This is a genomic window from Almyronema sp., assembly GCF_052168255.1.
GTDB lineage: Bacteria > Cyanobacteriota > Cyanobacteriia > Phormidesmidales > Phormidesmidaceae > Sphaerothrix > Sphaerothrix epifaneia.
Genome location: NZ_JBQLZL010000042.1, coordinates 200,026 through 257,551, shown reverse-complemented (window position 1 = coordinate 257,551; position 57,526 = coordinate 200,026). Strand labels below are relative to the sequence as shown.

49 protein-coding genes (1 of these 49 cut by a window edge) are annotated in these 57,526 nt (G+C 50.4%); 25 read left to right on the top strand and 24 right to left on the bottom strand.

Going from position 1 to position 57,526, the window contains the following annotated elements; translation table 11 throughout:
- The 3 genes in view from rfbD to rfbB are tightly spaced (at most 25 nt apart) and all read left to right on the top strand, a layout consistent with a single transcriptional unit that may run on beyond the window.
- Window positions 1–610 carry the 3' portion of a dTDP-4-dehydrorhamnose reductase gene (rfbD, locus tag ACTS3T_RS10405; protein ID WP_377961440.1) on the top strand. Its footprint begins 314 nt before the window's first position, so 610 of the gene's 924 nt are visible here — the last part of the coding sequence; its start codon lies off the left edge, out of view; it ends in the stop codon at window positions 608–610.
- Window positions 582–1,655 carry a glucose-1-phosphate thymidylyltransferase gene (locus tag ACTS3T_RS10400; RefSeq protein WP_377961442.1) on the top strand — a complete coding sequence of 358 codons (1,074 nt, stop codon included), beginning with the start codon at window positions 582–584 and terminating at the stop codon, window positions 1,653–1,655. Before rfbD ends, ACTS3T_RS10400 begins: the two co-directional genes overlap by 29 nt.
- Before the next feature lie 25 nt (window positions 1,656–1,680).
- Window positions 1,681–2,748: a dTDP-glucose 4,6-dehydratase gene (gene rfbB / locus ACTS3T_RS10395; RefSeq protein ID WP_377961445.1), complete on the top strand. Its 1,068-nt coding sequence runs from the start codon at window positions 1,681–1,683 to the stop codon at window positions 2,746–2,748.
- A gap of 39 nt (window positions 2,749–2,787) precedes the next feature.
- Here rfbB and ACTS3T_RS10390 read toward each other — a convergent pair whose 3' ends face one another.
- Complete coding sequence (locus ACTS3T_RS10390; protein ID WP_377961447.1) at window positions 2,788–3,957, bottom strand: DegT/DnrJ/EryC1/StrS family aminotransferase; 1,170 nt, start codon at window positions 3,955–3,957, stop codon at window positions 2,788–2,790.
- 112 nt (window positions 3,958–4,069) lie between these two features.
- Between ACTS3T_RS10390 and ACTS3T_RS10385 the strand changes: the two genes are divergently transcribed.
- The 3 genes from ACTS3T_RS10385 to ACTS3T_RS10375 are packed head-to-tail and all read left to right on the top strand — an operon-like array spanning window position 4,070 to window position 7,970.
- On the top strand, window positions 4,070–5,194 hold the full coding sequence (locus ACTS3T_RS10385) for a glycosyltransferase family 4 protein (RefSeq protein WP_377961450.1): 1,125 nt from the start codon (window positions 4,070–4,072) through the stop codon (window positions 5,192–5,194).
- Window positions 5,195–5,230: 36 nt separating this feature from the next.
- Entirely contained in the window at window positions 5,231–6,673 is a 1,443-nt protein-coding gene (gene wbaP / locus ACTS3T_RS10380; protein WP_377961453.1) for an undecaprenyl-phosphate galactose phosphotransferase WbaP, read from the top strand.
- Window positions 6,660–7,970, top strand: coding sequence for an O-antigen ligase family protein (locus ACTS3T_RS10375; protein ID WP_377961456.1), 1,311 nt, complete (start codon window positions 6,660–6,662; stop codon window positions 7,968–7,970). Before wbaP ends, ACTS3T_RS10375 begins: the two co-directional genes overlap by 14 nt.
- Here the strand turns inward: ACTS3T_RS10375 and petL are convergent.
- Window positions 7,935–8,030, bottom strand: a complete 96-nt coding sequence (gene petL / locus ACTS3T_RS10370; RefSeq protein ID WP_377961458.1) for a cytochrome b6-f complex subunit PetL — start codon at window positions 8,028–8,030, stop codon at window positions 7,935–7,937. The two genes, ACTS3T_RS10375 and petL, sit on opposite strands and share 36 nt — an antisense overlap.
- Window positions 8,031–8,098: 68 nt before the next feature.
- Here petL and aroB point away from each other — a divergent pair, with 68 nt between their 5' ends.
- Window positions 8,099–9,214 (top strand): 3-dehydroquinate synthase, encoded by a 1,116-nt coding sequence (gene aroB, locus ACTS3T_RS10365; protein ID WP_377961460.1) that lies wholly within the window; start codon window positions 8,099–8,101, stop codon window positions 9,212–9,214.
- Between the two features lie 277 nt (window positions 9,215–9,491).
- Window positions 9,492–10,412, top strand: a complete 921-nt coding sequence (locus ACTS3T_RS10360; RefSeq protein ID WP_377961461.1) for a DMT family transporter — start codon at window positions 9,492–9,494, stop codon at window positions 10,410–10,412.
- Between the two features lie 79 nt (window positions 10,413–10,491).
- Here the strand turns inward: ACTS3T_RS10360 and mraY are convergent, their stop codons facing one another.
- Window positions 10,492–11,589, bottom strand: coding sequence for a phospho-N-acetylmuramoyl-pentapeptide-transferase (mraY, locus tag ACTS3T_RS10355; protein ID WP_377961464.1), 1,098 nt, complete (start codon window positions 11,587–11,589; stop codon window positions 10,492–10,494).
- Window positions 11,590–11,736: 147 nt separating this feature from the next.
- Window positions 11,737–11,973, bottom strand: a complete 237-nt coding sequence (locus tag ACTS3T_RS10350; protein WP_377961467.1) for a DUF3134 domain-containing protein — start codon at window positions 11,971–11,973, stop codon at window positions 11,737–11,739.
- A gap of 240 nt (window positions 11,974–12,213) precedes the next feature.
- On the opposite strand from ACTS3T_RS10350, the gene ACTS3T_RS10345 reads away from it, so the two are divergent.
- Window positions 12,214–12,813, top strand: coding sequence for a PAP/fibrillin family protein (locus ACTS3T_RS10345; protein ID WP_377961469.1), 600 nt, complete (start codon window positions 12,214–12,216; stop codon window positions 12,811–12,813).
- Here ACTS3T_RS10345 and ACTS3T_RS10340 read toward each other — a convergent pair.
- A complete protein-coding gene (locus ACTS3T_RS10340; protein ID WP_377961471.1) occupies window positions 12,810–14,258 on the bottom strand; it encodes a hypothetical protein in 1,449 nt (482 codons plus the stop codon). The two genes, ACTS3T_RS10345 and ACTS3T_RS10340, sit on opposite strands and share 4 nt — an antisense overlap.
- A gap of 335 nt (window positions 14,259–14,593) precedes the next feature.
- On the opposite strand from ACTS3T_RS10340, the gene ACTS3T_RS10335 reads away from it, so the two are divergent.
- The 9 genes from ACTS3T_RS10335 (at window position 14,594) to ACTS3T_RS10295 (ending at window position 25,450) form a co-directional block, all read left to right on the top strand.
- Entirely contained in the window at window positions 14,594–15,409 is an 816-nt protein-coding gene (locus ACTS3T_RS10335; protein WP_377961474.1) for a PD-(D/E)XK nuclease family protein, read from the top strand.
- 316 nt (window positions 15,410–15,725) lie between these two features.
- Window positions 15,726–16,136, top strand: a complete 411-nt coding sequence (locus tag ACTS3T_RS10330) for a YggT family protein (protein WP_377961476.1) — start codon at window positions 15,726–15,728, stop codon at window positions 16,134–16,136.
- Between the two features lie 140 nt (window positions 16,137–16,276).
- Window positions 16,277–17,299 (top strand): 2-hydroxyacid dehydrogenase, encoded by a 1,023-nt coding sequence (locus tag ACTS3T_RS10325; protein ID WP_377961479.1) that lies wholly within the window; start codon window positions 16,277–16,279, stop codon window positions 17,297–17,299.
- Window positions 17,300–17,508: 209 nt separating this feature from the next.
- Window positions 17,509–17,991 carry a response regulator gene (locus tag ACTS3T_RS10320; RefSeq protein WP_377961482.1) on the top strand — a complete coding sequence of 161 codons (483 nt, stop codon included), beginning with the start codon at window positions 17,509–17,511 and terminating at the stop codon, window positions 17,989–17,991.
- 425 nt (window positions 17,992–18,416) lie between these two features.
- Complete coding sequence (locus ACTS3T_RS10315; RefSeq protein WP_377961484.1) at window positions 18,417–21,119, top strand: cation-translocating P-type ATPase; 2,703 nt, start codon at window positions 18,417–18,419, stop codon at window positions 21,117–21,119.
- Between the two features lie 19 nt (window positions 21,120–21,138).
- Window positions 21,139–21,750, top strand: coding sequence for a DedA family protein (locus ACTS3T_RS10310; protein ID WP_377961487.1), 612 nt, complete (start codon window positions 21,139–21,141; stop codon window positions 21,748–21,750).
- Between the two features lie 94 nt (window positions 21,751–21,844).
- Window positions 21,845–23,665, top strand: coding sequence for a sensor histidine kinase (locus ACTS3T_RS10305; RefSeq protein ID WP_377961489.1), 1,821 nt, complete (start codon window positions 21,845–21,847; stop codon window positions 23,663–23,665).
- Between the two features lie 13 nt (window positions 23,666–23,678).
- Window positions 23,679–24,074: a response regulator gene (locus ACTS3T_RS10300; RefSeq protein ID WP_377961492.1), complete on the top strand. Its 396-nt coding sequence runs from the start codon at window positions 23,679–23,681 to the stop codon at window positions 24,072–24,074.
- Complete coding sequence (locus ACTS3T_RS10295) at window positions 24,071–25,450, top strand: adenylate/guanylate cyclase domain-containing protein (RefSeq protein WP_377961494.1); 1,380 nt, start codon at window positions 24,071–24,073, stop codon at window positions 25,448–25,450. Before ACTS3T_RS10300 ends, ACTS3T_RS10295 begins: the two co-directional genes overlap by 4 nt.
- 10 nt (window positions 25,451–25,460) lie before the next feature.
- On the opposite strand, the gene ACTS3T_RS10290 is transcribed toward ACTS3T_RS10295, so the two are convergent.
- From ACTS3T_RS10290 to phoU, 4 genes are all read right to left on the bottom strand, one after another.
- Complete coding sequence (locus ACTS3T_RS10290) at window positions 25,461–26,360, bottom strand: hypothetical protein (RefSeq protein WP_377961497.1); 900 nt, start codon at window positions 26,358–26,360, stop codon at window positions 25,461–25,463.
- Window positions 26,357–26,992, bottom strand: coding sequence for a flavin prenyltransferase UbiX (locus tag ACTS3T_RS10285; protein ID WP_377961499.1), 636 nt, complete (start codon window positions 26,990–26,992; stop codon window positions 26,357–26,359). The genes ACTS3T_RS10290 and ACTS3T_RS10285 overlap by 4 nt, the downstream gene beginning before the upstream one ends.
- A complete protein-coding gene (locus ACTS3T_RS10280; RefSeq protein ID WP_377961502.1) occupies window positions 26,979–29,366 on the bottom strand; it encodes a ribonuclease R family protein in 2,388 nt (795 codons plus the stop codon). The genes ACTS3T_RS10285 and ACTS3T_RS10280 overlap by 14 nt, the downstream gene beginning before the upstream one ends.
- Window positions 29,367–29,832: 466 nt before the next feature.
- On the bottom strand, window positions 29,833–30,489 hold the full coding sequence (gene phoU / locus ACTS3T_RS10275; protein ID WP_377961505.1) for a phosphate signaling complex protein PhoU: 657 nt from the start codon (window positions 30,487–30,489) through the stop codon (window positions 29,833–29,835).
- 285 nt (window positions 30,490–30,774) lie between these two features.
- On the opposite strand from phoU, the gene psaM reads away from it, so the two are divergent.
- Window positions 30,775–30,870, top strand: a complete 96-nt coding sequence (gene psaM, locus ACTS3T_RS10270; RefSeq protein WP_346289190.1) for a photosystem I reaction center subunit XII — start codon at window positions 30,775–30,777, stop codon at window positions 30,868–30,870.
- A 335-nt stretch (window positions 30,871–31,205) separates the two neighbouring features.
- The gene (locus tag ACTS3T_RS10265) at window positions 31,206–31,610 is read left to right on the top strand and encodes a slr1601 family putative cell division protein (RefSeq protein WP_377961508.1); all 405 of its coding nucleotides are present in this window, start codon (window positions 31,206–31,208) and stop codon (window positions 31,608–31,610) included.
- A 74-nt stretch (window positions 31,611–31,684) separates the two neighbouring features.
- Here the strand turns inward: ACTS3T_RS10265 and argC are convergent, their stop codons facing one another.
- Complete coding sequence (argC, locus tag ACTS3T_RS10260; protein WP_377961511.1) at window positions 31,685–32,743, bottom strand: N-acetyl-gamma-glutamyl-phosphate reductase; 1,059 nt, start codon at window positions 32,741–32,743, stop codon at window positions 31,685–31,687.
- A 361-nt stretch (window positions 32,744–33,104) separates the two neighbouring features.
- Here argC and ribBA point away from each other — a divergent pair, with 361 nt between their 5' ends.
- Window positions 33,105–34,796, top strand: coding sequence for a bifunctional 3,4-dihydroxy-2-butanone-4-phosphate synthase/GTP cyclohydrolase II (gene ribBA / locus ACTS3T_RS10255; protein WP_377961900.1), 1,692 nt, complete (start codon window positions 33,105–33,107; stop codon window positions 34,794–34,796).
- On the opposite strand, the gene ACTS3T_RS10250 is transcribed toward ribBA, so the two are convergent.
- Both ACTS3T_RS10250 and ACTS3T_RS10245 read right to left on the bottom strand, forming a co-directional pair.
- Window positions 34,793–35,644 (bottom strand): lipopolysaccharide assembly protein LapA domain-containing protein, encoded by an 852-nt coding sequence (locus tag ACTS3T_RS10250; protein ID WP_377961513.1) that lies wholly within the window; start codon window positions 35,642–35,644, stop codon window positions 34,793–34,795. The two genes, ribBA and ACTS3T_RS10250, sit on opposite strands and share 4 nt — an antisense overlap.
- 208 nt (window positions 35,645–35,852) lie before the next feature.
- The gene (locus tag ACTS3T_RS10245; protein ID WP_377961516.1) at window positions 35,853–37,007 is read right to left on the bottom strand and encodes a glycosyltransferase family protein; all 1,155 of its coding nucleotides are present in this window, start codon (window positions 37,005–37,007) and stop codon (window positions 35,853–35,855) included.
- A 407-nt stretch (window positions 37,008–37,414) separates the two neighbouring features.
- Here ACTS3T_RS10245 and ACTS3T_RS10240 point away from each other — a divergent pair, with 407 nt between their 5' ends.
- Window positions 37,415–37,792, top strand: coding sequence for a hypothetical protein (locus tag ACTS3T_RS10240; RefSeq protein WP_377961518.1), 378 nt, complete (start codon window positions 37,415–37,417; stop codon window positions 37,790–37,792).
- 85 nt (window positions 37,793–37,877) lie between these two features.
- Here ACTS3T_RS10240 and ACTS3T_RS10235 read toward each other — a convergent pair whose 3' ends face one another.
- The 12 genes from ACTS3T_RS10235 to ACTS3T_RS10180 all read right to left on the bottom strand — a co-directional run bounded on the left by ACTS3T_RS10235 (window position 37,878) and on the right by ACTS3T_RS10180 (window position 52,478).
- Window positions 37,878–39,521 (bottom strand): serine hydrolase, encoded by a 1,644-nt coding sequence (locus tag ACTS3T_RS10235; RefSeq protein ID WP_377961520.1) that lies wholly within the window; start codon window positions 39,519–39,521, stop codon window positions 37,878–37,880.
- A gap of 43 nt (window positions 39,522–39,564) precedes the next feature.
- The gene (locus tag ACTS3T_RS10230; RefSeq protein WP_377961523.1) at window positions 39,565–40,383 is read right to left on the bottom strand and encodes an RNA methyltransferase; all 819 of its coding nucleotides are present in this window, start codon (window positions 40,381–40,383) and stop codon (window positions 39,565–39,567) included.
- A 51-nt stretch (window positions 40,384–40,434) separates the two neighbouring features.
- Window positions 40,435–41,856 (bottom strand): hypothetical protein, encoded by a 1,422-nt coding sequence (locus ACTS3T_RS10225; RefSeq protein WP_377961526.1) that lies wholly within the window; start codon window positions 41,854–41,856, stop codon window positions 40,435–40,437.
- Window positions 41,853–43,802 carry a glycoside hydrolase family 55 protein gene (locus ACTS3T_RS10220; RefSeq protein ID WP_377961528.1) on the bottom strand — a complete coding sequence of 650 codons (1,950 nt, stop codon included), beginning with the start codon at window positions 43,800–43,802 and terminating at the stop codon, window positions 41,853–41,855. Before ACTS3T_RS10220 ends, ACTS3T_RS10225 begins: the two co-directional genes overlap by 4 nt.
- A gap of 6 nt (window positions 43,803–43,808) precedes the next feature.
- Complete coding sequence (locus tag ACTS3T_RS10215; RefSeq protein WP_377961531.1) at window positions 43,809–45,008, bottom strand: glycosyltransferase family 61 protein; 1,200 nt, start codon at window positions 45,006–45,008, stop codon at window positions 43,809–43,811.
- Between the two features lie 47 nt (window positions 45,009–45,055).
- Complete coding sequence (locus ACTS3T_RS10210; protein WP_377961533.1) at window positions 45,056–45,967, bottom strand: NAD-dependent epimerase/dehydratase family protein; 912 nt, start codon at window positions 45,965–45,967, stop codon at window positions 45,056–45,058.
- A gap of 10 nt (window positions 45,968–45,977) precedes the next feature.
- The gene (gene rfbC, locus ACTS3T_RS10205; RefSeq protein ID WP_377961536.1) at window positions 45,978–46,547 is read right to left on the bottom strand and encodes a dTDP-4-dehydrorhamnose 3,5-epimerase; all 570 of its coding nucleotides are present in this window, start codon (window positions 46,545–46,547) and stop codon (window positions 45,978–45,980) included.
- 156 nt (window positions 46,548–46,703) lie between these two features.
- A complete protein-coding gene (gene rfbH / locus ACTS3T_RS10200) occupies window positions 46,704–48,056 on the bottom strand; it encodes a lipopolysaccharide biosynthesis protein RfbH (RefSeq protein ID WP_377961538.1) in 1,353 nt (450 codons plus the stop codon).
- Between the two features lie 27 nt (window positions 48,057–48,083).
- Window positions 48,084–49,208, bottom strand: coding sequence for a CDP-glucose 4,6-dehydratase (gene rfbG / locus ACTS3T_RS10195; RefSeq protein ID WP_377961541.1), 1,125 nt, complete (start codon window positions 49,206–49,208; stop codon window positions 48,084–48,086).
- A complete protein-coding gene (gene rfbF, locus ACTS3T_RS10190; RefSeq protein ID WP_377961543.1) occupies window positions 49,205–50,014 on the bottom strand; it encodes a glucose-1-phosphate cytidylyltransferase in 810 nt (269 codons plus the stop codon). The genes rfbG and rfbF overlap by 4 nt, the downstream gene beginning before the upstream one ends.
- 372 nt (window positions 50,015–50,386) lie before the next feature.
- Entirely contained in the window at window positions 50,387–51,547 is a 1,161-nt protein-coding gene (locus ACTS3T_RS10185) for a glycosyltransferase family 4 protein (protein WP_377961546.1), read from the bottom strand.
- 634 nt (window positions 51,548–52,181) lie between these two features.
- The gene (locus tag ACTS3T_RS10180) at window positions 52,182–52,478 is read right to left on the bottom strand and encodes a DUF3288 family protein (protein ID WP_377961548.1); all 297 of its coding nucleotides are present in this window, start codon (window positions 52,476–52,478) and stop codon (window positions 52,182–52,184) included.
- A 108-nt stretch (window positions 52,479–52,586) separates the two neighbouring features.
- On the opposite strand from ACTS3T_RS10180, the gene ACTS3T_RS10175 reads away from it, so the two are divergent.
- From ACTS3T_RS10175 to fusA, 3 genes are all read left to right on the top strand, one after another.
- Window positions 52,587–53,690 (top strand): mechanosensitive ion channel family protein, encoded by a 1,104-nt coding sequence (locus ACTS3T_RS10175; RefSeq protein ID WP_377961551.1) that lies wholly within the window; start codon window positions 52,587–52,589, stop codon window positions 53,688–53,690.
- A 38-nt stretch (window positions 53,691–53,728) separates the two neighbouring features.
- Window positions 53,729–54,847, top strand: a complete 1,119-nt coding sequence (locus ACTS3T_RS10170; protein WP_377961553.1) for a mechanosensitive ion channel family protein — start codon at window positions 53,729–53,731, stop codon at window positions 54,845–54,847.
- Between the two features lie 330 nt (window positions 54,848–55,177).
- On the top strand, window positions 55,178–57,268 hold the full coding sequence (gene fusA / locus ACTS3T_RS10165; RefSeq protein ID WP_377961556.1) for an elongation factor G: 2,091 nt from the start codon (window positions 55,178–55,180) through the stop codon (window positions 57,266–57,268).
- Window positions 57,269–57,526 lie beyond the last annotated feature (258 nt).

The following is a 57,526-nucleotide window of genomic DNA, read 5'->3' as shown; positions in this document are numbered from 1 at the left end:
CGGTCAGCAAAACCAGCCCTATCAAACGGATGCGGCTACCAACCCCTTAGGGGTGTATGGCCAGTCTAAGCGCACTGGCGAATTGGCCATACAAGCGGCCACCCCTCGCCATGCGATTTTGCGCACGGCCTGGGTTTATGGAGCCAAAGGCAAAAACAACTTTGTCAAAACCATGTTGCGTTTAGGGGCTGAGCGGCGCGAACTCCGCGTCGTCTATGACCAAATAGGCAGCCCTACCTGGGCTTATGACCTTGCTCAAGCGATTACCCAGCTAACACCTCAGCTCAACGAGCAAACTTTTGGCACTTATCACTACACCAATAGTGGTGCCATTAGCTGGTATGATTTCGCCGTTGCCATTTTTGAAGAAGCCAGCGTTCTTGGCTATCGATTGCAGATCGACCATGTTCAGCCCATCACCAGTGACCAGTATCCAACGCCAGCAAAACGGCCCGCCTACTCAGTCTTGGCCAACGAGAAGCTAGCGCGGTTAATCGGTCAAACCGCTCCTCACTGGCGGGTCAGTTTACGCAAAATGCTCCAGGAAAACCTGCAACCAAACACCGCAATCCAGCATGACCATGAAGGCGCTAATTTTATCAGGCGGTAAGGGTACCCGGCTACGTCCCCTCACTCATACGGGCGCAAAGCAACTGGTTCCCGTTGTTAACAAACCTATTCTCTGGTACGGCATTGAACAAATTGTTGCAGCCGGGATTACAGACATTGGGATTATTATCAGCCCTGAAACTGGCACCGAGATTCAACAGATAACAGGAAATGGTGATAGATTTGGTGCCAAAATCACCTATATTCTACAAGCCAATCCTGATGGACTAGCCCATGCGGTTAAAGTTGCCCAGCCCTTTCTGGGCGAGGCCGCTTTTTTGATGTATCTAGGCGACAACCTGATTCAAGATAGCCTGAGCGATTTTGTCGAAAAGTTTGTGCAGCAGTCACTAGATGCCCTGATCTTGCTGAAGCAGGTCGCTAATCCAAACGCTTTTGGCGTAGCTCAGTTGAACGAGCAAGGGCAGGTCGTCAAACTAATCGAGAAACCAAAGCACCCCCCCTCTAACTTGGCGCTGGTTGGCGTCTATTTGTTTGCCCCGACGATTCATGAAGTCATTTCGACGCTGAAACCTTCTGCTAGGGGCGAGCTAGAAATCACAGATGCAATTCAAATGCTGGTAGATGCGGGTCAAACGGTGGCCTCGCAGCAGCTACAGGGATGGTGGCTAGATACCGGAAAAAAGGATGATTTGCTGGCTGCCAACCAAATTATTTTAGACGACACGTTATTTAGCTCGATCGCAGGTCAGGTTGATGCAGCCACGAAAATTAGCGGGCGAGTGCAGATTGGCGATGGATCTCAAGTTATTAACTCTACGATTCGTGGGCCAGTCGTTATTGGTCAAAACTGTCATATTGAAAATTGCTTTATTGGATCCTATAGCAGCATTGCAGATGGCGTCAGGCTAATTGACGTTGAGATGGATCACAGTGTTGTCCTAGAAGGGGCGGTTATTGAAGCCTTACAGCAGCGGATTGTTGATAGCTTGATTGGCAGACGGGCAAAGTTGGTTTACAGTCCCAAACGACCTAAGGCATCGCGATTTATGATTGGCGACGATTGCCAAATTGAACTGACTTAATTGAATAGGATTAAAGGAAAAAGCATTGCAGTCTCAAAACACCCTAATTACTGGTGGAGCCGGGTTTATTGGCTCTAATTTTGTTCGTCATTGGCAACAGAAGTCGGCGACGCTGATTGTCTTAGATGCGCTGACCTATGCCGGAAATCGGGCGACGTTGAGCGACTTAGAAGGGCAAAAGGGGTTTCATTTTGTCGAGGGCGATATCTGTGAGGCGCAGTTGGTTGCTCACCTGCTAGCTACTCACGCTATCGACACCATCGTTCACTTTGCGGCTGAATCTCATGTCGATCGCTCTATTTCTGGGCCGGCTGCTTTCATTCAAACTAACGTGGTGGGTACGTTCACGCTGCTAGAAGCCTTTCGTCACCATTGGGAGGCGCAGGGCAAGCCGGAGCATTTTCGCTTTCTGCATGTCTCTACTGATGAAGTTTTTGGCAGTCTTGGCTCTGAGGATCCAGCTTTTAGTGAAACCACACCCTATGCACCCAATAGTCCTTATTCGGCTTCTAAGGCGGGTAGCGATCATCTGGTTCGAGCCTACTTCCATACCTACGGCTTACCCACGCTGATCACCAACTGCTCTAACAATTACGGGCCGTATCAGTTTCCGGAAAAGCTGATTCCGTTGATGTGTGTGAATATTTTGCTGGGTAAGCCGCTACCTGTGTATGGCGACGGTCAAAATATTCGTGATTGGCTGCATGTCAAAGATCATTGTCGAGCCATAGAAAGGGTCTTGCTTCAGGCTCGGCCAGGTGAAACTTACAACATTGGCGGTAACAATCAGGTCAAAAATATTGAAATTGTTGAGCAACTCTGCGACTTGATGGATAGCGATGCGGCTGAGTTGCCGGTTACGCCAGCGCGCCAACTGATTACTTTTGTCCGCGATCGCCCAGGGCATGATCGCCGCTATGCCATGGACATTAGCAAAATTCAGCAAGATCTAGGCTGGCAACCGCAGTACGATTTTGCGACGGGGTTAAAGCAAACAGTCGCGTGGTATTTGGCTAATCGTCGTTGGTGGCAGCCGCTGTTGTCGAGTGAATATCAGGGCTATTATGAAGCGCTGTATGGCGATAGGGGCTGATGGAACAGAGAAGAGGGGAGATGGGGAGAGAGGAGGGGGTTAATTGTGGATGCCTAAGTTCTCGACAATCACTTGGGCAATGTTCTCGACCGTCTTGAGTTCTAGCTCTGGCCAAATTGGCAAGCTCAAAACCTGCTCAGCCAGGGCTTGGCTGTTGGGGTTAATCGGGTACTGATCGCAGTAAATCGGTAGGCGATCTTGCGGCACCGGATAATAAATCATGGTACTAATGCCCTGGTCAGCTAGGGCTTGCTGAACGCGATCGCGTTGACCGTTCAAAATTCGGATGGTGTACTGATGAAACACATGACCATCAGACATCGTGGGGGGAATTACGCCCGCTACGCCCGTCAACAACTGATTGTAGGCTTGGGCGACCTGTCGTCGCTGCTGGTTCCAGGTATCGATATAGCGCAGCTTTACCTGTAAAATCGCCGCTTGCAGCGCATCTAGACGCGAGTTATAGCCCAACATTTGATTGCGGTAGCGCTCTTTAGCACCGTGAACTCGCAGCATTCGAGCCAGATCTGCGATCGCGTCTTCATGGGTGACAATTAAACCACCGTCGCCATAGGCACCCAAATTTTTAGTTGGGAAGAAGGAAAAAGCGCCAATCTGGCCGATGGTGCCGACCCGCTTGCCCATTAAGTCTTGGCGCACGGTTTCAGCACAAGCCTGCTGACAGCCTGCGCAGTCTCCCTTATACACCGCACCAAACGCCTGAGCGCAGTCTTCAATCAGCTTGAGATTGTGTTCAGCCGCAATTTCAACTATCTGAGCCATCGCCGCCGGATTGCCGTAGAGATGCACAGGCATAATCGCTTTGGTTTGCGGCGTCACTTTAGCCAGAATTTGCTGCGGATCGAGATTAAACGTGTGGGGATCAATATCGACAAAAACAGGCTTAGCCCCAACGCTACTGATCGACTCGGCGGTAGCAAAAAAGCTAAATGGGGTTGTAATCACTTCATCGCCAGGGCCGATTCCTAGCGCTCTTAGCCCGATGATGAGGGCATCGGTGCCTGAGTTAACGCCAATGGCGTGTTTGACTCCCAGGTAAGCCGCCGCTGCCGTCTCAAACTGCTGTACGACGCTACCCAAGATAAATTGACCTGATTCTAGTACCTGATTAACTGCCGCTTGAATCTCAGCTTTGATTGTTTGATACTGAGGCTTGAGATCGAGAATAGGAATCTTAGTTTGACTCACGGCAGTGTCTCAGATGCTGAAAAAACGGCTTTAATCACTGGTTAGGGCAAGCAACTCGCATGACCATCCGCATCAAACTTTAACATGTCTCTATGTTTACTCAAATAACGCGATGAAAGTGGCGATCGCCCACGAATGGTTTGTCAGCCATGCCGGATCAGAAAAGGTTGTCGAGCAGATTCTACAGATCTATCCCCAAGCCGAGCTATATAGCCTAGTCGATTTTTTGCCAGCCGAGCTGCGCTATTTTATCCAGCACAAACCCGTCAACACGTCTTTTATTCAAAAATTACCGCTAGCAGCCAAAAAGTTTCGCCAGTACCTGCCGCTGATGCCACTGGCCATCGAACAGTTTGACCTATCAGCCTATGACCTGGTCATTTCTAGCAATCACGCCGTTGCTAAAGGCGTCCTCACGCGCCCTGATCAGCTTCACATTAGCTATGTGCATACGCCTATTCGCTATGCCTGGGATCTACAGCACCAGTATTTGCAGCAGGCTGGCTTAAACAAAGGCTTAAAAAGTCCCCTAACCCGGCTGATTTTGCACTACTTACGGCTGTGGGATGTGGCTAGCGCCAATCGGGTAGATTGTTTTGTGGCTAACTCGCGCTATATTGCTCGCCGCATCTGGCGCACTTACCGCCGTCCGGCCAAAGTCATTTATCCCCCCGTCAATGTCCATCGTTTTCGCCCCGACTTGCCGAGAGAAGATTTTTACCTGAGCGTCTCTCGCTTTGTGCCTTATAAGCGAGTTGATCTAACGGTGCAGACCTTTGCCCAGCTAGGGTTGCCGCTGGTGGTAATTGGCGATGGCCCACAGCGGCAACAAGTAGAGGCGATCGCCCGTCCGCCTATTCAGCTACTCGGTGCCCAACCCGATAGCGTTGTCACAGACTATATGCAACGTTGCCGCGCCTTTATCTTTCCCGCAGAAGAAGATTTTGGCATTACCCCTGTTGAGGCTCAAGCCGCAGGTGCCCCCGTGATTGCCTACGGACGCGGCGGTGCGACAGAGACGGTCATTCCCGATAAAACCGGACTTTTATTCGCCCAACAAACAACGGCAAGTCTGGCTGAGGCGGTTAAAACGTTTGAGCAAATGCGATCGCGCTTTAGCCCCCCACAAATTCGCCAGAATGCCGAACGCTTTAGCATCGAACGCTTTCAGCAAGATTTTCAAGCTTTTGTCGCCGCAACTTACCTGAAATTTCAGCAAGGTGATGTCCTAGAGTAGTTACGGTGATGCGGCGGCACTTCCGGTACACCTGTAATGACTCTCTATCGAACCCTCCAACCTGCGGTAACTCAATTTAAGGTTTTAACCCGTCCCCTACCCACCATTGGCCTGCTGCTAGTTTCTGATTTTCTGGCGCTTTTTCTAGCCAGTTGGCTGAGTGTAGAGATACGGCTATTTTTTGATGGCCAATTTACCCGCGAGTTGTATGGGGCACTTTGGCCAGTGCTGTGCGTGTTTATAGTCGCCTATGGCATTGCGGGTTTATATCCAGGAATTACGGTTAGCCCGGTGGATGAACTGCGGCGAACCAGTTTGACAACAACGCTAATTTATCTGGCGCTTGGCTCAGCTATTTTCTTATTTCGCGAAGGCGAAGCCTATTCTCGCAGCATTTTCTTGATGGCCTGGTTGTTGTCTATCGCTTTTGTCTTATTAGGCCGCTTTGGGCTGCGATCGCTGTTTGCCCCTTGCCGCTGGTGGGGCTATCCGGTGGTGGTGCTAGGTGCAGGCAAAACGGGGGAAATGGTGATTCGGATGCTGCAGCGGCAGCCGCAGATTGGCCTTAAACCCGTGGCAGTGCTTGACGATAACCCTCAAAAGCACGGCGATTTAGCGGGAGTGCCTGTGATTGGCGGCTTATCCCTGGCTCCCATCCTGGTGCGGGAGCAGCAAATTCCCTATGCGATCGCGGCCATGCCAGGGGTGCCCCGTGAGCGGCTGCTCAAACTGCTTAGCCTGCACGGCCAGACCTTTCCGCACATGCTGGTGATTCCTGACTTGTTTGGCATTGCTAGCCTTTGGGTAGCTGCCCGCGATTTAGGTGGCATTTTAGGCTTAGAAATTCGCCAGCAGCTTTTGCTGCCAGGGCCGCGCTTGCTAAAAGCCCTGCTCGACTACAGCCTGACGTTAATCCTGGGCATTTTAGCCTTGCCGCTAATTGGCCTGATTGCGATCGCGGTACAAATCGATTCACCAGGGCCAATTTTTTATGGACACACCCGCATCGGCCAAAATGGCAAAATTTTCAAAGCCTGGAAATTTCGCTCAATGGTGAAAAATTCCGCTCAGGTTTTAGAGCAATATCTCTCTAGTCACCCTGAGGCTAAAGCGCTCTGGCTGCGCGACCAAAAACTGCAACGCGATCCGCGAATTACCCGCGTTGGCGCTTTTTTGCGGCGTACCAGCTTAGATGAATTGCCTCAACTCTGGAATGTGCTGCGTCGCCAGATGAGTCTGGTCGGCCCCCGACCGATTATTACTGAAGAAATCTGGCGCTATGACGACAAGTTTGAGCTGTATCTGCAAGTCTTACCTGGAATTACAGGGCTTTGGCAAGTCTCCGGGCGCAACCATGTCCCCTATGAAGAACGAGTTAATCTAGATGCTTATTACGTCCGTAACTGGTCGGTCTGGCTCGATGTTTATATTTTGATTCGCACTTTTTGGGTGGTCATCACTGGCTATGGGGCCTACTAATCTGGTTAAACCGTCTGTGCGGCCTACGCTGGCCTATCTGGCAACCGTCAGCTTGATTTTGCTGCCCTTTGTTAATTGGGTGGGTCTGATTGGGTTTGTGCTGCTCATGGGGCTGTGTCTCTATGCCTCAGGGCGAGAAATTTGGGCTTGGCTGTGGCAGCGGGGCTGGGTGGCGCTAGCTGTGGCTTTGGTGATAGGCACCTTGTTTGCTAGCGATCGCCCAGAAGCCCTGCTCCAACTGAGCAATTTTTTACCCTATTTTCTGCTGCTAGGGGTGCTAGTTAACGGGTTGCCGACTCTGCCACAACCCTTAGCCCAGCTAGAAGAATGGGCTAGCTGGCTAACGATCACCACGATGCCGATCAATCTGCTGGCGATCGCTGAATATAGTCTCATGTCTCCGAGCGCGATCGCTCAGTCGCCCCAGTCGCCCGTGCTAGCTTGGCTCTATCGCCTTAGCCTCGACGAAAATTTTGGCCACCGCGCCAACGTTATTTTTGATCATCCCAATACCCTAGCCTGCTACTTAACGCTGGTTTTAGGCTTAAACCTGGGTTTACTGTTGAGCCAGTCTCCCCGGTCTGAAAGGGTTGGGGCTTGGCCTTTTTTAGGGCAACGTCTTCGGCAACAACCGCTATGGCTTTATCTATCGGTGGCGCTAATTTTGGCAGGTATTTTTTGCGCGGGTTCGCGCAATGGCTTGCTGGTGGCGATCGCGGAGGTGGTCATCGTTACGATCTGCGGGCAACGGCACGGCTATGTCAAACTGGCGGGCTTAGGCGGTATCGTTGCGATCGCGGCTTCGGCTCTTTGGGGAGGTGTCGGCGGACGTCAGCTTTCGGTCAGTCTTTTTAGTGACGATCCGCGTTTGGCTGTCTGGCGGATTGCCCTTGAGCATATTCAAGCGCATCCAATTTGGGGCATTGGGCTGGGCAATTACAAGCTGTTGTATGTGCCTAACAGCATTCCGGGTTATGAGCGGATTTACCATGCCCATAACTTTTGGCTCCACCTCGCCGCCGAAGCCGGACTGCCAATCGCGATCGCCTTTACCTTCCTGGTGGGTTGGGGCTGCTATCGCGGCACCCGTGCTTTGCTACAAACAAAAATTCCCCCCGCTCAGCGATGGCTGCTTGGGGGGTACGGACTGGCTTTTCTTAGTTGCGGGCTGTTTTCGCTGTTTGATGTCACCCTCTATGAGGCCCGGGTTAACCTTTTAGGGTGGCTGAGTTTAGCCGTGATCTATAGCGCCCCTGATCTGTTAGATCAGCTTAGCGGCCCGCAAGCCAAAGAATAGGCCCATAGCAGTGCCAAAAGCTACACCGAGTAAAAGCAGGTAAGTAATTGCAGCGCCCATTGCGTTCGTTCCTCATAACTTGCTAAGAATTATTGAAGCACGTCCGCTTCCCTTCTCGCATTCAACCTATGAAATCTATTCTTTCGGTGGCGCTGCCCCAGCAAGCCTACAATGTTGTGATTGCGCCCCAAGTGCGAACACAGGTAGGGGCTTGGCTGAGCGATCGCCAGCAGCCTTTACTCAAACCTGGGCAAAAAGTGCTGCTGGTGTCTAACCCAGTGATTTTTAAGCATTATGGCGAACAGGCGATCGCCTCGCTCACTCAAGCTGGATTTCAGGTGAGCCACTGCATTTTGCCAGCCGGAGAGCGCTACAAAACCCTGAAGTCCGTGCAAAAGCTCTACGATGCCGCACTGGCAAACCGTCTAGAACGGGGTTCGGCGATGGTAGCGCTGGGCGGGGGGGTAATTGGCGACATGACGGGGTTTGCTGCCGCTACTTGGCTGCGGGGCATTGCCGTAGTGCAAATGCCAACTTCGCTGCTGGCAATGGTGGATGCCTCTATTGGTGGTAAAACCGGGGTGAATCATCCCCAGGGCAAAAATCTAATCGGGGCTTTTCACCAGCCGCGTTTGGTTCTCATTGATCCGCAAGTTTTAAAGACGCTGCCTGCCCGTGAGTTTCGGGCGGGCATGGCGGAGGTGATTAAGTACGGTGTGATTTGGGATGTGGATTTGTTTGAACAGTTAGAAGCGGCAGAACGGCTCGATCAGCTTCGCCATATTTCAGCCGATTTGCTGCAATCTATCCTCACCCGCTCTTGCCAAGCCAAAGCGGAAGTGGTGGCTGAAGATGAAAAAGAAGGCGGGCTGCGGGCAATTCTTAACTATGGTCACACCCTTGGTCATGCGGTCGAAAGCCTGACGGGTTATCGCAGTGTTAACCACGGTGAAGCGGTGGCGATTGGGATGGTGGCGGCAGGGCAAATTGCGGCGGAGATGGGTTGGTGGACTGAGGCCGAATGCGATCGCCAGCTAGCTTTAATCCAAAAAACAGGGTTGCCCACACACATACCAGCAGAACTGTCGATTAACGATATTTTGGAAACCCTGAAAACTGACAAAAAAGTCAAAGACGGTCAGGTACGGTTTGTATTGCCAACACGCATTGGTGAGGCGAAGGTGACTAACCAGGTTGAAGCGAGTGTAATTCGCCAGGTTTCAGAGCAGCTACAAGCCCCGTAGATTTTGCCTGTTAAGTCTGCAAAAGCACGAGTAGAACGGATGCATCTGAAAGACTGCTTGAAAAGTCCTATTTTTTGTCGCAAAAGTGGAGATCCTCCTAAATCCTCCTTAACGAGGGGGACTTTTGATTCCCCTTGTTTCAGCAGGGGACAGGGGATCAGCAGGTGTCTAAAGCTACAGCAGATCACTTTTTAAACGCCCTCTGAAAGGCTGTATGAAAGTGTGAGCAAGTAGCCAACGCTAAATACTGACCTAGTCGCCTTAATCTGACTCATCTATGTCTGCCTACTTATTAAACGCTGGGTTTAGCTTCACAGGAGAACTGGCAGCTTTGGTAGCTGCTTTTTTGTGGGCTGTTTCAACGGTTATTTTTGGCCGCCTGGGTAAACGCCTTTCGCCTTTGATGCTCAACCTGTCTAAGGGTCTTCTGGCGATCGCGTTTGTGGGTTTAACCTTGGGGCTGCGGGGAAGCCAGCCCTCAAACATTGAACCTCTGGCGTTAGGCTTACTACTGCTCAGCGGCATCATTGGCATTGGCTTAGGGGATACGGCTTACTTCAACGCCCTCAACCATCTGGGTGCGCGTCGGGTTTTGCTGATGGAATCGTTAGCCCCGCCAATAGCCGCCCTCATCGCCTGGATTTTTTTGGCTGAGGTGCTATCGCTAAGTGCCTGGTTAGGTATGTTGCTGACGTTGTTGGGGGTGAGTTGGGTCATTTCTGAGCGGGTGCCCGATGTCAATCCGGTGCAGGCTCATCCCTGGCGCGGGGTTTTGTGGGGGCTTTTAGCCGCTTTTGGGCAGGCCATTGGCGTGGTGCTTTCGCGGGCAGCGCTGACAGGTACAGGCATTGATCCGCTGTGGAGTACGTTGCTGCGGCTGGTGGGAGGTGTGATCACGCTGCTGGTTTTGCTGTTAGCCCAAAGGCGATTGGGGCGAGATGCTCAACCGCTGCGATCGCCTCGTTTGGTAGGCGTTGTTGTTGTCGCTGCTGTTTTAGGCACTTACCTGGCTCTTTGGCTACAACAAACGGCGCTCAAGTTTGCGCCAACGGGTATTGCCCAATCCCTCATGGCGACCAGTCCGCTCTTCATTTTGCCGATTGCGCTTTGGTTGGGCGATCGCGTCAGTTTGCGAGCTTTAGGAGGCGCTAGCGTCGCGCTAGTTGGAATTTGGCTACTGTTTGTTCAGCATTCATAACTCCCATCGCAAAGCGCTGTCCTGACCAGTCAGAACAGCGCTATTCACTCAGTATTCAGCTAGCGGGCGATCGCCTTGCTCAGGCAAGCGTTGCCAGAGCCACCAGCGCAAAAATAGCGGTTATGCCATAAAAAGTCGCTACGACCCGCACCTCAGACCAGCCAGATAGCTCAAAGTGATGATGCAACGGAGCCATTTTAAACAGGCGCTTACCAATGCCGTCAGGCCCTTTGGTGGCTTTATAGTAGCTAACCTGCAAAATGACAGACACCGTCTCCGCAAAAAAGAGCAGCGTTACCACCAACAACCCAAACAAATTGCCGCTGAGAATGCCAACGGCAGCCAAAGCCCCTCCCAGGGCTAAAGAGCCTGTATCGCCCATAAACACTTTGGCCGGGTTGCGGTTGTGAGCCAAAAAGCCCAAGCAACTGCCACTTAAAGCCGCACAAAAAACCATCAGGTCAGGGTGAGACGGCGCTACCAACGCCCCCAAACCCAAAAGCGCGATCGCGCCAGTTCCCGCCATTAGGCCATCTACGCCATCGGTTAAATTAGTGGCGTTGCTTTCAGCCACCAAAACAAACCCAGCCAGCGGCCAAAACAGAAAGCCCAACGGTAAAGACAGTCCCAAAGGCAAGGTAACCGTAGTCAAGGATGCTGGCTGAGTACCCAGCACCCAAAGACAAAACAGCACAGCAAAACCAATCTGCAGCGCCAGCTTCATTTTGGCAGAAATGCCTTTGTTAGAACGCCGCCGCAGCACTTGCCAGTCGTCTAGCCAGCCGATGAGTCCATAGGCCAGCGTTAAGGCAGAAACGGCCAAAACATGGTTGGAAAAGCCCGTCAGCACCAAGGCCACGACAACGGCTACTGGCACAAAGAAAATACCGCCCATAGTTGGCGTTCCGGCTTTTTTGAGGTGGGCTTGCGGGCCTTCTTCCCGAATAAACTGCCCAGCCTTGAGCGCCCGCAGCAACGGAACCGCCCACAGACCTAAACCTGCGCTCAAAACCGCTGCTAACAGCAACGGTAATCCCAAAGAATTCATGCCTAAAAACGACCGTGCTGCGATCGCATCTAAGGCGATCGCAGCGACTCCCAAGCTGCTAGTAATGATCCACAGCAGCTTTATCCCTGACAAATCAATCGACTTCGTCGAGAAAAATTTAGCATCCACGGCAAACCCTTTACACTCACACCACACCTTTCACGCCAAAATAGCAGCTTCAGTAAAACCTGCGCTATTTTGGCCAAACGCTTATACTCAGCTTGATGACAGGCCACAATAACCCGACATTGACTACGACCAACCGCTCAATGGGTTTTAGTCGTCATCTAAATCGAGATCATCGTCCTCGTCTTCTTCAAAACTGTCGTCATTCCCCATGAGGTCGGTAATTTCTTCGTTGTCGGCTTCAGACTTGACCACTTCAACCGGATCGCGAGCAATCAGTCGTCCTGATTTTTCTAACCAATCCAAGATGGAAGCGTTTTGCTGTAGGGGAATCACCGCTGCTGGCTGATCGCGCGGAATTTGTCGCAGTGAGGGGTTGTATACCATAGTTAAATTGGCCTCTCCAAAATTGAGGTTCAACAGCGTTGGTTAGTAAAAACGGTCTGTTTGCTGGGATAATTTCACCGCAACTAGCCGCTCGATTCGTGCCATGACGAGTCTACCATTGGATGGATAGCCCATCTTCTAGCATATGTCAATCTAATATCAACAAACCGCGACGTTTAGACATATTTCTTGTAAAAAAGCCTGAGTCGGGTGAATTGCTGAAAGGGGAAGGAATCTAGCATGTTAGCAAAAGCTGAGCTTAAAGCGGCGATCGCCACAAAAAACCGTGGACTTTCAGCTAGCCCCACTGACAAAACAGCTATCTTAGCCGCGATCGCCCGCTTAGAAGACTACAACCCTACTCCAAAGCCATTAGAAGCGCCAGAATTGTTAGCTGGCGACTGGCGCTTGCTCTATACCTCTAGCCAAGAGCTGCTGGGGATTGACCGCTGGCCGCTGTTAACGCTGGGGTCAATTTATCAATGTGTGCGTCCGACTGAAGCTAAAATTTACAACATTGCCGAGGTGAGCAGCCTACCGTTTTTAGAAGGGCTGGTAGCGGTTGCCGCCACCTTTGAACCTGTTTCTGATCAGCGAGTCAACGTCCAGTTTGAGCGCGGCATTTTAGCCCTGCAGCGGCTAGCAGACTACCGTTCACCTCAACAGTTCATTCACAAGCTGCAAAATACCCCCAAGCTGTCACTTTTGCAGGCCATAGACTTTAGTATTGACCGCGATCGCCAGCAGGGATGGCTAGAAATCACCTATTTAGATCACGATCTACGTTTAGGTCGTGGCAACGAAGGCAGCGTGTTTGTTTTGAGTAAGACCCACCCTTAAATGGTGGCTTCGTCTATCGGGGCGGCGGGCGACTCAGCCTCCTCGCGCCGACTCAGCGATAGCCCCTGCTGCCACACCCGCCGCCGCTGCTCAAAAGCCAGCAGCAACAGCCCCCAAGCCAGCAACAGCATCAGTAGCGCTGCGGCTAAACTCACCTGTTCTAGCCAGGAGACTTGAAAAGCCGCGATCGCCACCCAAACCAAAAGGCCAATGGGCAATAAGTTTTGCTGAACTTGTTTGAGCGATCGCAGTGACAACCCCGTCACCAAACCCCGCGTTTGGTAAAAGTACCAGTCCCACAACGCTTGACGGGGTGCAGGCTGAAAGCAAATCGCCGCCGCCAACGCCTGCAAACGCTGACTTTGCCATGCCAACAAAGCTGACAATATCCCAGCTAGCAATAGCGGAAATCGAGCCGCCGCAAAGTCTAAATCCAAAGCCACCCACTTGAAGGGCGTACCCAGCCCCGCTAGCTTTTCTTGCTGGGTGCTAAAGTCAGCTTCCAGTAGCGCGATCGCCTGAGCCAGTTCTGCTTGTAGCGCTTGCTGCTGGCTAAGCAGGGTGTTCAAATCTTGAGTCAGTTGATTCGCAGCGGTTTCTAAGCTGGTGGGTAGCAATTTTTCAACCGCAACGTTAGCGATCGACTGTGTTACCCCCACCTTGCCACGGGCACTTCGCCACCAGTCATTGTCGGCGGGCGGACGAACCGCTAGCGTCGCCACCCGGTCTTTGATGGTTTCAACTTGTGTCTGTAGTGCAGTCGTCTGCTGAGCGAGCGGGGTCGCTGCCGGAATGGCTTTCACCTGCCGCTGAATGGCCTCAGTCTGCACCAGAATATCGTCAGCTTTACCCTCAATTTCAGCGCCAATATCCTCCAATCGCCGATTCAACTGGGCAAACCGGGGATCAATAATTTCACTGCGCAGGTAAGGCGTCAAAACGGCTCGGAGGGCATCAATTTCATTCACCTGCTGAATTTCTGCGGCTAAAGTCGGTGTTAGCGCCAACTCGGTGGGTGGGGCACTTTCTGCGGTTGACGATGGCTGTTGAACGGGGACGAGCCTTGCCGCCGCTGGCTCAGCGCTATCGGGGTTAGCAACCGCAGAGGGCGCTTCAGAGCGAATTTCCTGCACGACTTGATCTAAACTGGCAAAATCAGCAATCAGCGCTTGGGCTGTTTCATCGGCAGCTTGGTTGATCTGCTCACGATAGGGCTGAGTCGCCTCAATAGCAGCCTCTAGCTGCTCAAAACTGGGTTGTATTTGCGCAAGCTGTTGGCTATGGGCTTGAGCCTGCGCGATTTGGCGACTCAGGCTGATAAAGGGCTGTAACGTCAGCACTTGAAATATCAGCAAAATTACCATTGCTAACCCCAACCACTGACCAACTCGCTCAAAGCGATCGCGGGCTTGCGTAAACACTGCTTGGCGAAGATCCCTATCCATTGCAACGGCTCGTGTATCTCATTTGTTACAGCTTTTGTTATGGCTAAAGGCAAAAGGCGGCAGAGGGCAGAATGAAAGGTTTTCTGTTAGCAGCTTACGCCATTGAAATGGTTTAACGCTTGTGGCTACAGCGCTAGACATTAGCAATAGGCTCAATAGGCAAAGCATCACAGCCCCCCTTAGCACTTGTCAATTTAGCGCTTGTCAATCGGCGCTGGCGTCAGCCACTTCTGACGCCTCACCCTGTTTTTAGCGCTCAAAAACACCCTATCCGCAAATGGTCTAGGATAATTGACACGGATGCAATCAGTTTTGTTGCAGACAGTCCAAACCCTATGACAGTCTCGCTGGCCACGCCTCAGCCTCCTCTACCCCTTTCTCAAGGGTCGCTGAATTTATTGACGACCTGCCCGCGCAAATTTCAATATACCTACTTTGACGAACTAGGCTTGCCGCTAGCGGCTGACCAGCAGGCTAACGTCGCTTGGGGCAGTCAGTTTCACCTACTGATGCAGCAACGCGAACTGGGTCTACCCATTGACGCCCTCGCCGCTACCGAAACCGACTTGCAAGAAAGCCTTGAGCAGTTAGTCAAAGCTGCCCCAGCGCTATTTGCGCCGGAGTTGGCCAGCTTTCGTCAAAGCGAACACCGCCGCACGCTGGAATTTGCCGGCTATTTGCTGACGGTCATTTACGATTTGATCATTCTTCAGCCGCAGCGAGGACAGATCATCGACTGGAAAACCTACTTGCAACCTCGCGATCGCACGTTTTTAGCCCAAGACTGGCAAACTCGCTTATATCCTTATGTGCTGGCAGAAACCACCACGCTTAGCCCCCATCAAATTTCAATCACCTATTGGTTTGTCCGCCACCGCGATCGCCAGAGCCAGCGCCTACAACCCCAGCAACAAACCTTTCAATACAGTGAACAGCAGCACGAGCAGACACGCCACGACTTAAGCCAGCTAACGGCTCAACTTCACCAGTGGCGATCGCAGCCAGCCGCTCTACCCAAAGTTGATCTTGCTAAGGGCATTTGTCCCAGTTGCCCCTTTGCCATTCGCTGTCAGCGCAGTTTGGCTGCTTTCGCCCCGCCCTCAGCCCCACCCCTGCCTAACCTTGAAGCGATCGAAGAAATTGAGCTGTAGCCCTGTGCAATTAAGCTTTTTCAATACTGAGCAAAGCGCACGGCAATGGTAAATTCCAAATTTTTTCCTAAAATGAACAGTCCTCGCCCGATTCCTATGAAATAGTAGAGGCGCACTAATCTCTTATAGTGCGACGACTAGCAGCGTTTGACTGTTGTCGTATCTCCTCGTAACTCCTGTGCTAGGTGGGTGGGTTCGTCCTACTCACCTTTTTCTGCCTATAGGCCATTCACAGGCTGAAGCTTTTGGAGGATGCTAGGATAAGCAACTGCTGACGCCGACAGCGCGTTGCCCCCGATGAGACGCAGGAGGCATTGTGAACGATCGCCCCAATCCTAACCAAGACGACAACTATCAGCAGTTCTCTGCCGAAGAGACTGAACGCCAGCGCCTACAGCGTGAAGAACACTATCTAGAATCGGCTCACCAAAATGCGATCGCCCGCAAGTTCGAACAAGGTATCTATTTTTTAGTCGGTGCCTTAGAATTACTGCTGCTATTGCGCTTTATCCTACGACTAAGCGGAGCCAACCCTGACAACACGTTTGCCAACATTATCTACAATCTCTCGCAGCCTTTCGTAACGCCATTTTCCACGTTATTTATCAGCCCTACCTTTAACGGCAATCTCAATATTTTTGATGTCAATTTATTGGTAGCGATGGCTTCCTACTTTGTGCTGATGTTTTTAGTAATTTGGCTGGTGAGAATTGTCTCTAGTCGCTAATTTCAGCTCAAAAGTTAGGCAAAGTAGAGCCAACCGTTAAATCTGTTTTTTCTTTCTCAGGACTTAATTGTTTTTTAAGATTTAACTGTTTTTAAGCCCACCAAACTCTGATTTGAATACCGCTACAGAAGTACGCAGTAATGAAGATTGCCTTCTTCAGCACCAAAGCCTACGACCGTGTTTTCTTTCAGCAAAGCAATCAGCAGCACGATCTCACCTTCTTTGAGCCTCACCTTGATGCCAGCACCGCGCCACTCGCCCAGGGATTTACGGGTGTTTGTGTGTTTGTTAACGATCAGCTAGATGCAGATACCCTAACCCAGCTAGCCAACCACGGAGTAGAGCTAGTTGCGTTACGCTGTGCAGGTTTCAACAATGTTGACTTAGAAGCGGCCGAACAGCATCAAATCACCGTAGTTCGGGTGCCAGCCTATTCACCCTATGCAGTGGCAGAGCATACCTTAGGGTTGATACTGGCGCTAAATCGTCAAATTTATCGCGCCTACAACCGGGTGCGCGAAGGCAACTTTGCTCTCGGCGGGCTGATTGGGTTTGATCTGCATCAAAAAACGGTTGGAATTGTCGGCACAGGCAAAATTGGCGAAATTGTGGCTCGACTTTTAGCCGGATTTGGCTGTCATCTGCTGGGCTACGACGTTAACCCGAATCCAGACTGCGAAGCCTTGGGGGTTCAGTACGTTGAACTCGATGACTTGCTGGCTGCTGCCGATATTGTGACGCTGCATTGTCCGTTAGTGCCCACGACTTATCACCTGATTGACAGCATTGCGCTGCAAAAAATGAAGCCTGGTGTGATGCTGATCAATACAAGTCGCGGCGGGCTGATTGATACAGAAGCCGTGATTATGGCGCTCAAAGAACGGAAGCTCGGCTATTTGGGCTTGGATGTGTACGAGCAAGAAGGCGATTTATTTTTTGAAGATCTTTCTAATGAAGTGATTCAAGATGACACGTTTCAGCGGCTTTTGACTTTTCCGAACGTTTTAATCACGGGGCATCAAGCCTTCTTTACCCAGGAAGCCTTGAGCAACATTGCCCAAACCACCCTAGACAACATAACCGCTTTCGAAACGGGAACTGTCCCCGAAAAAAATCTAGTGACGGCTGAAAAATTTTTGCGTCATGCTCAATCAGCGCAATAAATTCAGCAAACAAGCTGTTGACAATAAAGGAAGGAGTTAGCTGCTGTAGCGGTTTCTAATACCTGGGAACACTACTAGAGCAGGCGATTATATCCCTGGGGGGGTGATAAAAATCACAGCTGTTGTCTAAAATTTTTAATTATTGAGTAGGTTTTTTCTGCTTGAAAACAAGAAAATAATGAAAGATAGCATACTGCCAGTTTAATAACATGTTTTCGCAAAAGCTAAGCCAGGATAATTTTCCTAAAAAAAGTCACATTCTTGCTGTAGATGATTCGCCCGATAGCCTGTTTCTAATCCAGGCGATTTTGGAAGATGAAAACTACAACCTGACCTTAGCGGAAGACGGCCAAACCGCCCTAGAAAAAATTGAGCAGTCTCCTCCGGATTTAGTTTTGCTAGACGTGATGCTGCCGAGGATGAATGGCTATGAAGTGCTCCAGCATATCCGCAACAATCCTGATTTGCCCTTCATGCCGATTTTATTAATGACTGCCCATGAAGAAATTGATGTGGCCAGAGAAGCAACCGCCCGAGCCAACGGTTTTCTACGTAAGCCTTTTTCTATAGAAGACTTTTTGCGTCAAATTCAGGCTTTGCTGGCGATGAAAGCTGAAATTAAGTCAAACAAAACGCAAGTGCAAAGTGAAGTCTCTGAGACAGACAGTTATTACCAGTATTTTAATAATTAGCTCTGAGTTAACCTAGCTAACCCAGATGTCGATCGCCTAACGCTGTAAAACTTGCAGGGTAAAAAGCGTTGGCGATCGCCTGTTTTTTGGCAGCAAAAAAGCGCGTGACTGGGGAAATCACGCGCCCTGCGTTCCCTTATGGCCTTTAGTATGTCAGCAGAACCGATCGCTCTACTCTTCCCTGAGATAGATTCTGAGCCAAGCGACAGGCAAGAACGCTGGTAACGCCAGCCAGAGACGCTAGTTGAGCGTCACCCTCACCCCAGATCTTAATCGGATCCGTATTGGGTCAACGACCCATCTGGCGTAAAGATTTTTTTCAGAGCCGCTAAAGATCTGTAGTCCGGTAGATCTACCAGCAGAGGCTACGACCTAGAGTTGGGAATCGACCTTGTCTACAGTTTTGCAGTAACTCGGAGTCTCTTGTGGGTGATAGCCGCGATCGCAGTGTAATTGGATCTCAGTCTGTTGACGATGCTTTAAAGACTTACGCGGTTGAGCCAGAGCGAGGGCTTGATCCGGCTGAAGCTAAAAAACGCTACCAAAAGCATGGGCCTAACCAGTTGCAAACAGCACCGCGACGCAGCAGTTGGGAAATTTTTGTCACCCAGTTTAAAAGTCCTATCATCGCGCTACTAGCGATCGCGGCTGTCCTTTCGTTTGCTTTTCAAGAATGGATTGAAGGGATTGCGATTTTAATTGCTATTGGCCTCAACGCTGGTATTGGCTTTTTCACAGAAGTCAAAGCTGTCCGTTCAATGGAGTCACTCAAGCAACTGAGTAAATCGCAGGCGCAGGTGCGCCGCGCGGGTGAAGTGCAGGTTATTTCGGCAGAAGACATTGTGCCGGGTGACATTGTGGTGTTAGAGGGGGGAGACCTGGTTTCAGCCGATTTGCGCCTGATCAAAGCTTCTAAGCTACAGGTTGATGAATCACCGCTGACGGGAGAATCTTTGCCAGTCAGCAAAACGACAGCAGCCATTGCCGCCGAACGTCCCTTGGCAGAGCAAGAAAATATGCTTTTTAAGGGCACCGCTGTTACGCGGGGAACTGGAGAAGGGGTCGCCGTTGCAACAGGCATGGACACTGAGCTAGGCAAAATCTCTTCGCTGACGGCTGAAGCCGAAGACCAGGTAACACCGCTAGAAAAGCGCTTAGATGAACTGGGTCGCCGTCTCATTTGGATTACGCTGGCGATCGCGGTGGTGGTCGCTATTTCCGGTATTTTAGGCGGTAAAGATCTGGTGCTAATGGTCGAAACCGCGATCGCCCTTTCAGTAGCCGCCGTCCCAGAAGGGTTACCCATTGTAGCGACTGTTGCCCTAGCCAGAGGCATGTGGCGCATGGCTAAACGAAATGCGCTGATTAATAAGCTTTCAGCGGTTGAAACCTTAGGGGCAACCAGCATTATTTGCACCGACAAAACGGGTACCCTCACCGAAAACCGGATGACCGTAACGCAAGTTGCGCTGGCAACAGGCAGCGTTGAAGTCACAGGAGATGCCTTAGAGCAATCAGGTGAGTTTTTGCAATCAGGCAATCCGCTTGAAGCCACTCAAAACAACGCCTTACGACAACTGTTAAAAGTGGCGGTGCTGTGCAATAACGCCTCTTTACCCAAACCTGAACAAGCGGAAGACGAATTGATTGGCGATCCGATGGAAATCGCCCTTTTGGTTCTCAGTGCCAAGGCCAATATTCGCCCGGAACAGCAACAGCAAGATTACCCTGAAGTTCGCGAAATTGCCTTTGACTCAGAGAGCAAAATGATGGCGACGGTACATGAAGCTGAAAAAGGCTATCGTTTTGCGGTCAAAGGTGCTCCTGAAGCTGTGCTTAAAGCCTGCTCTCATCAATTAACCGATGAGGGCATACAGCCCCTAGCCGCCTCTGAACGGCAGTTTTGGCAAGATCAGTGTACGCAAATGGCCGAGCAGGGTCTGCGAATTTTAGCCTTAGCAACCAAAACCGCCGATCAAGCCGAAGTCGAACCCTACCGAGATCTGACGCTGCTGGGCGTTGTCGGCCTAGAAGATCCGCCTCGTCAGGATGTTGGCAACGCGCTCAAAGCCTGTCATCAGGCAGGCATTCGCGTGATTATGGTCACTGGCGATCAGGTGATTACTGCCCGTAATATTGGCGTTGCCGTAGGGCTAGTGGGTCAACAAGAAGCTCAAGCTAGAGAAGGCAAAGCCTTGCGTCCGCTCGAAGACATGAGTAGCGAGGAACAAACTCAGCTAGAACAAGTACAAATTTTTGCCCGCGTTAGCCCTGAGCAAAAGCTAAATCTAATCTCACTGCATCAGGCTCATGGCGATATTGTTGCCATGACCGGAGACGGCGTTAATGACGCACCAGCGCTTAAAAAAGCCGACATTGGCATTGCGATGGGGCGGCGCGGTACCCAGGTCGCTCAAGAAGCTGCCGCTATGGTATTGCAGGACGACGCCTTTTCTAGCATTGTGGCAGCGGTAGCCCAGGGAAGGGCGATTTTCCGCAACATTCGCCAGTTTACTTTTTATCTCCTCTCAGGCAATGTCGGTGAAATTTTAGCAGTGGCGATCGCTTCTTTAGCGGGTCTACCCTTACCTTTACTGCCGCTGCAAATTTTGTATTTGAACGCTGTCAACGATGTTTTTCCCGCTTTAGCGCTGGGGGTCGGCGAAGGCAACGAAACCATGATGCAGCGTCCGCCTCGCAAAGCGGATGAACCCGTTTTAACCTGGCGGCACTGGACGAACATTGGCGGCTATGGTCTGATTATTGCGGCTGCCGTTTTAGCAGCTTTTCTGGCTGCAAGATGGTGGCTCGGACTAGATGAGTCGCAGGCTGTCACTACTTCCTTCTTGACGCTGGCTTTTGGTCGCCTGTGGCACGTTTTTAATATGCGCACCCCCGGCACCGGGATTGTGCAAAATGAAGTTGTGAGTAATCCTTACGTTTGGGGATCGCTTCTGGTTTGTACAGGACTGTTGTTAAGCGCAGTTTATTTACCGGGTCTATCTCCGGCACTGCAAACGGTTCATCCGACTTGGCCAGGATGGGGTTTGGTTTTGGGCATGAGTTTGATCCCCTTAGTGCTGGGGCAAATTTGGCAGACGTTGCAGTCACCTCGCGTTAATTCATAAAGGATAATCACACAATTTAATGCTGGAGTGGGTTACTAACACAATTGGCTCAATGGGGTATGTGGGAATCGTTTTTCTAATGTTTTTAGAAAATCTGTTTCCGCCAATTCCGTCAGAAATTATTATGCCTTTGGCTGGCTTTGGGGTGGCTCAAGGCAATCTGAACTTAGGCTTAGTCATTCTTTCCGGCAGTTTGGGATCTATTTTGGGCGCTTTTCCCTGGTACTATCTGGGGCGCACGGTCAAAGCCGAAAAGCTAGAAAGCTGGGCTGATCGGTATGGGCGCTGGTTGACGCTTTCTAGCAAAGACGTCCGGCGAGTTGTGAGTTGGTTTGCCCATCGTCGGGGCAATTTGGCGGTGGGGTTAGGGCGTTTAGTGCCTGGAATTCGCACCTACATTTCGATTCCAGCGGGTCTAACCCGGATGCCAATGGTACCTTTTTTGTTCTATTCCACGCTTGGCACGGTGGTTTGGATTAGTTTTTTAAGCCTGATGGGATATGTTTTAGGCGCTAACTACGAACGGGTTAGAACTGTTTTAGGCCCTGCTTCGGGGGTTGTTTGGCTGTTTTTAATAGGTGGGTTTATTGTGCTGGTGGTGACTCGCTGGCTGCGGCAACTGGCTCGATAGATATTCTCTAGCGCTATTAAAATTAGCGATCGCGTTTGTAGCAGCGGTTGGGCACTCTTGACTGTAAACAATTTGCCCTAGCCTGAGGGGATTGATGTTTAACCTTTCACGCTACTTTTCAGCCACTAGCCTGACGGCTTTTGCCATTGCGATCGCGGCCTTCGGCGTTTTTAATCGCCAAAGTGCTGTAGCGAACCTGGTCAAAATCGTAGAGCACAACAATCAGGTTTTGACCCGATCGTTTGCCAATTCTCTCTGGCTAGAATATGGGGATTTTCTCACCTCAACTCAGTCGCTGAGTCCAAAGGCGCTGCGATATTCCCCAGAAACCCAAAAACTGCGACAGGCGATTTTGAATGAAACGCAGGGACTGCCCGTTATTAAGGTTAAAATTTTCGACCAGGCAGGGCGAGTTGTTTTCTCCACCGTGCCCGCTCAAACAGGCTTAGACGGCTCAGCCTCAGCCGGATTTCAAGCCGCTCAAAGCGGTGAAACCGCCTCTTCGTTTAAGCATGGCAGCACCGTCTTTGCCGATGTCCCCCAGCTAGCCAATCGCCGTCTCGTCTCTTCTTATGTGCCCATTCGCTCAGGCGGAACTGATGACCCCGTCATGGGCGTGCTTGAACTTTACACCGATGTCACTTTGCCGATGCAGGCTGTGCAGCGAAACCAGTTCAAAATTTTGCTTGGCATGGTGGGCGGAGCGGCGCTTTTGTATGTAGTGCTGTTTGCCATTGTGTCGCGGGCTAACCGTATTCTCAAACGGCAGCATCAAGATTTAGAAATTGCTAAAGAATCGCTAGCGGCAGCTAATCAGGAGTTGGAATATCGGGTTGTGCAAAGAACGGCTGAATTACAAGCCGCTAACGATCGCCTTCAAGGAACGCTTAGCGAACTGACCCAGACCCAAGCGCAACTCATCCATCAAGAAAAAATGTCGAGTTTAGGGCAGCTAGTGGCTGGCGTTGCCCATGAGGTTAATACCCCTTTGGGCGCTATTCGCTCCTCGGTTGGCAGCGTAGCCAAGTTTTTACAACAGACCCTGACACGACTACCTCTGCTCTTACGGTCTCTTTCAGAGCCAGAGCAAACCCAGCTAATTGCTTTTTTACAGCGATCGCTGCAAGCAAGTTCGCTGCTTTCGGCTCGCGAAGAACGCAAGTTTAGAAAAAGTCTGACGCAAACACTCCAAACGCAAGGCGTCAGCAAAGCCGAAACGATTGCCGATATGCTCGTTGATATCGGTCTTTACCAAGAAACCGAAGCGTTTTTGCCTTTGCTGCTGCGCCCCGACAGCGATCAGATCGTAGAGACTGTATACAAACTCTCCGGCATTCAGCGCGGTATTCAAACCATTGAGATGGCAGCCGATCGCGCTAGCAAAGTTATTTTCGCCCTCAAAACCTATGCCCGGTATGACCAGTCTGGAGAAACGACCCAAGCACTGGTAACAGATGGCATTGAAACGGCTTTGATGCTTTATCACAATCAGCTCAAGCGGGGAGTAGAGATTGAGCGCCATTATCAAGCCGTTCCCCTAATTCGCTGTTTTGAAGATCAGCTTAACCAAGTCTGGACTAACCTGATTCACAATGCGCTACAGGCGATGGATTATTCTGGCTGTCTTTGTATTCGAGTCGAGCCGCAGGGAGAAGGGGTAGAAGTGGCGATCGCCGATAGCGGCAAAGGCATTGCGCCTGACATTCAACGTCAGATTTTTGAACCCTTTTTTACCACCAAACCCGCTGGCGAAGGCAGCGGCCTAGGACTCAACATCGTCAAAAAAATTGTCGATCGCCACGGGGGCACCATTCGGGTAACCTCTGTGCCGGGTCAAACCGTTTTTACCCTTTGGCTACCGTCAAATTTGGCGCTACAGGCTGAAGTCAGCCCCCCTGCTCAACTAGCTGTTTAACTTGTTTAGTCTTATGCCTAAGTCTGTAATTCTCTGTGTTGATGATGAGAAAGTCGTCTTAGACAGTTTGAAAACCCAGCTTAAAGAAGCCTTTGGGGACAGCTACTACTATGAAATTGCCGAAGACGCCGAAGACGCGTTGGAAGTGATTGATGAACTCAGTCAAGACGCCATTGATATTATTGTGATTGTTTCAGACTGGCTGATGCCAGGGATGAAAGGCGACGAATTTTTAATTCAGGTGCATCAACGGTTCCCCCAAGTTACCAAGGTGATGCTCACCGGGCAAGCAGATGCAGCCGCGATCGAACGGGCTAAGTCTCAGGCTAATTTGCATCGCTGTCTCTTTAAACCTTGGTCTGAAGCGGAGCTGATCGAAGCAGTCAAAACAGGCTTACCCCAGTCATGAACAAACAGGCGATCGTCTGCGTAGACGATGAGACAACCGTACTCAAAAGTCTCAAAGCAGAGTTGAAAGAGGCTTTTGGCGATCGCTATCTAATTGAGATGGCAGACGACGGCCAGGATGCTTTGGATCTTGTCGCCGAACTGCTCAGCGATCGCTGCGAAATTCCGCTGGTGATCTCAGACTATATTATGCCGGGGATTAAAGGCGATGAACTGCTGCTGCAGGTGCATCGGTTGTCACCTTACACTCTCAAAATCATGTTGACCGGACAGGCCACTTTAGAAGCGATGGTCAATGCCGTTCACAATGCTAATCTCTATCGTTACATTCCCAAACCTTGGCAAACAGAAGACTTGCGGCTGACCGTTACAGAGGCACTCAACAGCTACCATCAAACCCAAGAACTGATTCGGACTAAACAAGAACTGGTGCAGGCTAACCGCGAACAGGCGCAGTTGATTGCAGAACTCCACGAAAACGAGCGCCGTCTGAAACAGTTTACCGATGAACTGTTTCAGGTGAATCAGGCTTTTTCGCAGTTTGTCCCGCGTCAGTTTATGCAGCTACTTGATCGCGCCAGCATTGTAGATGTTCAACTGGGCGACCAAATTGAGCGAGAAATGTCGGTACTGTTCGCCGACATTCGAGGATTTACGGCCATGTCAGAAGCGATGTCACCGGAAGATACGTTTCAATTTATCAACGCTTTCTTTCGCCGTATGGAACCTGCCATTGTCAATAATGGAGGGTTTATTGACAAATACATTGGCGATGCGGTTATGGCTCTTTTTAGCAGCACTCCCAATGATGCTGTGCAAGCGGGCGTAGCGATGCTAGAGCGGCTGCAAGATTACAACCAGAGTCGCTTGGTGCGTGGGCAAGCTGCTATCAGTATGGGCATTGGCATCAATACCGGGTCGCTGATGTTGGGCACGGTAGGCGGCCAACACCGGATGGATACAACCGTTATTAGCGACACGGTCAACGTTGCCGCCCGATTAGAAAAACTGACTAAAGAATACGGCGTGTCGCTCCTGATTACAGAGCATACGCTGGCACAGCTTTATAACCCCAACGATTATGCCATTCGCCTGATTGCTCAAGTGGCTGTGCGCGGTAAATCTCAGTCGCTACGCATCTACGAAGTTTTTGACGCTGACCCAGCCGCCAGCCGCCACCAAAAGCAATTGACCAAAGCCCAGTTTGAGCAAGCACTTGCCCTCTATCAACAGCAAAATTATCAGCTGGCAATGCCTCTGTTTCAAGCTTGCTTGACTGAACATGCCAGCGATCGCGCCGCCCAAATTTATTTACAGCAATGCCAAACGGCTATCCGCTCTAGCTTTAATCAGTGGCGAGCGAGCCAGACGCGATAACCGGGGTTGGCTAAGGAGCTGAAGGGCGATCGCCTGTTGGCCAATCTGCATCATCCGTTTCGTCCAGATTGCGGTAGGGAGGTATAATCACCCGGTAATCGGCTTCATAAACCCCATCTTCTCCCACGCGGCCACCGATAGCCGTTTCGCCAGCAGCAGACCCATCAGGGTGAACATTAGCCGCTTCGTCGTCCCCACGGTAGCTTTCAGCATAAATTGAACCGGACTGATAAACCCGTTTGGGGGATGCGGGCGCTTCGTAGTCGCGCGGGCTGGAATCCTCTACAGCCATATCGTCTGGCCAATCTTCCCAACCTGCTTCTAGATCATCCGTATCGCGCAAATCGGCTGCGACGCTAGCGCCAGTAGCAGGACTTTCCGCCTGCCAGTCTTCCCACCCTTGCGTTAGTTCATTAAGCGAATCTTCCACTTGATACTGTTCTCGCTGCCGCCGAGAACGGGGAGGTTGTCGCGGCGGCGGGGCATCCGGGTCAGGCTGTTCGCCCCAGTTGTCCCAGTTTTCGGGGGAGCGAAAGGTTTCCCAATCGGCCTCTTGCGGTGAGCGATCGCGGCTTGCCGTTTTGGGGGGGGGTGAGGCTGCTTGGGAGCGATCGCTGCGGGCTGGTGGCGTCTGCCAGCGGGCAGCGCTGGGGCGATCGCCTTGTGGCTGCGTCCAGTTAGAACGCGGTTCAGAGCGCGAGTTGCTGCCTGCAAGTTCGATTAATCCAGCCAGCAATAAAGCGGTGATCGCTCCAGCCGCGATCGCCCCTACCAGCCAAACGGCGATTGGCAACGCCCGTGTTTGCATACCCAAAAATACGAGCGGCAAAGCGGGCGATGTATTTTGCACCGCAAAGAGCACCAAAGCGCCTACGGCTAGCAAAAGCGCAACCAGACGAGTTGTGGTCATTCTCTGGTTTCCTCCAGGTGCCCCTGCCATCGCCGCAAAGGCACACAATCAATATCCAGCTGATCAAGCACGCGGGCAACGACAAAATCGACCAAATCGGCAATCGTCTGCGGATTGTGATACCAGGCTGGAATGGCAGGCACAATCTGCGCTCCAGCTTCGGCTAGGGTGGTCAAATTGCGCAGGTGAATCAAGCTAAACGGCGTTTCACGCGGCACCACAATCAAAGGACGCTTTTCCTTGAGCTGAACATCAGCAGCCCGCTCTAACAAATCAGAACTCAGCCCTGCTGCTATTTTAGCAACGGTACTCATGCTGCAAGGCATCACCACCATTCCCAACGTCCGAAACGAACCACTCGCAATCGTGGCTCCAACATCTCCCCAGGGATGGCAACGCAGCTTGCCACCTGTCACCCCACCAGCCTGTTCGCGCCAAAACGCTTCTTGCTGAACGGGTTCTACAGGCATCCGCTGGCTTTGTTCCGCCTGCCATACCAGATGGGTTGATTTAGAAGCCACCAGTTCTACGGCATAGTCAGCCGCAAGCAGGTGTTTGAGTGCTTGCACAGCATAAATAAGACCCGAAGCCCCTGTGATACCTAAAATCAGTGGCCGATCAGTTGTCCTCATCGTAGCCGTCTGTTTCATCTACTGCGCTTTCGACACCGTCTTCTAGATCGTCGTCATCGTCGTCGTCTGCGGCTTCGCTACCCCCGCCGACGGCTAGCAGGTCAATTTGCTGGCGGTAGTAGTCTACGCTTTTGACTTGAACTTCAACGCGATCGCCTAAGCGATACTGCTTGCGATTTTTACGGCCTACCAGCTTTTGCTGGCGCGAACGGTACTCATACCAGTCATCTTTGAGCGAACTGACGTGCACTAATCCTTCGACTAGCAGTTCTTCAATTTCAACAAAGAAACCGTAGGATTGTACCCCCGTGATGAGGCCGTGGAAGACCTCGCCCGTATGGGCTTGCATAAACTCGGCTTTTTTCAAGCCTTCTAGGTCGGCTTCGGCATCTTGAGCTAGCCGTTCCCGCTCAGTTAGATGCACCGTAATGCGAGAAAAATGATCTTCGAGTTCGTGGTGAATATCGGGTGGTAAGACACCCCAGTTAATTTTGCCGTGGCTGCTGCTGTGGTGCAGATTGACCCGTTCCTTAGATCGCGTTGAGCGGCGATCGCGGCCTTGATCAAAAACAGCATGTAAGACGCGATGCACCAACAAATCTGGATAGCGACGCATCGGCGAAGCAAAATGGGTATAACCCGCTTCGAGCGCCAGCCCAAAGTGGGTATCGGGATGCACGCTATAAAAAGCAGGCTTAAACGAATCCAGCAAAAGATAAGTTAAAACCTTTTCAGCCTTGGAGTTGGCAAACTGCTCAACAAAGTTTTGATAGTCGCGAGAATGAACCGTTTCCTCATCTTTTAGCTGCAGATCCAACCCCATGTTATTGGCTAGCTTAATCAACTCTTGCACATCAGCCGGATCAGGGGTGCGGTGAACACGGTAGATAGCAGGAACGCTGAGAGCCTTGAGGTGATCGGCGACGAGATGATTGGCTAGCAGCATAAACTCAGTCACCACAATGCGGGCAGGTAGGTGCGCAGACACCACCATTGCCCCTAAAGCTCCTTCATCGTCATATTGGAACTTGGGCGAAACGTAAGGTTTTTGTTTGCTGTCGGCTTCTGTTGGAAAAGACTCTTCTGGTAAATTAAGCTCAAAAGCGCCCCGCGCATGGCGCTGCTGCTTCACCGCTTGACTGAGTTGAAAAAGCTGATCGAGCAGTTCATAGATCGGCTCGAACTTTTTAATGTCTTTTTCTTTAATGCCTAAGCGTTCGAGCGCCTCTGCCTCTGAGCGCTCTAAAATCGCCTGCGCCTGCTGATAGTTGAGCTGATAGTCAACGTTAACAATGGTTGGCTGAATTTCAAATTCCACCACACTGCCCGCATCGTCTAGGGTAGCGATGAGAGAAAGGGCTAAGCGATCTTTACCCGCTAACAGCGACCCTAAGGTGCCTGAAAGGGGCGGCGGCAGCAGCGGCACCTCTTCTTCTCCTAAATAGACCGAAGTGCCTCGCTTTTGTGCTTCGCGATCAATTGCAGACCCCATCGGCACATAGTAGGAGATATCTGAAATATGAACGCCCAAGCGCCAGTGGCCTGAGTCAGTTTTTTGTAGGGTTAAGGCATCGTCAATTGCTTTGGCGTCTGGCCCGTCAATGGTGAGGGTCATTTGCTCACGCAAATCTACTCGGTTTTTCATATCGGCTTTGCGAACTCGCGTAGGCAAAGCTCTAGCAGCTTCTAAAACTTCTTCAGAAAAGCTTCGGGGCAGGTCGTGCTTGCAGTAGACAATATCTAAATCGGAGGCGGCTTCCGCATCACTGCCCAAAATTTGGGCAACTCGACCTTTAGGCGGTTCTTGGCCTAGAGGGTAGCGCAAAATTTCAATATGGACGAGTTGATCCACTGCCTGCTGTAGAATGCCGGGTTTACCGTTGGGCTGCAGTTCGAGTTCAAACAGTAAGCGATCGTCTAAGGGGACGGCTTGGTACTGTTCGTCTTCTTTTTTAACCCGTGCCAGCACCGATGTATTGGCCCGCTCTAAAATAAGCTTGACTTCCCCCTCCGGACTGCGCCGCCGACTGCCTTCTTTGGTGACTTTGATTAAAACGCGATCGCCATTCCAGGCCGTATTGAGATGGCTTTCTCGTACATAAATATCTTCAGAACCTTCTTCGTCTTGAATCGCGAAGCAAAAGCCTTTACTAGAACAACGCAGCTTACCTTCAACGACGCCGTCTTCTTCCACCCGACGGTATTTACCTCGGTCTTTTTCTAGAATGCCAATTCGCTCTAGGGCATCGACGGCAATTTGCAGCATACGAGTGCTTTCTGCCGCCTTACAGTTAAGTTTTTTTTCTAAAGTTTTGAGCGTAACCGATTTGTCATGGTTAAAATTGGCAAGCAAAGCGGCAATTGAGAAATCCATTGAGTGAAGCGTCCTTGATAATGTCCGAAATATTTACCTGTTTCTGGCAGTCCCCTTCAGCAAGCTTTGCAAACGAACCTGAGTCCGCTTGCTTACAGCTTTCTCTGCAGTCTGTAAGGCTACCTGGAGAATCTGCCTAGCTATGCTAATTAGCGGCACAATTACCCCAGTGGCAGGAAATCACCTCTGAACTGTTCGCCTCTTGGTTGCCTCAGCGCAACAGACCAAAACTCACAGTCCAAATGAGTTTCCTCTCAGCAGAGTAAGAATAAAGTGATGGATTATTCCGTGTACTGTAAGGGCCTTACCCGGAACATATCTACACTTTATCTATCCTTCCGTACTAAGCGGAATCCTGTCAAACCCGTTATAGCCTAATCTGTTTAAATTCAACTCAAATTTGCCGAGTTTTACACTTCTACATATTCACGTCTAACTCGACGTCTGCTGACTGCTCGGCTTATTTCTAGGTTCGCTGCCCGGTGACGATAAAGGCTACTCGTTTGCCAATGTTAGTAGCATGATCGGCAATTCGCTCTAGATAGCGAATGACTAATACCAGTAACACAATGGGTTCGATCACACCTTCTATATCGCGCTGATGAGCCAGTAAAGTGTAGAGTTCTTCATAGTCTTGATCGACGGCATCGTCTTTGTCTTTGATTTGATTTCCGGTTTCGGCATCTAGGTTAGACAAAGCGACTAGGCTTAGAGCAACCATCGAGCGACAGCGATCGAGCATGGTGCGGACTCGACCAATGCAGGGGTCAACCGGATAAGGAAACAGCTTGATGGCGACTTCACCAATATCTTTGGAGTAATCGCCAATTCGCTCTAGGTCACGCACAAGCTGCATAAAGGCGCTGAGAAGTCGTAAGTCTTGGGTTACTGGAGCCTGCAGCATTAATAGGTTGATGCAGTCTAGTTCAATTTGGCGGTAAAACTGGTCAATTTGGCGATCCTGAATTTTGAGCTTTTTGGCAGCTTCTAAGTTGCGATCGCAGAGGGCTTCGCGAGCGAGTAAACAAGAACTTTCGACTAAAGCACCCATGCGCAAGATATCTCGCTGCAGGCGTCTCACCTGGCGGTCAAAATGAGTGCGAATCGGGCGGGAAGTACTCAAAGATAAAAGGATCTAACGATAAAAGGAATAATGCGATCGCAGCTAAAACAACTCAAAATTGACGACTATTATTCTTAGTGTAGAGTTGCCTTTTAATTTATGCCTGCTGAGCTAGCCTGCCATAAGTAGCCATTGATACCATTCAGCACAAACCCTATTGTCCAGAACGCTAAGGTAAAGAAATTACGGTGTGTAACAGATAATGTCGATCATGCCTTAGCGTTAGCAATTTTAGTCAAAAATGACTGATGACTCTCTATTGTGACGTCAAGGAACAGTCTTACAATGTCTTTATCAGATACTCAGGTATACGTTGCCCTTGTAGTGGCTTTGATTCCGGGCATTCTCGCCCTGCGTCTTTCCACTGAGCTTTACAAGTAAGTCGCCTAGTCGGCTCACTTAAAGGCTGCGGCCAAAACAGACCTAGCTTAAAACTAACGCAAAAAGACTCTAGGCATTTTTGTCTAGGGTCTTTATTTAGGCTGCGATCGCTGAGACAGGGCTAAATACTCAAGCGGCGATCGCCTAGAGCCGCAGACTTTAGCCGCTTCAATATCGCCTAACGGGGGGGTGAAATGGCTTTCTCAGCCGCTCTCTCAGCCGCTAAATGCTGGTAAATAGGTTTTCTAGAAAAATCGCTAGATTTTTTAGCTGTGTTCTCGTAGAATTGGCGCTATTCTGTAGCCAAAGTCATTATTTCGGCGCTAACAGTTTCTATGACCGCACCGCAGCCTCTAAACGTCGTCACTTCTCCTCAAAGCCGCCGCCTTTATCCGCCCCGACAGCGTCGTTTAAGCAGACGTTCTGCCTATCTGGCGGCTCAGTCACCGCTGGCGTTAGGGCTAGAGGTGGGTGCCAAGCTAGCGGTTAATCTGCTGTTGCTAGCCGCGATCGTATCAGCGCTGATGAAGCTTGTGCCCTATTTTCAAAACCAAAGGGCACGCCTGCAAGCGGTTGATACGGCGGTCAAGCAAGCGGAAACAGAAACGGCTGAGCTGCGGACTGACTTTAGCCGTTATTTTGATCCCAGTCAGGCTAGCAGCATTATGCAAGAGCAAAGTGGGCGCAAATCACCGTTACAGCGCACCGTCGTCTGGACTGAACCAGACTACAACCCCTAATAGCTCTAAAAAATCTAAAAAGATACCAAGCCAGAGGCTTGGCATTGACTGGCGATTTCTCTAACCGTCTGGCGCTAGGGATAAAAGCTCAGATTGGGTAGACCCAATGTTTCCGCAAAGCCCATCATTAAGTTGAAGCATTGCACCGCCTGACCTGCCTGACCTTTCATTAAATTGTCAATGGCTGAGAGCACAATGACTCGACCCGTGCGAGGATCCACTTCAATCCCGATGTAGCAAAGATTGGTGCCCCAAGCCCACTTGGTTTGAGGGTACAAACCGTTCGACAAAATTTTTACCCATTCTGAGTTGCGGTAAAAAGCGGAATAGATTGTTAGCAAGTCGTCTCGTACCAGCCCTGGATCTCGCATCGTGGCATAAACGGTGGCTAAAATGCCGCGCACCATTGGAATTAAGTGGGGCGTAAATTGCACCATCACTTCATGACCTGCGAGATCGCTGCAAGTCTGTTCAATTTCGGGGGTGTGGCGGTGGCGGGCTACGCCATAGGCGGCTAGCGAGTTGTCGGCTTCAGCTAAGAGCAAATGTGTTTTTGCCTGACGCCCCCCGCCAGAAGTGCCCGACTTGGCGTCAATAATCAAGCTCTCCGGTTGGGCTAATCCCTGCTTGAGCAACGGCGCGATCGCGAGCAAACTAGCGGTGGGATAGCAACCTGGGCAGCCCACCAATTGCGCCTCTCGAATGCGATCGCGGTAAAGTTCTGGTAAGCCATAGACCGCCGTCGCCGCCACCTCAGCGTCATCGCGCTCAATGCCGTACCAGCTTTGATAGGTTTCTAGGTTTCTAAAGCGATAGTCGGCTGAGAGATCTAAAACCCGACAGCCTTTTTCCACCAAGGTAGGTGCCATCTTACAAGCCAAGCCGTTTGGCAAAGATAGAAAGACTACCTGACAGCGATTGGCGATCGCCTCTAGATCAATTGCTTCTACAGTTAAGTCAACTGCGTGTCCCAAATGAGGATAGAGATCGGCAAATCCCTTGCCTGCACTGCTGTCGCCCCCCAAATAGACAAGTTCGGCATGGGGGTGATGTTTGAGCAACCGCACCAACTGCACGCCCCCATACCCCGATGCCCCTACAATTCCAATCGATACTCGTTCCGAGTCTCCCATTGATCTAACCGAGTCCACACTATCGACAACAGTTTAGTAACGGCTGATGTAACGTTACTGCTGCTGAATTGTATTACCAAAATCTGAGTTTTGCTGGAGCTTACCGCAATATTTGATATCTAAATTGTGTTCAACGATTGAATTTTTAAGTTTGCCAAAGCTGGGCAGTGCTTCAGGGCAATTACATTTTTAGCCAAGGCTGTTGCTAGATGGCGATCGCCGCCTAGCGTCAGGCTTTCTCGTAGACGCCAAGACTACAATCAAACAAGAGCATTTAATTCAAAGTGTTACAGGTATTGTTGTGTCAAATCCTTCTGGAATCCCTTTTTTTGATGCTGATTCAACGGCATCCTCGGCTAAAGTGGATTTTCAATTTGATTCGATCGAATCAGCCTTAGCCGATTTAGCGGCTGGCCGCGCGATTGTAGTGGTAGATGACGAAAACCGCGAAAATGAGGGAGATGTCATCTGCGCTGCCCAGTTTGCCACGCCCGATATGATTAATTTCATGGCGGTAGAAGCTCGCGGGCTCATTTGTCTAGCCATGACGGGGAAGCGCCTAGATGAACTCGACTTACCGCTGATGGTTAGCCACAGCGCCTTTGAAGATGAAAATGAGCAAACGGCGTTTACCGTCAGCATTGATGCCGCTCTGCATTTAGGCGTAACTACAGGTATTTCGGCTGAAGATCGAGCCCGTACCATTCAAATTGCCATCAACCCCAATGCCCGACCTAGCGATTTGCGCCGACCGGGTCACATTTTCCCCCTACGGGCAAAAGCAGGCGGCGTTCTCAAACGGGCTGGTCATACTGAGGCGGCTGTCGATTTGTCTAAGCTAGCGGGGCTGTATCCGGCAGGAGTCATTTGCGAAATTCAAAACCCTGATGGCTCAATGGCTCGTCTGCCCCACCTGGTAGAGTATGCTCGTCGGCATCAGCTCAAGCTGATTAGTATTGCCGATTTGATTAGCTATCGCCTTCGCCACGAGCGCTTCATCCATCGCGAAGCCGTCGCTGATCTGCCCAGTCAGTTCGGTGACTTCAAAATTTATGCTTATCGCAACCTGCTAGACGATTCTGAGCATGTGGCTTTGGTCAAAGGGGATCCAGCCAGGTTTGCTCAAGCCCCTGTGATGGTGCGCGTCCATTCCGAATGTTTGACAGGCGATGCCTTGGGGTCGCTCCGCTGCGACTGTCGTATGCAGCTACAGGCGGCCTTAAAAATGATTGAAAATGCGGGCGAGGGCGTTGTTGTTTACTTACGCCAAGAAGGGCGGGGAATTGGCTTAATTAACAAGCTCAAAGCCTATTCTTTGCAAGATATGGGACTCGACACGGTAGAAGCTAACGAAAAACTGGGTTTGCCAGTTGATCAGCGCAACTATGGTATTGGCGCTCAAATTCTCAATGACATTGGGGTCAAGCAGTTTTGTTTGATCACCAACAATCCGCGCAAAATTGCTGGCCTTAAAGGCTATGGCCTTGAAATGGTCGATCGGGTGCCGTTGCTGATCGAAGCGACTTCTTACAATTCTGAATATTTGGCAACCAAAGCCAAAAAGATGGGTCATCTGTTGTTGCAGTCTTATCTGCTGACGATCGCCGTTCACTGGCAAGAAGCCACAATTCCGGTCACTGAGCGGTATGAGCGTTTAGAAAAGCTACGACATCTAGTAGAGCAATCCGACCTGCGTCTGCAAGAAGAAGCGCGTTCAGTGGCGATCGCTTTGTTTGGTCGGGCTTCGCTGATTGTGAACCTGGGGCTAGACCAGCCTGATTTGGTCGCGGCTGACTGGTATCAACACTGCGATCATCCCTATTTGCAGGCGATCGCCCAAATTTTAGACCAGCTAACCACCTGGCCAACTATCAGCCAGCTAGAGTTTATGGTGTCGTCTGGCGGCGATCCGTTTATGAATTTGCAGGTTAAGTTAGATCGGCAAATTTTTCGGTTAAATACCCATCCCGAAGCAATACAACCCTCGGAACTGTGTCAGCAATTAGAAACGCAGCGAATTTACGTCTTTTCCAGACACACGCCCAACGACTAAGCAGATACCTGCAATAGCCGAAAGCGATTACGCCCTCGCTGTTGTGCCTGATTCAGCGCCTCTGTTGCTTGCTGCAAAAGCGTCACGCCATCGGTAGGGTGGCTGCGATTGGCGATCGCGCCCCCTACGCTTAAGTTGACGTCTACAACCGAGCCATCTTGCAAAGGCACCGAATTTTTGACCACAAACGCCTGTAGAGCTTCGCCGTAGTCAGCCGCTTGCTTTTCGTCTAGCCCGGTGGCGGTACAGGCAAACTGGCCTTTACCATCGCTGTAAAGCCAGCTTTCAACCGCTGCGTTTTGCTGCAAAATGTCGGCGATCGCCTGCCACAGCAGTTTTTCCTGCGTGGCTAAAATGCCCGTCTGCTGGGCTGTGGGTTCCGCTTGCATCAAAAATAAGCACACAGAACGATAGTGCGGATCTTCAACCTCAGTATACAAACGCCGTAGGAGAGAAGACACCGTCTGTGGCAGCGCTTTCTGGTGTAGCAACCCTGTAACGCTGTCCATTAGCCCTAATGAGCCAAGTAGCGTGTCGTAGCTCTCCCGCAAAGCCCCCTGTTTTTCAGATTGAGCGGCCATATCTTGCTGGGCGGCGGTAATTTGCGCTTCCAAACTATCAACCTGCCGTTTAAAGCGCGAGTTACGCCAGTCGCGCCGAATTAAAGCGGGCATGGAAACCAACAGACCAATGACAACTCCGATAGCTAGCGTTGCTAGCAGTACCAATGCCAACGATTCTCTAAATTGCCAGGTCAATAAATTGATCGTGACTAAATTAGTATTCTGGACGGCAAACAAAATAGCCAGCAGCGCGATCGCCAGCGCTGCAACGATAAACAGACGCATATAGCAGCTATCTCAGCTAGGATTTAACAGCAAAAGTGAGATAGCCAGGGATCTTAGCAGCTTTACACCCCTGAAAAATTGACCACCTTTGCCTAGCGTCAGTCTAACAGCCCAGAGCTGTTGGCTGGTACACCGAAGGGAGTATAACAGGTTACCTCCATCGAACCAAACAAAGAGGCGCTAGCGGTTACTTAAGCTTAGTTTCAGCTCAAGTTAAACCCATTTCTAGATCCGGCAATAGAGGCTTGGTAAATTTCTGTAAAACCGGAATAGGAGACAACAAATCTTCTATGGAAGGCTTTTCGCTATCTAAATACTTAATACCAAAGTCAGCTAAACTCTCAGCCTGGACATAGCTGCCCAACAAAACAACTGGAATGCCGCATAAATTGAGTTCCACCAAACGAGTCATAAAACCCGTTGTTTGAGGCTGCCGCAACAACACAAACTCACATTCAATTAGCAGCTTATGTAAAGTCTCTTCATCCAGAGTGCCTGCAATGTCAATGTTGTCAGCCCTATAGTTGGCAAACTGCTCGGTAAAATGACCCGCCACTTTAAAGTGTTTGCTTTTAAGAGCAGCGCTTGACTTAATGTACTCCAGCAAAGACTTGATGCCCCGGCGGTTAGGAGCATTAGCGGCAGAGCCTAAAATTAAGACAAAGCGGGAATGATTTTGAGCTTGAAATTGCTGCCGCTTATCAGCAATTTGCTGAAATTGCTGATAGGTTGCTTGAGTCGGAAAATACGAAAAAGGGGCTGTATTTGCTCCTAAGCATTTCAGTACAGTTTCATCGAGAGAAGAAATAGGAAGGACTTTTTTGGCAGACTGAAATAGCGTCGCCTCCCAAGCATAAACAGCAAAATTACTGGCAAAAGTGCTATCGTGTTTACCCGGTACCATAAACTCGATGTTATGGGGAACTAAGCAATAAGGAATTCTCAGCTTTCTGACAATATCGGCATAAAGCATTGTCAGCCGAGGAGCCGTTTCTACCACCACTGCTTGAGGCTTCAGGCGAGTCAGTTCTTTTGCTAGCGCCATCCCGTATAGCAAGTAACCCAAAGCGCCTCGTAATGAAAGGCGACGAGCAGTCCAATAGACGAAACTGCGCTTACCTAGCACACAAAACCAATAGGGGCTAAAGCTAAAGGTTTTGTATCTGAAAATACGAATATGATTGCTGCTTTCTAATAGGGCTTCTGCTAGCTGCTCACTCCGTCTTTTGCCCCCATGTCGATTGGCATCTTGCAAAAATGCAGGTATGTAAAAAACTGTTTTAGCTGCTAAAGGAACGGTTTGGACATTGAGGGTTGTATCTAGAAGCTGGAGCTTGTGGTTGGCCATCTCAGTCGCTGACATAGCTATCTTCCTAGAGTAAGTAACGAGTTTTGTCAACCATCTCAAAGGTACTGAGTGGGTTCAATTTAAGCTTGTTAATTGGCTCAGCTTCATAGTTTTTTTATGAGACTGCTGGCTCTAGGCAGTATTTACACTGAATTTTTCTTCGGTAAGGGTGTACCTTGACCGAAACTGTCTGGCAAGAATGGGATATAGCGAGATATATCGACGAAATTAAGGATTTTTTCTCAGTATTTCTTCGCGTTTTGGTATTTATAGAACTTCATCATATTTTTACAATGCGGCTCCGCTAGCAAAACGTTATGGCAACGTTGTGGCATGAATTTGAATGAGATAGCTTAGCCAATGGGCTGTTTTGCCTTAAAACAACGAACTGTTAGCATGAGAGACTCCTCTGGGATTTGAGTATGGCAAACCTTAGTGGCGCTTGGCTGGGAACTTACTGGCAAGCGAATCTTCCCACCCGATTTGAAGCAACGCTGCTGCAAGGAGGCAACAGCCTTAGTGGTCGCATTCTCGATGACGGCCCTTTAGGCGAAGCTCAGGTGAGCGGTGAAGTGGTTGGCCGTAGCGTTCAGTTTTTCAAGCGTTATTTGACTCAGGCAAATGCGCCGATTCACTATAGCGGTACGCTTTCAGATGATGGCAATACGATACGAGGGCAATGGGCCATCCGCGGCTTTGATACCGGAACGTGGGAAGCCTATCGCAGCGAAGACGAACTCGTTCGCGATTGGCAAAATCGGCTGGCGCAAAAAACGCCAGCGACGGTAAAAGCGCTTTAGCTGGTGGCCAATATTTAGATGAGCCAGAGATGAGCCAGAGGCAGCGTGCATAACCTGTTTTTGGGGGCAGCTTCGCTGTGGGACTTTACCCAGGGGGTGCGAGTTCGCTTTCAACTTGCGGTTCAGGTGCAGTGGGGGCTGTTCCCCCCGGCGTTCCGACGGCTTGAGTGAATTCTTGATATACGGTCTGCGAAACCCGACGGATCAGTTCTCTGGCTCGGCCATCATTGTGAGGCCGTTGCACAATCGCGGCGATCGCATAGCGTTTGCCATTGGGCAAATCAACCAGGGCAATATCGCCCAGGGCTGAACCAATGTCTCCGGTTTTGTTGGCAACAATCGCACTGCTGTCTAAGCCAGCGGGAATTAACGTCTTGGTATGGGTGCGCTGCATGATAGCCAACAGGCGATCGCGCGATCGCAGGGTGAGCAAATCACCCCGGTTAACCAGCGCCATTAAGGTCACTAGATCTTTCGGACTGGTTGTGTTGGTGCCCTCTAAGTCGGGTAGCAAATTTCGAATAATCGTAGCTTCTAAGCCCCATTCTCGAAATTTTTGATTGAGCGCCTCTGGCCCACCCAGCAGCTCAATCAGCATGTTCGTGGCGGTGTTATCGCTATTGACAATCATTTCGGTAGCCACTTCCAGCGCTCGGTATTGGGTGCCTGCAGGCTGCGCTTGCATTTCACCAGAACCGCCAACAATTTGTTCTTGGCGCATTACCAAAGGCTGATCCAGTTGCAGCAACCCAGCATCTACTGCCTGCAAAAAAGCCACTAAAATAGGCGTTTTAATCGTGCTAGCGGCTGGCATGGCTTCACTGCCTGCAATATCGACATAAGCCCCATTGTCTAAATCTAAAAGAAACACTGCCTGGGTCAATCCCGGCGTTAGCGTCCCTAATTCTTCAATAGCCGTTTTGAGATGGGTAACTTCGCTACCTAGCTGAACAGGCCGACCAACCAGCGTAGAACGGGGTCTGGCGGGGCTACTCACAGCAGATGGGGGGGCGTTACTGGAATTAGGGGCACGATAGTCAACCCGTTCAGGGCTGAGTACCGACAACAGCGTGCCTGCGATCGCCGCTACACCCACGCCTAAAATCAGCAGCCGCATGGCGTAAACAATGGGCGGAGGAGCCACTATCTGAGGGCGAGCAGCACGGCGCATTGGTCGTTCTCCGGGGCGAGCAGAACGGCTACTCGACGCCTGCGGCGGCCACACCTGCCGCGATCGCAAAGGCGTTACCTTATTGGAGTGCGCCGCAGGCACTTGTGCAGCACTGCGCCGAGCAGAGTTACTGGCTGAACGGGGCGATCGCGGTCGCGGTGTGGCCTCAAAGGCGTTCGTTGGGGTAGCTGTTTCTGGCGGCAAATTAGGAGTTGACAACCGCATGGGGGGAGAAGGTGTCCGGGTTGAAGGATCTGGGTTGTGATAAACAGAACGCGGTCGAGGTTGAGCTTGCGAACGCGATACGGGTCGGCGTCGCGGTGACCCCCCCAACCACTGACGCAGGCTAAACCCTTCTGCAGACTTCCCCCCCCCTGCCGACGGCTGCGGACGACGCTGCGGGCGGCTAGAACCCGCTTGAGGACGAGACAGCGGCGTTCGCTCTGGCTGAGAAAGTCTTGCTTGAGGAGTCTCAGCGTAGTTGTCAGAAAGAGAATTCTCTAGGGGTCGATGAAATCCCGTCGGTTGAGAGCGATCGCCGTAATTAGCCATAGTCATTGAACCTTAAATCGACGGTCTGATTAGCTGGGAACTAAGCGGTCTATTGAGTGGGGACATCTGGCAAGGAAGCTTTTGCTAAAGCCCACTCTAGCTGCCGCAGGGTTCCCCGTAGCAGGGCCACTTCTTGTTCAGTCGGGGCTGCTCGGTGCAATAACCGCCTAAACTTTTCCATGCGACTTTTTGCCGTATGGGGGTAAAGATAGCCGATTTTGAGCAAAACTTCTTCTAAGTGTTGAAAATATCCCTCTAAATTATCTAAAGAGGCCATTGCCGATGGTGATAGCTCAGCTACGGGCGATGCTGCTAGGGGTTGATGACTCCCGTCTGTCTCAGCCTCTTTCGGTCTATCAGGATCGTTGGCAAAGCGATAGAGGTAGGTACAACACACCGCAACTGCCTGAGCCAGGTTAAGCGAAGGATAGACTGGGTGAGCCGGAATCATCATAAATCGCTGTGCATAACTCAGTTCGGCGTTGCTCAAGCCGCGATCTTCTGGGCCAAAGATCAGCGCCGACTGTGGCTTTACGGCTGTATCTGGCGCTAGCAACCACGGCAAAGCAGCTTCAGGTAGCTCTAAAGGGGTTGACAAATCACGCGGACGAGCAGTGGTGGCGATCGCTCGCTGACAACCCTGGAGAGCTTCTGGTAACGTCTCAACCTGCTGCGCTGCTGCCAAAATATCTCCCCCATGAACCGCCATTTGACGAGCATCATCACTCCAGGGGTTGCACTGCGGCTTTACCAGCACCAACTGCGACAACCCCATATTTTTCATGACTCTCGCTACAGAGCCGACATTAAGCTCTCCAGCCGGTTCGACCAAGACAATGCGAACCGCTTGCAGCCGATCAACGGTCATGGTTCTCTAGCAGCCTCACAAATCAACAGCAGCGCTTGCTTGATTCTAAAGCTACTGGATCAGCAAAAGCGTTTTGAACAACTGTTTGGGTCGCCGCAAATCAATCGCCGCCGCCCGATCAAGTTTTTTGGCTGCACCTGGGTTGGCTCGGCGCAACAGATTTTCCTGCCATAGCAATCCCACAAACATAGAGATGGTGAGCATATAGCCCGGTTCTTCCATCTGGCTAAAAACTAATCCAAAAGCACCCACGCTAAAAACTAAAAACTTTGAGAGATCATCCACACAGAAACACTGCAGCGTGATGAAGGCTAAGTAAAGATAGGCAGCTATGCCCAACCAACCCAAATCTCCCCAAATACCAGCCCAGCCAAACAGCGGCGAAAACATACTCGATTGATCCCCAAGCCAGCTTTGCCCCACCGCTGCCCAAACCTGGCTTGGCACCGGATGCATGGTGGCTCCCAAAGGCGCTAACAGGTTCCAGTAGCCGCCAATCATCCAGCCGCCCAACCGCCCCACTGTATGACCTGGCCCCAACCCAAACAGCCAGTTTAAGGGGGATTCATAATAAGTGGGGATAATGCGCAAAGCGGCTGATTTAAGCAAGGTGGCCTCACCCTCTGGCCCATAAATTTCGGGACGAGCCCAGGTATTAAAGGCCGCAAAGGCAGGCACATTTTGTGTACACCACCATAGAACAAGGGCGAGAACAACAGCCCCTAACAAATATTTGATTGCCTCACCCAGGCTCTTAAGCTTGGTAATTAAAACACAAACGCCTGCCACTAAAAAAGACAACAAAACTTGTTTGGCGTCGGCCATGAGCATGTGCCAAAAAGTGCCTAAAAAAACAACTGCCCGAAACCAGATAGGAAGAGATTTAGCCATTAAAAAATAGTAGAAGCCAAAACTCAAAGACACAGACGCACTTACCACATGTCCGGCACCGGAGTGATAAAAAACCCCTTGCACATAGTCTGGATTGCCTGCCTTAGGGTGCATGCCCAAAATCATAAACAAAACATACTGGCAGTAGGCAAAAACAATATTAGTTATAAAAAAGCCGACCAGCCAGGTACGTAGCTTCTGAATTCGCTCAACTGCAATGGGCAAACAAGCGATCGCCAGCAATAAGATAAAAGGCTCACCTAATAACAAAAAGCTGAGAACAACATTGATCAAGCCCGCATCATTAATAATGGCACTGGTTAGCATGACTGCTAACAACAAACCCAGCCCCAAATAAAATTTAGCGATAATTGTTCGCTGATAGCGGCTAAGACCTTTTGCCGTTAAAATCACCTGACCGCATAGAACCGGAATAGAAAAAAAGTGGAGAAAATTAATTGCCGAAGGGGCACCCGCACTATCAAAAATGCGCGAAAAGAAAGCGGTTGCAAAAGCCAGCAGAATCAGGGTTGAGCCGGTTAAATAACCCTTTTTGGTGGCGGGGCTGGTGGCTGAATTCATGACTTCTCCTGCTCAACGGCTCGATCAGCGGCGCTATAGCCAACAAATAGCGGCATCATCCTGCCATATTTAATTGGATATACGGCAGACGCTGATAAATGGCGGCGATCGCCCTGGCGAATTTCACTCACGTAGGGTTCAAAAGCGTGGTTATAGCCTGCAAAGACTAAACTCTGGCTAGCGTCTTCACTAGAGAAAGCAGCGGTTCCAGCCGGGATCTCTCGATTGCCGTACAGAAACCCGCCTAACAGCTCGGTGCGGCCACCAGCATGGGTCGTCACCACAGGCACATCTCGTTCGGTTTTTAGACCTAAAATCCAGACGTCAGCCCCTTCGTTGTCGATGTTGATTGAACCGCTTTCGCTAGAGGCTTCGGTGTTGAGCTGCCAAGCCCAAACTTGCTGCTGGCGGAAGTACCAGCGCCAGCCAGCTACATCTTCAATGAACAATCGACTGCCCGCAGCCAAATTGCGATAACCACCTGTGCCAAGATGTCTCAGCACCAGCGATCGCGGTGAAGCTTGTTCAATAAAAAAGGCTTTGCCCAAATTCGTTTCCAAGCCCTCAATCCAAACGGTTGGCGAACGGCCCTCAACCAGACGAAACACTGGCTGGTCAGAATCGCGTAACGCGCCAGATGTTTTCAAACTAGCAGCCCCCAAACCAACCAGGGCTTGCACGCTGCCTCGAATTTCGATAGGGGCACTAACGGTATATTCCTGCGCCGCAAAATAGACAATCGGCTTACCCGCATCTATTGCCGCTTGAATAGCAGCCGTATCATCTTCGCCTGAAGGTTCAACTTGTAGCCAATCTGCCAGGGGCGGCCACTGCAGCGACGGGGCTGGCTCGATTGGCAACTGCAAACTGCGCTCAGGGCTAGCAAAAAGGCTACGCACAGGATGAGAGACAAACTCTGCTACGGGCGTTGTAATTTCGGTGACGTTAGCTTCGGTAGCATTGGCGATCGCGGCTTGGTAACCCTCCGTACGGACGTTGCGAGCGTACAGCCCACCGCCGTGCGTGTTATCAATGGCAACCGTATCTCTAGCGCCAGCTTGCAAATCAGCATCGACTAGCGTAATTAGCCCATGAGCCGGGTAGCCTTCGCTGTCATTAACAATCGCCGGCACTCGATTCTGGCTTTTTAAGCCATAAATGGAAAGTACCTGGCGTCGGTTATAGAGACCATATTGCTGCTGGTGCTGTAGTTGCAGGTTGGCAAACGTAGCGCTGTGCAAAGCCCCAGCAAAATGAACGCCCACCTCAAACCCATCCACCACCAAATTTTTAACCAATAAGGGGCCATTGAGTCCCACGCTCAGGTCAAGACCATAGCGACCCTGGTACTGACGGTCGCGCGATCGCAGCGTTACGTTTTCGACGCTGCCATAATTGTTTGCTCGAAAGCGCAGGGCGATCGCCCCTGGGTTGTTCTCCCCCGCTTCAATCGTCAAACCCCGAATTTGATTGCGAAAAGCAGTGGCATCATTTACCTCGCCTTCCCAAAAACTCACAATGGGACGGGGCGCTTCGGAATCTTGAAAGTTAGCGTTTTGATCTGCTAGACGAATGATTGTTTCGCTCTGGCTTTCGCCTTGCAAAAAGAACCGTTTTTGTTGACCGTTACTGGCTTGAACCCGAATAGTATCGCTAACGAGATACGTTCCTTTAGGAAAATAAATAAGCTGTGTCCGATTTTCGGCGATCGCCGCCTGAATAGCCGCCGTATCGTCTGTTTGGCCGTCTCCTTTGGCACCATAGGGTGCCGCCTTGACGTTGACAATGCCCGAATTAGGTAAAAAAACAAAGTCAGTCGCTGACTGAGCCACGCCTTGCCAAGCGCCACACTGCCCCAGCCCCGCTACCAAAAAAACACTGAGCAAGGCTAAACCTATTAAACGCAGCCATCGAATCAGCCGCCGTCGCACCACAACAGCATCCATAAGTTGCTAAACCATTGCACCCGCGTGCCACTCTTCTAGAATTTTCACCACCTCTGGAATATTGACGGAAAAGTTTTCGCGGTTGTTCGCTTTATCAGCACAAATAAATCGAAAATTATGCCCAAGTGCCTTGTTGAGATAATAATAATAGGTTTGCATTTTTGCCATAATTTGTAGCTCCAGCACATTAATATGCTCGGCAAACAAAATATGAGTGAGTCCGCCTCCGTAGGCACCTACAACCGTTTCCGCGTCATAAAATAGCTCAATCTTTTCGGTTAAAGAATAGTCTTCTAAGCAATAGCGTTTGAAGCCAAATTTTTCTAACGCCGCAAATAGCTCAGGCTCATTGAGAATGTGTCTTTTTTTCTGCCCGCTGGCAGACTTAGCCCGTGAAATATAAATACGATGGCATTTTTTAGCGGGTCGTTTAGGCAGAAATGTTTCGCGCAGCTTTTGTATATAAGCTGCTGGTAAATAACCTGAACCAAACTGAGTTAAAAAAGTCGGCAAAATCAGCTTTTCTAGACGATAAAGCCGCCCAGGTTCAAGTTTGACGCGCTTGACATGAGACGGCACAATTTTGGGCACCATCAGATCTTCAACTTCGGCTAGTGGCTCAGCATAAAGCAGCTTAATTTCGTCTATTTGGGCGTAGGCCGGATCGTTTAGCAAAAAGCACCGAGGCACCAAGTCAATAATTTTGTGATAGTAGCCGTTGGGTAAACCCTGATAAATACTGGAATAGCCAGGAATGGTTTCAACCGGAGCCTCCAAAAATTTGCGCCGGATAAAGCTTTTGTTGAGAAAAGCACCCGCCACCGTAATTAAATCCATGTGGGGATAAATGGATTCTGCTAAAATTCGGCGCGATGGCGTTAGCACTACTCCATTGCCCGGTTCAAATAGGACATTTTCAACCACTGTGGAATAAATAGCGCCAGTGGTGTAGGTTTCGCCCCTCAAATAGGCAAAAGGCTGATCAAACGGCGGCATGGCCGCGACTTCGGGCGTTGCGATTGTTTCTTTGGGCAAAGCGTGCTTGGGATGAGCAGACCCATAGGCTTGCTCAACAGAAACCGTTTCTAGCAGCAGCTTAACTGAGGGTTGCAACACTAGCTGACTGTACCAGGGACGGATCAGAGGCTTAATCAGATTGCTAACACTATCAACAGTGCGATGAACGGGCAAAGTAGCTGATCCCATGCGCGTGGCTCAAACTCCTACAATCACAGTGAACTTTTGGGGAATACCTAAACAGAGACCAGCCGCTGGCTAAGCATTCGGCAAAAATCGCTTAAAAAAGCATCAATCTGCTGACCCGGTAAATACACTTGATCTAAGTAGCGACTGGTGTAGGTAAACTGCGGCGGCGAGGGTTCGCCTTCGGGCATTATCAGCTCAATCGAACGCCCCAGGTGATGCATCGCCTGTTGAACACGTTGAGCCAATTCTCGAATACTGATGGTTTCTGGCCCAGCAACGTGCAGCAGCGGGTAGCGTTCAATTTGCTCAACCGCCGCCGCGATCGCAGCGCACAGGTCATACACCGCAATAAAATTACGCTGCTGATAGCCCGGTGTTCGCAGCACAATTTGGCCTTGCTCCACCGCCTCACGACAAAAAGCTAGGGGTGTCAGCGTCCAGCGATGGCAGCGATCGACATCCGCCGGAATGCCAAAAAAGTTACTGGGTCGTACGACCAACCCTTGCAGACCCTGCTGTCGGCAGTAAAGTCGTACGTAGTCTTCTGCTTGCAAATGGCTCAAGCCATAATCATTGACTGGCTGCGGCTGACAGGTTTCATCAACCACCCCCTGAGGATGACCAAACACATGAAAGGTAGAAAGATAAACAAATCGAGGAATGGCGTTGTGCAGGCAAAATTCTAAAGCTGCTCGGGTTCCGGCCACGTTTTGCCCAATACTGCGGTAGGGCTGCTCACGGCAGGTCACTTCATGCGCCGCCGCCGCATGAATAAACAAATCTACGGAGGTTGAAATTCGTTGCTGCGCCAGCAACGCGGGTTGGTCAAGGTCAATCACCAAATCGGCGGTGGGCTGACGCGAAGCTTTGAGTACCTGCCAGCCCTGAGACGCAAAATACTGGCAGGCAATGCCGCCAAAATAGCCATTGGCACCGGAGATAAGAACAGTTTGGGTCATGGGCTTAGTTCTAGACACGGGCGGGTTCTAAAGGAGCCGAAAAAACGAAAGGACTGGCAAAATCTGCTAGCGTTGGAAACGTTTGATCCCGACTTGATAGGATAGGAACCGCACTCGGCCAGGGAATGCCTGCCGAATCCCAGCGGATGCCAGCGTCGTGTTCAGGAGAATAAACGGTGGAAACCCGGTAGAGCATTGTGGCTTGTTCACTCACAGCGTAGAAGCCGTGGGCTAACCCTTTAGGCATATAAAGGGCGATCGCATTTTCAGCACTTAAGCTAAACGTGGCAAACTGGCCGTAAGTCGGCGAACCCAGCCGCAGATCGACCACTGCATCTAACACTTCTCCGGCAGTGCAGTAAACCAGCTTGACATGGTCTTGAGGTGGCAATTGAAAGTGTAGCCCTCGCAAGACATTCTGGCGAGAGTGAGAGTAATATTCTTCGGCAAAATGAGTCTCCAGCCCGTGCTGCCGAAAAATATCTTGATGAAAGGTTTTTACAAAACTACCGCGCTGATCCGTAAAAATGCGGGGATGAATTTCGTAGCAGCCAGGAATCGGCGTTGGTTTAATATCCACGATGACGGGGGGTGAAAGTTTAGGAGTCGATCAAATTGGTTGGCAGTAGGGAGAAACAAAACAGGACTCAGGCAGAGGGGCAGCGGCGAAGAAAACCGTTAGTGTTGCAGACGAGCTTCTCTAGGCACCGCTTTGTCCCCTCTCCCCATCCAACCCTTAGCGACTGCGGCAAAAGTCGCGAATCGTAGCGGTGGTATAGCGCAACATCTCTTCGCTCAGCCCTGGATAAAGGCCAATCCAGAAAGCGCCTTGCATGACGCGATCGCTGTTGGTTAGTTCACCCACCACCCGGTAGTTAAGTCCTTCATAGAGGGGCTGGCGAACGAGATTACCACCAAACAGCAGACGAGTGCCAATACGGTTGGCTTCGAGGTGCTGTACCAGTTCATTGCGGCTAAAGGGGGCGTCTTCTTTCACCACCAGCAGATAGCCAAACCAGCTCGGTTCAGCCTTCTCAGTCGCCTGGGGCAAGATGAGGACATCTTGTAGATCTTGCAACTGCGCCGAGAGAAACTCAAAATTTTGCCGCCGCTGCTCAATAAAGCCAGGAAGTTTGTCAAGCTGAGCGCACCCGACAGCGGCTTGCATGTCGGTCATTTTTAAGTTGTAGCCGACGTGCGAGTAGGTGTATTTGTGGTCGTAGCCAAAGGGGAGGGTACCGAGCTGCCAGCCAAAGCGCTTGTTACAGGTGTTGTCTACCCCCGGCGCGCACCAACAATCTCGCCCCCAATCGCGGAAAGATTCGACAATTTTGCGAAGACGCGCATCGCTGGTCAGCACCGCTCCGCCTTCGCCCATGGTCATGTGGTGAGCTGGGTAAAAGCTGACGGTGGAAAGATGTCCAAATGTGCCCGTTCGTTTGCCGTCGTAGAGGCTGCCAACGGCGTCGCAGTTGTCTTCAATCACCCAAAGGTCATGCTTTTCGGCAAATTCCATCACCGCTTTGAGGTGAAACGGGTTGCCCAGGGTGTGAGCCACCATGATGGCGCGGGTTTTGGCCGAAAGCGCTGCCTCTAGCTGGCTGACATCAAGGTCATAAGTCCCTAGCTGAACATCTAAAAAGACGGGCACTAGCTGATTTTGAAAGATGGGGTTAACGGTGGTGGGGAAGCCCGCCGCCACCGTAATCACCTCGTCTCCAGGTTTAAGCTGCTTATCGCCGAGTTTGGGTGAGGTCAGCGCGGATAAAGCCACTAGGTTAGCTGATGAACCAGAGTTAACCAGCAGGCAATGTTTAACCCCTATCCACTCGGCAAAGCGCCGTTCAAACTCAGCCGCATAGCGTCCGGTGGTAAGCCAAAAATCCAGCGAGGAGTCTACCAGCTTAAACAGTTCTTGCTCGTCAAACACTTTGCCCGAAACCGGGACATACGTTTGCCCAGGGCTAAAGGCTTTGGCCTGGAACTTGTAGTCGTAGTAGCGCTGTACGGCGGCGAGGACTTCAGCGCGAAGTTCTTGCTCAGGATTTAGGTTTTGGAGGTTAGACGGACGAGGAATGGATTGGGTCATGACAGCTTTTTATCTACAAGTAGTAAATTACGCACCAGCCGCGATCGCTGATTGGCCTGCTTTAATATCAGCTTGGTATTGCTGAATTTGGTGTAAGGTTAATTGCCGAAATGCCTCAACATCTGAGGCGGATAGCTGATCGGCTTGGCGATACCAGCTCACCGTTTCTTTCAATGTGCGCTCAAAGCCCCAGGCTGGCTGCCAGCCTAGCGTATGAAAAGCTTTATCGGTGACTAGATTGAGCAGCTTGGCTTCATGAACGGCCTGCGGGTCAGATTGATCTAGCCACGTTCCTGGCCAGTGCGATAAGATTTGCTCGACCAAATCTTTGACCGGGCGGTTAGAAGCTAAGGCAGGGCCAAAGTTGAACGCTCCGCGCAAGCTGTGATCCGCCGCAGTCGGTTGTTCTAAGCCTTCGTACAACCGCTGAGCCAGTAGCAGATAGCCACCTAAGGGTTCTAGCACATGCTGCCAGGGGCGAGTGGCTCGTGGGTTTCGCACCGGAATCGGTTGCTGGCGCGACAGCGATCGCATGGCATCGGGCACAATGCGATCTTCTGCCCAGTCGCCGCCGCCGATGACGTTACCTGCTCGGGCACTGGCGATCGCCACACAGCCATGCGGCTTTTCAAAAAAGGAGTTACGCCAAGAGGCGATCGCCAGTTCAGCCGCCGCTTTGCTAGAGCTATAGGGATCATGACCGCCTAAGGGATCATGCTCTCGATAGCCATAGACCCATTCCCGGTTTTCATAGCACTTGTCGGTGGTGATAAACACCGCTGCGCAAGCCTGGGTGCAGGGCTTCAGCGCCTCTAGCACATGAATGGTGCCCATGACATTGGTGTCCCAGGTGTCCAGCGGCTGCACATAAGAGCGCCTTACCAAAGGCTGTGCCGCCAGATGTAGCACAACATCAGGCTGGGTTTGCTCCACTAGGGTCTTGACCCGTGCTGCATCGCGAATATCGCCAATGTGATGATCAATTTCTGCAGCTAGATTGAGCTGGGTAAACAGAGCGGGCGTTGTCTCCGGTTCCAAGCTCAATCCGGTCACTTTTGCCCCCAAATGCCAGAGCCACAGCGTCAGCCAAGAACCCTTAAATCCGGTATGCCCCGTGACTAAAACGCGCTTGTCTTGCCAGAACGACTTCATTTCCACACCTGCCAGGGAGCTTTGCCGCTATGGTGCAGTTTATTGAGCAGTTCTAGCTCCCGGTAGGTATCCATACACTGCCAAAAGCCGTCATGTTTGTAGACGGCCAATTCTCCCAAAGCTGCCAGTGTTTTGAGCGGCTCGGCTTCAAAAACGGTGTCATCGCCCTGAATCAAATCCAGCACTTTACGATGCAGCACAAAGTAACCGCCATTAATCCAGCCCGTACTGGTTTGCGGCTTTTCTTGAAAATAAGTCACCAGGTTGTCTTCGATCACCAGTTCGCCAAAGCGCGAAGCCGGTCGTACGGTGGTCATTGTTGCCAGCTTGCCGTGGCTGTAGTGGTAGTCCAGCAGCTTAGCAATATCCACGTTGCAAACCCCGTCTCCGTAGGTGCCCAGCAAAATATCGCTGTCCATTTTGTCGATATAGCTTGCTAAACGCTTGAGCCGTCCCCCAGTCATGGTTTCTTGGCCCGTGTCTACCATCCAAACTTTCCAGTTTTCCTCGTGGCCGTTGTTGAGCTTGGTGACTTTTTTCTCGCCTAGCTCTAGCAGCACATCGTTGTGATTCCAGTCGTAGTTAAAGAAATACTCACGGATCATCTGCCCTTTGTAGCCCAGGCAGAGCATGAAGTTTTGAAACCCGTAGTGAGCATAGGTTTTCATGATGTGCCAGATCATGGGGCGATCGCCAACCATGACCATTGGCTTAGGCCGAAATTCAGTTTCTTCTTTCAGGCGAGTTCCTTTACCACCGCAGAGGATGGCAACAGGAATTTTGGAGAAATCGGGTGCGCTAGACATCGTATTAAAACCAATAACAACAGGCCGAACGTTGTGGCTTTAGCAGGAATTTATTGGCAAGAGCGCAGTGTAGAGTTAAGACAAATAGAGTAAAGCAGAGAACAACTGCCTCAGTAATTTTCCTCAAATAAACCATCAGGTTTATTCCTGGCTCAGGGACATTATTGAATATGCGCTTTAGAAAACCCCAATCTCCGAGACTAAGGTTGCTGAAGATTTATAAATCTACGAAGTCTTTGTAAATTCCAACCTATTCGCCAGAAGCCGATCAGGATAAACCCTGAGCCGCTTCATCTAAAAATTTGCAAGTTCTACAGCTAAAAGAAAAGTTTTACAGCAGCAGGCAACCGAGAGCTTGGAGGGAGGGGGCTTTTAACGGCGCACCTGCTCATAAATTCGCATCAGTTGCTGGTAGTTGCTCTCAGCGGTGTAGTGGGCTTCAAACTCAGCTCTAGCTGCCCGCCGCATTGCTGCCAACCGCTGCGTATCGGCTAACATCCAGTGAACCTTAGTCGCTAAATCAGCCGCATTGCCCGGTCGAAATCGTACGCCTGTATGACCGCTTTCAACCAGCTCAGCGATCGCCCCTAAATCTGAAGCAACAACAGGCGTTCCCTTAGCAAAAGCTTCTACCGCAACCCGACCAAAGGTTTCGTACCACTTAGAAGGAAAGATCAAAAACTGAGCCTGCCCCATCAGCGCATGCACTTCAGCCATAGGCCGCCGCCCTAACCACTCAACGTTAGAGAGCCGCGCCGCAACGGCTTGTACTTCATCTGCTAGTGGCCCATCGCCAACAATCTTGAGCGGCATTGGGGTTTGCAACAGTTGCCAAGCCGCAAGCAACGTATCTAGCCCTTTTTCAACCGAGAGCCGTCCCACATAGAGGGCAAACCCGCCTTCCCCCTGGCCTACCCCTGGATCGGGATAAACAAAGTTAGGCTTAACGACGATCTTCTCAGGCGGTAAGCCACCTTGAATAAATTTTTTGCGGGCAAATTGGGTCAGCGCGATGTAAAGATCCACCTGGTGGTGCCAGGTGCCCATGCCCTGATGAGTCACGAGCATGGCTGCTGTCGCCGCTGTTGCCGCTCGATTTTGCCGATAGCAGCTATGTAAAACGCCCGGATAAGGGACTGGCTTACCCAAACAATCTTCGCAAACTCGACCCTGCCGAAAAAACAAAGCATTAGGGCAAAGTAAGCGATAGTTTCTTAGCGTTTGGATAACCGGAACGCCCTCAGCTTGGGCGGCATAATAAACAGAAGGCGAAATTAAAGGAAAAAAGTTTTGGACATGCATCAATTCGCAGCCAGTAGCCCGTATTTTTTGCGTCACAATCTGATACGATTCGCGCGACCAGATCGTCCGCTGAGCTAGCTGTAGCGCTTTGAGTTTTTCGGTGCGATCGTTGGTTTCTTCGTAAATTTCAACCTGGTGTCCTTTTTCGCTTAACAGTTTGACCTCAGCTGCCCAAGACTCATCCTCTCCGCCTCGAATTTGATAACTATTGTGGATACTTAAAATTTGCATAGAGTTACTTTTAGGACAGCTAGCGTACTGTACTCAAGCAATTAAGGTTTCCTGGGTATTGCCACCAAATTTTCAGTAAAACCTTCTAGAAAACGGCTGTAAGAACTTTGTAGCTAACCGTAATTTAATCTAGTTCATTAATGCCTTATCGGCTTTGTATAGAGTTTTACGAAAAACCAAACTTATGCAGATTTTCTCAAAGATTAAGTAAAGCTGTGATCTAGCTTACCAACGCCTTGGCAGACAGGCTGGAGGCTATTGCTTTTGTGCCCTCCTCTTCAATTCTTCTTTCACCCCAATTGAAGACTTCAATCCATTACGATTTCTCTACTAGCCCCTTGGAGAATAGAAGCAAGGCAATGAGAGGTGTTTGGCGACTGATAGCTAACAGCAGCAGCCGAAGGGCAGAAGGCAGAATAAGTAAAAGCTTTTCTATCAGTGGCTTTTAGCCGTTGAAGTGGCTTAGCCGGGTGGTCATGGCTATACTCATCAGCCGATTCTTAGTGAGCAAGGCTCAGATGAGCAGATCAGCGGCTTTGAGCTGGCCTGAACACATATAGATCGGTAGAGGCGATGACGACCTAATTTCTGCCAGAGTGGGGATGAAAACTCACTAGGGCTGAATCCGTTAAGGTTAGCTCCAGTCTTCGCGGCCGCTGCCCCGTCCCCGATAGACATTTTCGCTTTGGTGAATTTGACGCGTTTGCTCGAACAGTGTGGCTTCTGTTAGCCCCCACTGCTGGAGTAATTGATCCAAATCTTTTTGGATATCGCGTGCTCCTGGAAAGCCTGTGTAGCGAATGCGTAAACGGGCTAACTCCGCTAAGTTCAGGTGAGTGGGTTCCCCAGCTAGGAGTTGATTGACCAATTGGCGATCGCTTTTGTACTGAGGATGTTGCTGGTCTTTGCTGGTAGGCGTATCGGAAGTCATTAAGCTTGAGATATTTCCAATTTGAGGTGATTGACGATATTGCTATTGGCGATGGCTTAAAAACCAGGCTCGCAAGTTTTTGACGATAGATCTTTATCCATGCTAGTGATGATGTCTGCCGAGGCTTTACCGCTCAACCATTATCCCCTGATTCAGCTCAGCCTGTTGATTGGCTTAGCTGTTGCTTTAACCTTTGCGGTTAGCCAACTTTTCTCACTTTTGCTCAATTTCGTCTTTAGCCGTTTTTTATCGCGAGATTTAGGCTCATTCTATAGTCGTGTTATTCAACCACAGCGATCGCTACTGGGCATCGTCATTGCTTTAGGCATTTTAGACCTCGTGGCCATTACGCTGCTACGCCTGATTTTGCAAGTAGATTGGTACCGACAAATTGAGCTGCCGCTGACTTTAGCCTTGACGCTGGCGTTAGGCTGGCTGGGTTCGCGCCTCTTTCAAAGTTATTTTGACAACTATTTATTAGATGCCGCCGTCCGAGCCGGACGCAAAGTAAATAGCGAATTTTTAGTGCTAGCTAAATTCTTTGCCAATTTTTTGATCGTCATCATTTTAACCATTCTCTTTGGTCAAACTCATGACATCAACATTTTTGGGGTGGTAGCTAGCCTGGGTATTAGCGGTATCGCGATCGCCTTTGCCGCCCAAAAAGTTTTAGAGCAAGTCTTGGGTGGGGTGGTCATTTTTATCGATCGCCCGTTTGGAGTTGATGACTATATTGGCTTACCCGACGGCACCTATGGCCGAGTGGAGTCAATTGGGCTGCGCTCAACAAAAATTCGCACCTCCGGCAAAGGGACACTAGCGATCGTGCCTAACAGCGTCATTATTCAATCTACGGTTGAAAACTTTACGGGCGCTAAAAAGGTAATGGCAATTATCTATCTCACCTTTTATCGCCTGATTCCAGCTGACGAGCAAGCGCTCATTCGCCAGGTCATCTTAGAAAGCACCAAAGACATTTTTGGCATTGATTCTCGCAATACCGATATTCTGTTCAAAGCTCTAGCGGGTGAGCAAAAATCTCAGGCACAAATCACCTTCTTTATTTTGGGATCCGGTGAAGTCTCTATGGAAATTCGGCGGCAGGTGCTAGATATTGCCAATCAAAACCTGACCCAGCGGCTAAAAACCTATGGCATTGCCTTTGATATTGAAGAACCCACTATTTATGTAGACTCCCCTATCACCATCTAAGCCTCACCGCTGATTCCCTCGTTTTTTGCCTTTGCTCTATGAACTTGGATAGTCTTCTGACAACCTTACAAATTAATCCGGGTGAAGTCCCTAAATGGATTATTTTTCTAATTTGCCTGCTGCTTTCTCTGGTCATAGGGCGCTATACCCCGGCAATTGTCCGCTTTGCCATGCATCGTTTTTCTAGCGGGCAGGTTACCACCATCTACGCCAACTTAGTAGAACCTATTCAGGGCACCTTTCGGCTAGCGGGCACGTTTCTGCTGATTTCTCTATCTATGGCTTGGCTGCGGGGAGAGTATGTTGGCCTGTATAACTTTTTCAAACCTTTAGTTGATTTAGCCGTCATTGGTAGCGTGGCGTGGCTGGTGTCGCGTCTTTTTCGGCAGGTCGTAAGAATTTACGGCATTGACCTGCTGCGCAAACTGGGTCGCGAAGTCGATGAGCTGTTGCTGGTATTTGAAACCTTGGCTAACGTAGCTATCGGCTTTATTGCGGTGCTGGCCTTTGCTCAAAGCCAAAACTTTAATCTAATTGGCCTGATGGCCAGCTTAGGTATTGGGGGATTAGCGATCGCCTTTGCCGCCCAAAAAATTCTAGAGCAGTTGCTCAGTACCATCGTTTTATATCTCGATCGCCCCTTTGTCCCTGGTGAGTATATTCGCTTATCAAACGGGCAATTAGGACGAGTAGAGTCGATTGGTCTGAGATCCAGTAAAATTCGTACCTCGGCTAAAAGTACCCTCATCGTAGTGCCCAATTCTAACTTAATCAGCATGGAGATTGAAAACGTCTCACGGGCTAAAAAAGTGATGGTGCTGCTCTACCTCGATTTCTTAAAACCCCTTGATGAGCAGGATGCCGCCCTCGTTAAGCAAGTAGTCAGTCAAAGCACAGACTCGTTATTTGGCATTGACCCCGGCAGCACCAGCATTTCCTTCTCCAATCCCAATGCCACCACCGAAAACGGCTTTATTCGCTATACCCGAGCGCGAGTAACCTTTTTCATTTTGGGATCTAGCGACAACTCAATTGATTTGCGCAAACGACTTTTAGAATTAGCCAACGATTCTATTGCCAAACAGCTCATTAGCTACGGCATTGAGTTTAGAGTGCAAGAGCCAACCGTTTACGTTGAATCACCCGTGACGATTTAGTACGGTTTTCTGTAACGAAGCCTTTACAGCAAAAGCTCTCAAGATCGATAAGATTGAATCAGGACTTAAGTCAATCTAAAGAGCTACGGATTGTGTTTTCGGTTCGGTAACTTGACTGCTAACCGAAGTCGCTTAGCGTCATATTATTTTACAATCGTTTAGATTGGCTATGATTAGCACTGTCACTACGGGCATAACAATGGACTTGTAGGTCATGTTCGCGTGATTGAGATCCAGTCCGCCATGACATATAGGGACAACACAGATTCCTTCTGAGTAACCTTTGAAGGTGGCTAACAACCGTTTGTCGCACTGAACTAGAGATCAGATATGAAGAAAGACATCACGCGCTATCGCAACATTGGTATCTTCGCTCACGTAGACGCGGGGAAGACCACCACCACCGAACGAATTCTTAAGCTCACCGGAAAGATTCACAAAATCGGTGAGGTTCACGAAGGTGCGGCAACGACAGACTTCATGGAGCAAGAGCAAGAGCGGGGAATCACAATTCAATCCGCTGCTACTTCCTGCTTCTGGAAAGACCACCAGCTCAATATTATTGATACCCCCGGACACGTTGACTTCACTATTGAGGTTTACCGCTCTCTCAAGGTATTAGATGGCGGCATTGGTGTCTTCTGCGGTTCTGGCGGCGTTGAGCCTCAGTCCGAAACCAACTGGCGCTACGCCAACGACTCTAAAGTGTCGCGGATTATCTACGTCAACAAGCTAGACCGTACCGGAGCTGACTTTTTCCGCGTCGTGAAACAGGTTGACGAAGTCCTAGCGGCTAAGCCTCTGGTCATGGTACTTCCCATTGGCACTGAAATTGATTTTCGCGGTGTTGTTGACCTCTTAACTCGCAAAGCCTGGATTTGGGATGATTCTGGCGATCCCATGAACTACGAAATTCAGGATGTGCCTGAAGACATGGTTGATCAAGTCGAAACCTATCGAGAACAGTTAATTGAAACTGCGATCGAGCAAGACGACGCCATGATGGAGAAGTACCTCGAAGGCGAAGAACTCTCTGTCGAGGAGATCAAGCAATGCATTCGTAAGGGAACCCGTGATCTGGCTTTCTTCCCCACCTACTGCGGTTCCTCTTTCAAAAACAAAGGTGTACAGCTCGTGCTTGATGCTGTCGTTGACTACCTGCCCGACCCTACTGAAGTCAAACCTCAACCTGAGATTGACCTAGAAGGTAACGAAACGGGAAGCTACGCTTTTGTCGATCCGGAAAAGCCGCTACGAGCACTGGCGTTCAAAATTATGGACGATCGCTTCGGGGCGCTCACCTTTACGCGAATTTATTCGGGCACAATTGCCAAGGGCGACACCATCCTTGATACCGCTACTGGCAAAACCGAACGGGTTAGTCGCCTGGTAGAAATGCATGCCAACTCGCGGGAAGAGATTGAATCTGCCCAAGCGGGAGACATCGTAGCGCTGATCGGTATGAAGAACGTTCAGACCGGGCATACGCTTTGTGATCCCAAAAATCCAGCCACTCTGGAGCCAATGGTATTTCCAGAACCTGTGATTTCGATTGCCGTTAAGCCCAAGAAAAAAGGGTCTGACGAGAAAATGGGAATGGCCTTGAGCAAGATGGTGCAGGAAGATCCGTCTTTCTACGTTGAAACCGATGAAGAAAGCGGTGAAACCATTATGAAGGGGATGGGTGAACTCCACCTTGACATTAAAGTAGATATCCTCAAGCGCACTCACGGGGTTGAAGTTGAGGTAGGCAAACCTCAGGTAGCTTATCGCGAGTCAATCACCAAGCGAATTGAAGATAGCTACACCCACAAGAAGCAGTCGGGTGGTTCGGGTCAGTACGGCAAGATCGACTATGTGATTGAGCCAGGTGAAACCGGAAGCGGCTTCTTGTTTGAGTCAAAAGTGACGGGCGGAAACGTACCTCGCGAATTTTGGCCAGCGGTGCAAAAAGGGTTTGAAAACAGCGTTGACAAAGGGCCTTTGGCTGGCTTCCCCGTGGTAGACCTGAAAGTAACGCTTACCGATGGCGGTTATCACCCGGTTGACTCATCTGCGATCGCCTTTGAAATTGCGGCCAGAGCAGCCTATCGTCAGTCTTTACCCAAAGCTGGCCCTCAACTGCTCGAGCCGATCATGAACGTAGACGTGTTCACCCCAGATGACTATATGGGTGACGTAATTGGTGACCTCAACCGTCGTCGCGGCATGATCAAAGCGCAAGAGTCTGGCCCAACTGGCGTGCGGATTAAAGCTGATGCGCCTCTAAGCGAGATGTTTGGCTACATTGGTGACCTGCGGACGATGACCTCAGGTCGGGGACAATTCTCCATGTCGTTCTCTCACTATGCCCCTTGCCCCAGCAACGTGGCAGAAGAAGTGATCAAGGAAACTAAAGAGCGTCAGGCCGCAATGGCATAGGCTGACAGTCCTTTAGGCAAATTCCGCTAAAACTAGGGCAGGTAGCGTCAGCTATCTGCCCGTTTTATTTCGCTTTTGCCAATCTAAAAAAAATTGAGGAATTTACGTCGTTTTGGCCTACGAGGAATCAAAGTCTGACCCCAATTTGATAGAAGAAGGTTATAGCTGTGTCGTGGCCAACAGAGTTAAGACACTCAAATTGCTGCCAACTCCTGACAAAAAACTTTTCCTTCTGCCCTCAGCCCTTTGCCTTTAGCT

What these genes read in the sequence shown, in the direction of transcription:
- ACTS3T_RS10400 (WP_377961442.1), top strand. Translation starts at nt 582, where the DNA reads ATGAAGGCGCTAATTTTATCAGGCGGTAAGGGTACCCGGCTACGTCCC.
- ACTS3T_RS10385 (WP_377961450.1), top strand. Translation starts at nt 4,070, where the DNA reads ATGAAAGTGGCGATCGCCCACGAATGGTTTGTCAGCCATGCCGGATCA.
- wbaP (WP_377961453.1), top strand. Translation starts at nt 5,231, where the DNA reads ATGACTCTCTATCGAACCCTCCAACCTGCGGTAACTCAATTTAAGGTT.
- ACTS3T_RS10375 (WP_377961456.1), top strand. Translation starts at nt 6,660, where the DNA reads ATGGGGCCTACTAATCTGGTTAAACCGTCTGTGCGGCCTACGCTGGCC.
- petL (WP_377961458.1), bottom strand. Translation starts at nt 8,030, where the DNA reads ATGGGCGCTGCAATTACTTACCTGCTTTTACTCGGTGTAGCTTTTGGC.
- aroB (WP_377961460.1), top strand. Translation starts at nt 8,099, where the DNA reads ATGAAATCTATTCTTTCGGTGGCGCTGCCCCAGCAAGCCTACAATGTT.
- ACTS3T_RS10360 (WP_377961461.1), top strand. Translation starts at nt 9,492, where the DNA reads ATGTCTGCCTACTTATTAAACGCTGGGTTTAGCTTCACAGGAGAACTG.
- ACTS3T_RS10350 (WP_377961467.1), bottom strand. Translation starts at nt 11,973, where the DNA reads ATGGTATACAACCCCTCACTGCGACAAATTCCGCGCGATCAGCCAGCA.
- ACTS3T_RS10345 (WP_377961469.1), top strand. Translation starts at nt 12,214, where the DNA reads ATGTTAGCAAAAGCTGAGCTTAAAGCGGCGATCGCCACAAAAAACCGT.
- ACTS3T_RS10340 (WP_377961471.1), bottom strand. Translation starts at nt 14,258, where the DNA reads ATGGATAGGGATCTTCGCCAAGCAGTGTTTACGCAAGCCCGCGATCGC.
- ACTS3T_RS10335 (WP_377961474.1), top strand. Translation starts at nt 14,594, where the DNA reads ATGACAGTCTCGCTGGCCACGCCTCAGCCTCCTCTACCCCTTTCTCAA.
- ACTS3T_RS10325 (WP_377961479.1), top strand. Translation starts at nt 16,277, where the DNA reads ATGAAGATTGCCTTCTTCAGCACCAAAGCCTACGACCGTGTTTTCTTT.
- ACTS3T_RS10320 (WP_377961482.1), top strand. Translation starts at nt 17,509, where the DNA reads ATGTTTTCGCAAAAGCTAAGCCAGGATAATTTTCCTAAAAAAAGTCAC.
- ACTS3T_RS10310 (WP_377961487.1), top strand. Translation starts at nt 21,139, where the DNA reads ATGCTGGAGTGGGTTACTAACACAATTGGCTCAATGGGGTATGTGGGA.
- ACTS3T_RS10305 (WP_377961489.1), top strand. Translation starts at nt 21,845, where the DNA reads ATGTTTAACCTTTCACGCTACTTTTCAGCCACTAGCCTGACGGCTTTT.
- ACTS3T_RS10300 (WP_377961492.1), top strand. Translation starts at nt 23,679, where the DNA reads ATGCCTAAGTCTGTAATTCTCTGTGTTGATGATGAGAAAGTCGTCTTA.
- ACTS3T_RS10295 (WP_377961494.1), top strand. Translation starts at nt 24,071, where the DNA reads ATGAACAAACAGGCGATCGTCTGCGTAGACGATGAGACAACCGTACTC.
- ACTS3T_RS10290 (WP_377961497.1), bottom strand. Translation starts at nt 26,360, where the DNA reads ATGACCACAACTCGTCTGGTTGCGCTTTTGCTAGCCGTAGGCGCTTTG.
- ACTS3T_RS10285 (WP_377961499.1), bottom strand. Translation starts at nt 26,992, where the DNA reads ATGAGGACAACTGATCGGCCACTGATTTTAGGTATCACAGGGGCTTCG.
- ACTS3T_RS10280 (WP_377961502.1), bottom strand. Translation starts at nt 29,366, where the DNA reads ATGGATTTCTCAATTGCCGCTTTGCTTGCCAATTTTAACCATGACAAA.
- psaM (WP_346289190.1), top strand. Translation starts at nt 30,775, where the DNA reads ATGTCTTTATCAGATACTCAGGTATACGTTGCCCTTGTAGTGGCTTTG.
- ACTS3T_RS10265 (WP_377961508.1), top strand. Translation starts at nt 31,206, where the DNA reads ATGACCGCACCGCAGCCTCTAAACGTCGTCACTTCTCCTCAAAGCCGC.
- argC (WP_377961511.1), bottom strand. Translation starts at nt 32,743, where the DNA reads ATGGGAGACTCGGAACGAGTATCGATTGGAATTGTAGGGGCATCGGGG.
- ACTS3T_RS10250 (WP_377961513.1), bottom strand. Translation starts at nt 35,644, where the DNA reads ATGCGTCTGTTTATCGTTGCAGCGCTGGCGATCGCGCTGCTGGCTATT.
- ACTS3T_RS10245 (WP_377961516.1), bottom strand. Translation starts at nt 37,007, where the DNA reads ATGTCAGCGACTGAGATGGCCAACCACAAGCTCCAGCTTCTAGATACA.
- ACTS3T_RS10240 (WP_377961518.1), top strand. Translation starts at nt 37,415, where the DNA reads ATGGCAAACCTTAGTGGCGCTTGGCTGGGAACTTACTGGCAAGCGAAT.
- ACTS3T_RS10235 (WP_377961520.1), bottom strand. Translation starts at nt 39,521, where the DNA reads ATGACTATGGCTAATTACGGCGATCGCTCTCAACCGACGGGATTTCAT.
- ACTS3T_RS10230 (WP_377961523.1), bottom strand. Translation starts at nt 40,383, where the DNA reads ATGACCGTTGATCGGCTGCAAGCGGTTCGCATTGTCTTGGTCGAACCG.
- ACTS3T_RS10225 (WP_377961526.1), bottom strand. Translation starts at nt 41,856, where the DNA reads ATGAATTCAGCCACCAGCCCCGCCACCAAAAAGGGTTATTTAACCGGC.
- ACTS3T_RS10220 (WP_377961528.1), bottom strand. Translation starts at nt 43,802, where the DNA reads ATGGATGCTGTTGTGGTGCGACGGCGGCTGATTCGATGGCTGCGTTTA.
- ACTS3T_RS10215 (WP_377961531.1), bottom strand. Translation starts at nt 45,008, where the DNA reads ATGGGATCAGCTACTTTGCCCGTTCATCGCACTGTTGATAGTGTTAGC.
- ACTS3T_RS10210 (WP_377961533.1), bottom strand. Translation starts at nt 45,967, where the DNA reads ATGACCCAAACTGTTCTTATCTCCGGTGCCAATGGCTATTTTGGCGGC.
- rfbH (WP_377961538.1), bottom strand. Translation starts at nt 48,056, where the DNA reads ATGACCCAATCCATTCCTCGTCCGTCTAACCTCCAAAACCTAAATCCT.
- rfbG (WP_377961541.1), bottom strand. Translation starts at nt 49,208, where the DNA reads ATGAAGTCGTTCTGGCAAGACAAGCGCGTTTTAGTCACGGGGCATACC.
- rfbF (WP_377961543.1), bottom strand. Translation starts at nt 50,014, where the DNA reads ATGTCTAGCGCACCCGATTTCTCCAAAATTCCTGTTGCCATCCTCTGC.
- ACTS3T_RS10185 (WP_377961546.1), bottom strand. Translation starts at nt 51,547, where the DNA reads ATGCAAATTTTAAGTATCCACAATAGTTATCAAATTCGAGGCGGAGAG.
- ACTS3T_RS10180 (WP_377961548.1), bottom strand. Translation starts at nt 52,478, where the DNA reads ATGACTTCCGATACGCCTACCAGCAAAGACCAGCAACATCCTCAGTAC.
- ACTS3T_RS10175 (WP_377961551.1), top strand. Translation starts at nt 52,587, where the DNA reads ATGATGTCTGCCGAGGCTTTACCGCTCAACCATTATCCCCTGATTCAG.
- ACTS3T_RS10170 (WP_377961553.1), top strand. Translation starts at nt 53,729, where the DNA reads ATGAACTTGGATAGTCTTCTGACAACCTTACAAATTAATCCGGGTGAA.
- fusA (WP_377961556.1), top strand. Translation starts at nt 55,178, where the DNA reads ATGAAGAAAGACATCACGCGCTATCGCAACATTGGTATCTTCGCTCAC.